47 protein-coding genes and 1 pseudogene (1 of these 48 cut by a window edge) are annotated in these 55,918 nt (G+C 71.8%); 16 read left to right on the forward strand and 32 right to left on the reverse strand.

What is annotated here, in order from left to right; translation table 11 throughout:
• Window positions 1–36: 36 nt before the first annotated feature.
• From D3A59_RS17155 to D3A59_RS17170, 4 genes and pseudogenes are all read right to left on the reverse strand, one after another.
• Window positions 37–534, reverse strand: a complete 498-nt coding sequence (locus D3A59_RS17155; protein WP_157991571.1) for a hypothetical protein — start codon at window positions 532–534, stop codon at window positions 37–39.
• Window positions 531–2,252 (reverse strand): site-specific integrase, encoded by a 1,722-nt coding sequence (locus D3A59_RS17160; protein WP_157991572.1) that lies wholly within the window; start codon window positions 2,250–2,252, stop codon window positions 531–533. The genes D3A59_RS17155 and D3A59_RS17160 overlap by 4 nt, the downstream gene beginning before the upstream one ends.
• Window positions 2,245–3,516 (reverse strand): site-specific integrase, encoded by a 1,272-nt coding sequence (locus D3A59_RS17165; protein WP_119156469.1) that lies wholly within the window; start codon window positions 3,514–3,516, stop codon window positions 2,245–2,247. The genes D3A59_RS17160 and D3A59_RS17165 overlap by 8 nt, the downstream gene beginning before the upstream one ends.
• Window positions 3,517–3,886: 370 nt before the next feature.
• Window positions 3,887–4,132 (reverse strand): annotated as a pseudogene (locus D3A59_RS17170) (hypothetical protein); the annotation flags it as partial.
• Here D3A59_RS17170 and D3A59_RS17175 point away from each other — a divergent pair.
• The gene (locus tag D3A59_RS17175) at window positions 4,126–5,808 is read left to right on the forward strand and encodes an MBL fold metallo-hydrolase (protein WP_119156473.1); all 1,683 of its coding nucleotides are present in this window, start codon (window positions 4,126–4,128) and stop codon (window positions 5,806–5,808) included. The pseudogene D3A59_RS17170 and the gene D3A59_RS17175 sit on opposite strands and share 7 nt — an antisense overlap.
• A gap of 39 nt (window positions 5,809–5,847) precedes the next feature.
• Here the strand turns inward: D3A59_RS17175 and D3A59_RS17180 are convergent, their stop codons facing one another.
• On the reverse strand, window positions 5,848–6,546 hold the full coding sequence (locus tag D3A59_RS17180) for a MarC family protein (protein WP_119156475.1): 699 nt from the start codon (window positions 6,544–6,546) through the stop codon (window positions 5,848–5,850).
• A gap of 380 nt (window positions 6,547–6,926) precedes the next feature.
• Between D3A59_RS17180 and D3A59_RS17185 the strand changes: the two genes are divergently transcribed.
• Window positions 6,927–9,257: an ATP-dependent DNA helicase gene (locus tag D3A59_RS17185; protein WP_119156477.1), complete on the forward strand. Its 2,331-nt coding sequence runs from the start codon at window positions 6,927–6,929 to the stop codon at window positions 9,255–9,257.
• Here D3A59_RS17185 and D3A59_RS17190 read toward each other — a convergent pair.
• From D3A59_RS17190 to D3A59_RS17205, 4 genes are all read right to left on the reverse strand, one after another.
• Window positions 9,232–10,176 (reverse strand): YihY/virulence factor BrkB family protein, encoded by a 945-nt coding sequence (locus D3A59_RS17190; protein ID WP_119156479.1) that lies wholly within the window; start codon window positions 10,174–10,176, stop codon window positions 9,232–9,234. The two genes, D3A59_RS17185 and D3A59_RS17190, sit on opposite strands and share 26 nt — an antisense overlap.
• 85 nt (window positions 10,177–10,261) lie before the next feature.
• Window positions 10,262–11,200, reverse strand: a complete 939-nt coding sequence (locus D3A59_RS17195) for a pseudouridine synthase (protein WP_119156481.1) — start codon at window positions 11,198–11,200, stop codon at window positions 10,262–10,264.
• Window positions 11,197–12,081: an oxygen-dependent tRNA uridine(34) hydroxylase TrhO gene (gene trhO, locus D3A59_RS17200; protein WP_119156482.1), complete on the reverse strand. Its 885-nt coding sequence runs from the start codon at window positions 12,079–12,081 to the stop codon at window positions 11,197–11,199. Before trhO ends, D3A59_RS17195 begins: the two co-directional genes overlap by 4 nt.
• A gap of 293 nt (window positions 12,082–12,374) precedes the next feature.
• Window positions 12,375–13,172 carry a DUF2325 domain-containing protein gene (locus D3A59_RS17205; RefSeq protein ID WP_240636100.1) on the reverse strand — a complete coding sequence of 266 codons (798 nt, stop codon included), beginning with the start codon at window positions 13,170–13,172 and terminating at the stop codon, window positions 12,375–12,377.
• 270 nt (window positions 13,173–13,442) lie between these two features.
• Between D3A59_RS17205 and bfr the strand changes: the two genes are divergently transcribed.
• Entirely contained in the window at window positions 13,443–13,910 is a 468-nt protein-coding gene (gene bfr / locus D3A59_RS17210; protein WP_119156552.1) for a bacterioferritin, read from the forward strand.
• Window positions 13,911–14,006: 96 nt separating this feature from the next.
• Here bfr and D3A59_RS17215 read toward each other — a convergent pair whose 3' ends face one another.
• Window positions 14,007–14,459 carry a fasciclin domain-containing protein gene (locus tag D3A59_RS17215; protein ID WP_119156554.1) on the reverse strand — a complete coding sequence of 151 codons (453 nt, stop codon included), beginning with the start codon at window positions 14,457–14,459 and terminating at the stop codon, window positions 14,007–14,009.
• Between the two features lie 157 nt (window positions 14,460–14,616).
• Here D3A59_RS17215 and D3A59_RS17220 point away from each other — a divergent pair, with 157 nt between their 5' ends.
• Window positions 14,617–15,561, forward strand: coding sequence for a MerR family transcriptional regulator (locus tag D3A59_RS17220; protein WP_119156484.1), 945 nt, complete (start codon window positions 14,617–14,619; stop codon window positions 15,559–15,561).
• A gap of 165 nt (window positions 15,562–15,726) precedes the next feature.
• Complete coding sequence (locus tag D3A59_RS17225) at window positions 15,727–17,811, forward strand: AsmA family protein (protein ID WP_157991574.1); 2,085 nt, start codon at window positions 15,727–15,729, stop codon at window positions 17,809–17,811.
• Between the two features lie 123 nt (window positions 17,812–17,934).
• On the opposite strand, the gene D3A59_RS17230 is transcribed toward D3A59_RS17225, so the two are convergent.
• Entirely contained in the window at window positions 17,935–19,281 is a 1,347-nt protein-coding gene (locus tag D3A59_RS17230) for an alpha/beta fold hydrolase (RefSeq protein ID WP_170162359.1), read from the reverse strand.
• Between the two features lie 334 nt (window positions 19,282–19,615).
• Between D3A59_RS17230 and D3A59_RS17235 the strand changes: the two genes are divergently transcribed.
• Window positions 19,616–20,614, forward strand: a complete 999-nt coding sequence (locus tag D3A59_RS17235; protein ID WP_119156489.1) for an SDR family oxidoreductase — start codon at window positions 19,616–19,618, stop codon at window positions 20,612–20,614.
• A 34-nt stretch (window positions 20,615–20,648) separates the two neighbouring features.
• Here D3A59_RS17235 and D3A59_RS17240 read toward each other — a convergent pair whose 3' ends face one another.
• The 6 genes from D3A59_RS17240 to hutU form a co-directional block, all read right to left on the reverse strand.
• Window positions 20,649–21,422 carry an esterase/lipase family protein gene (locus D3A59_RS17240; protein ID WP_205665221.1) on the reverse strand — a complete coding sequence of 258 codons (774 nt, stop codon included), beginning with the start codon at window positions 21,420–21,422 and terminating at the stop codon, window positions 20,649–20,651.
• Window positions 21,423–21,767: 345 nt separating this feature from the next.
• Entirely contained in the window at window positions 21,768–24,029 is a 2,262-nt protein-coding gene (locus D3A59_RS17245; protein WP_119156493.1) for a PAS domain S-box protein, read from the reverse strand.
• Window positions 24,030–24,412: 383 nt separating this feature from the next.
• Window positions 24,413–25,660, reverse strand: a complete 1,248-nt coding sequence (hutI, locus tag D3A59_RS17250; RefSeq protein ID WP_119156495.1) for an imidazolonepropionase — start codon at window positions 25,658–25,660, stop codon at window positions 24,413–24,415.
• Window positions 25,657–26,667, reverse strand: coding sequence for a formimidoylglutamase (hutG, locus tag D3A59_RS17255; RefSeq protein ID WP_119156497.1), 1,011 nt, complete (start codon window positions 26,665–26,667; stop codon window positions 25,657–25,659). Before hutG ends, hutI begins: the two co-directional genes overlap by 4 nt.
• The gene (gene hutH / locus D3A59_RS17260) at window positions 26,646–28,238 is read right to left on the reverse strand and encodes a histidine ammonia-lyase (RefSeq protein ID WP_119156499.1); all 1,593 of its coding nucleotides are present in this window, start codon (window positions 28,236–28,238) and stop codon (window positions 26,646–26,648) included. The genes hutG and hutH overlap by 22 nt, the downstream gene beginning before the upstream one ends.
• Window positions 28,235–29,947: a urocanate hydratase gene (hutU, locus tag D3A59_RS17265; RefSeq protein ID WP_119156500.1), complete on the reverse strand. Its 1,713-nt coding sequence runs from the start codon at window positions 29,945–29,947 to the stop codon at window positions 28,235–28,237. Before hutU ends, hutH begins: the two co-directional genes overlap by 4 nt.
• A 235-nt stretch (window positions 29,948–30,182) precedes the next feature.
• Between hutU and hutC the strand changes: the two genes are divergently transcribed.
• From hutC to D3A59_RS17285, 4 genes are all read left to right on the forward strand, one after another.
• Entirely contained in the window at window positions 30,183–30,896 is a 714-nt protein-coding gene (gene hutC, locus D3A59_RS17270) for a histidine utilization repressor (RefSeq protein ID WP_119156502.1), read from the forward strand.
• 85 nt (window positions 30,897–30,981) lie between these two features.
• Complete coding sequence (locus D3A59_RS17275; RefSeq protein ID WP_119156504.1) at window positions 30,982–31,224, forward strand: hypothetical protein; 243 nt, start codon at window positions 30,982–30,984, stop codon at window positions 31,222–31,224.
• A 41-nt stretch (window positions 31,225–31,265) separates the two neighbouring features.
• Window positions 31,266–32,039, forward strand: coding sequence for a DNA/RNA non-specific endonuclease (locus D3A59_RS17280; RefSeq protein ID WP_119156505.1), 774 nt, complete (start codon window positions 31,266–31,268; stop codon window positions 32,037–32,039).
• Between the two features lie 42 nt (window positions 32,040–32,081).
• Window positions 32,082–32,834 (forward strand): GNAT family N-acetyltransferase, encoded by a 753-nt coding sequence (locus D3A59_RS17285; RefSeq protein ID WP_240636101.1) that lies wholly within the window; start codon window positions 32,082–32,084, stop codon window positions 32,832–32,834.
• 78 nt (window positions 32,835–32,912) lie between these two features.
• Here the strand turns inward: D3A59_RS17285 and D3A59_RS17290 are convergent, their stop codons facing one another.
• Window positions 32,913–33,653 (reverse strand): S1 family peptidase, encoded by a 741-nt coding sequence (locus D3A59_RS17290; protein WP_119156507.1) that lies wholly within the window; start codon window positions 33,651–33,653, stop codon window positions 32,913–32,915.
• A gap of 177 nt (window positions 33,654–33,830) precedes the next feature.
• On the opposite strand from D3A59_RS17290, the gene D3A59_RS17295 reads away from it, so the two are divergent.
• A complete protein-coding gene (locus tag D3A59_RS17295) occupies window positions 33,831–34,070 on the forward strand; it encodes a hypothetical protein (protein ID WP_119156509.1) in 240 nt (79 codons plus the stop codon).
• A 105-nt stretch (window positions 34,071–34,175) separates the two neighbouring features.
• Here D3A59_RS17295 and D3A59_RS17300 read toward each other — a convergent pair whose 3' ends face one another.
• Window positions 34,176–34,412 (reverse strand): hypothetical protein, encoded by a 237-nt coding sequence (locus D3A59_RS17300; RefSeq protein ID WP_119156511.1) that lies wholly within the window; start codon window positions 34,410–34,412, stop codon window positions 34,176–34,178.
• 257 nt (window positions 34,413–34,669) lie between these two features.
• Here D3A59_RS17300 and D3A59_RS17305 point away from each other — a divergent pair, with 257 nt between their 5' ends.
• The 3 genes from D3A59_RS17305 to D3A59_RS17315 all read left to right on the forward strand — a co-directional run bounded on the left by D3A59_RS17305 (window position 34,670) and on the right by D3A59_RS17315 (window position 37,335).
• Window positions 34,670–35,413 carry a sporulation protein gene (locus D3A59_RS17305; protein ID WP_119156513.1) on the forward strand — a complete coding sequence of 248 codons (744 nt, stop codon included), beginning with the start codon at window positions 34,670–34,672 and terminating at the stop codon, window positions 35,411–35,413.
• Window positions 35,414–35,779: 366 nt separating this feature from the next.
• Window positions 35,780–36,298, forward strand: a complete 519-nt coding sequence (locus tag D3A59_RS17310; protein WP_205665222.1) for a hypothetical protein — start codon at window positions 35,780–35,782, stop codon at window positions 36,296–36,298.
• Window positions 36,299–36,366: 68 nt separating this feature from the next.
• Window positions 36,367–37,335, forward strand: a complete 969-nt coding sequence (locus D3A59_RS17315) for an SDR family oxidoreductase (protein WP_157991575.1) — start codon at window positions 36,367–36,369, stop codon at window positions 37,333–37,335.
• Between the two features lie 281 nt (window positions 37,336–37,616).
• Here D3A59_RS17315 and D3A59_RS17320 read toward each other — a convergent pair whose 3' ends face one another.
• From D3A59_RS17320 to D3A59_RS17375, 12 genes are all read right to left on the reverse strand, one after another.
• Window positions 37,617–37,991 (reverse strand): hypothetical protein, encoded by a 375-nt coding sequence (locus tag D3A59_RS17320; protein ID WP_119156557.1) that lies wholly within the window; start codon window positions 37,989–37,991, stop codon window positions 37,617–37,619.
• Window positions 37,992–38,094: 103 nt separating this feature from the next.
• Complete coding sequence (locus D3A59_RS17325) at window positions 38,095–41,265, reverse strand: efflux RND transporter permease subunit (protein WP_119156519.1); 3,171 nt, start codon at window positions 41,263–41,265, stop codon at window positions 38,095–38,097.
• A gap of 10 nt (window positions 41,266–41,275) precedes the next feature.
• Window positions 41,276–42,433 (reverse strand): efflux RND transporter periplasmic adaptor subunit, encoded by a 1,158-nt coding sequence (locus tag D3A59_RS17330; RefSeq protein WP_119156521.1) that lies wholly within the window; start codon window positions 42,431–42,433, stop codon window positions 41,276–41,278.
• Window positions 42,433–43,050: a hypothetical protein gene (locus D3A59_RS17335; RefSeq protein ID WP_240636102.1), complete on the reverse strand. Its 618-nt coding sequence runs from the start codon at window positions 43,048–43,050 to the stop codon at window positions 42,433–42,435. Before D3A59_RS17335 ends, D3A59_RS17330 begins: the two co-directional genes overlap by 1 nt.
• A complete protein-coding gene (locus D3A59_RS17340; RefSeq protein ID WP_240636103.1) occupies window positions 43,047–44,297 on the reverse strand; it encodes a TolC family protein in 1,251 nt (416 codons plus the stop codon). The genes D3A59_RS17335 and D3A59_RS17340 overlap by 4 nt, the downstream gene beginning before the upstream one ends.
• Before the next feature lie 81 nt (window positions 44,298–44,378).
• A complete protein-coding gene (locus D3A59_RS25465; protein ID WP_157991576.1) occupies window positions 44,379–44,735 on the reverse strand; it encodes a hypothetical protein in 357 nt (118 codons plus the stop codon).
• Between the two features lie 172 nt (window positions 44,736–44,907).
• Window positions 44,908–45,747, reverse strand: coding sequence for an alpha/beta fold hydrolase (locus tag D3A59_RS17350; RefSeq protein WP_119156560.1), 840 nt, complete (start codon window positions 45,745–45,747; stop codon window positions 44,908–44,910).
• Window positions 45,747–46,835 (reverse strand): branched-chain amino acid ABC transporter permease, encoded by a 1,089-nt coding sequence (locus D3A59_RS17355; protein WP_119156525.1) that lies wholly within the window; start codon window positions 46,833–46,835, stop codon window positions 45,747–45,749. The genes D3A59_RS17350 and D3A59_RS17355 overlap by 1 nt, the downstream gene beginning before the upstream one ends.
• Window positions 46,836–46,847: 12 nt before the next feature.
• Window positions 46,848–47,903 (reverse strand): branched-chain amino acid ABC transporter permease, encoded by a 1,056-nt coding sequence (locus D3A59_RS17360; RefSeq protein WP_119156527.1) that lies wholly within the window; start codon window positions 47,901–47,903, stop codon window positions 46,848–46,850.
• Window positions 47,904–47,920: 17 nt separating this feature from the next.
• Complete coding sequence (locus D3A59_RS17365) at window positions 47,921–48,691, reverse strand: ABC transporter ATP-binding protein (RefSeq protein WP_119156529.1); 771 nt, start codon at window positions 48,689–48,691, stop codon at window positions 47,921–47,923.
• Window positions 48,688–49,446, reverse strand: coding sequence for an ABC transporter ATP-binding protein (locus D3A59_RS17370; protein ID WP_119156531.1), 759 nt, complete (start codon window positions 49,444–49,446; stop codon window positions 48,688–48,690). Before D3A59_RS17370 ends, D3A59_RS17365 begins: the two co-directional genes overlap by 4 nt.
• Window positions 49,447–49,528: 82 nt before the next feature.
• On the reverse strand, window positions 49,529–50,725 hold the full coding sequence (locus D3A59_RS17375; RefSeq protein WP_119156532.1) for a substrate-binding domain-containing protein: 1,197 nt from the start codon (window positions 50,723–50,725) through the stop codon (window positions 49,529–49,531).
• Window positions 50,726–51,134: 409 nt separating this feature from the next.
• Between D3A59_RS17375 and ilvD the strand changes: the two genes are divergently transcribed.
• On the forward strand, window positions 51,135–52,838 hold the full coding sequence (gene ilvD / locus D3A59_RS17380) for a dihydroxy-acid dehydratase (protein WP_119156533.1): 1,704 nt from the start codon (window positions 51,135–51,137) through the stop codon (window positions 52,836–52,838).
• Between the two features lie 13 nt (window positions 52,839–52,851).
• On the opposite strand, the gene D3A59_RS17385 is transcribed toward ilvD, so the two are convergent.
• A complete protein-coding gene (locus D3A59_RS17385; RefSeq protein ID WP_119156535.1) occupies window positions 52,852–53,766 on the reverse strand; it encodes a LysR family transcriptional regulator in 915 nt (304 codons plus the stop codon).
• A gap of 291 nt (window positions 53,767–54,057) precedes the next feature.
• On the opposite strand from D3A59_RS17385, the gene D3A59_RS17390 reads away from it, so the two are divergent.
• On the forward strand, window positions 54,058–55,918 hold the 5' portion of the coding sequence (locus D3A59_RS17390; RefSeq protein WP_119156537.1) for a bifunctional rhamnulose-1-phosphate aldolase/short-chain dehydrogenase. Its footprint extends 239 nt past the window's final position; the window shows 1,861 of its 2,100 coding nt (coding positions 1–1,861); the start codon lies at window positions 54,058–54,060; the stop codon falls past the right edge of the window.

The raw sequence follows: 55,918 nt of genomic DNA on the forward strand, positions 1-55,918 counted from the left end.
AACTCCGCCCGGGGTCAGGGGAAGCTCCCCCTCAATTCATTTGTGCAACAGAGCCCGGTGGAGGAGCGCAATCGTGGCCTCGTAGCTGCTGGGCGCGAGAGCCCCTGGCACAAGCTCCAGAACCTTCGGGAAGCGCGTCAACGAGGCCGCGCTAATCCCGTTGCGGCTGCACACGGCGATAACCGATTTGGCCTTTGTGACGTGACTCCGAAGCGTAGTCCCCTTGCCAGCACCCCTGGGGCCCCAGGCGAGCCAGGTCACCACCAGCCTCAGCAGGTCGGCGTTCTCGCGGTCGAGGCCCTCGCCCCGGCCCGCCTTCTCACCGTCGCCGAAGTTCAGTTGGAACGGCCTCCCCTCCCAGGGCGAGAGATCCCAGATGGGATCGCCCCAGCGGGTGACGATGGCACCTTCTTTGTCGATGACCACGGGCCAGTCGCGGGGAGGCGGCCATGACGGCGGCCGGTAGTTCGGCAATGCTGGCGAAGTGGTGGCACTGCCGACCTTGAGGGTTAACTCCTGCAGGTTGAGTTTCATTCGGATTGTCCTTCCATGGCCTCGATCAGGTGGCTCCACTGGTCGGAGTACGCGCTCTCTTCAATGCGGGCCAGCGCTTCATCGACCCAGCCTCGGCGCTGGGCGTTTGAATCCCGGAACCAGGCCAGCTTCTCGCTCAGCCGCTGGATCGCGTGATCGGCAGGGTGGGTGGCCCCGCGTTCCTTCACCGGTGGGCAGTACCTGCTTAGCTCCAGTGTCTTCAGATGGCGGAAGCTGGCCACAGACCACACGTAGTCCTGAGAGTCAATGTCCCGGTGGTGCTCGCACCAGAGGCAGCCAGACGGGGTCCTGCAGTCCGGCTTGGGCGCAGATTCAGGCTTTGCTGACGACGCGACTGGAGTGCCGTTGCACGATCCGGGTGCCACCGCGAGCGACGGCTTCTTGCGGGCAAGCGTGGGGTCGTGGGCGCTCCAGAACCGGATGAGTTCGACCACTGCGACCTGCTGCGAAGGGCGCTCATAGACGTCCAGCAGGGTCTGCTTGTGATGCTGGGCCATCTCGGCCGTCAGGTCCGGGTCACGGCTGCGCCGCAGCAGCCAGTTCACCCGGGTGCCGCGCAGCACGCTGGCGGGCACCCATCGAACACCTGCCTGCTTGCAGGCGTTCTTGACATTGCGGAAATCGAGCTGCTTGCACTCGCGCGCACCTCGCCTGAGGAACGGGAAGAGCAGCTCCGACTCCGAGAAGAGTTCCCTGCGCCACGCGAGGTAACGCTCGAAATGGCCCCGGTACTCGCTGTAGATCTCGAACAGCACTTCGCCGCCGCGCCTGTTCTTGTGGTCACGGACCTTGTACCCGTCGATGTCACTGGAGTAGCTGAAGTGGCACAACTGAAGTTGCTGGGCATTCGCTAGGTTCATGCCGGTCTGACCGATGAACATGCACAGCTCCGCCTCGATCCGCAGGTTGACGCGCGCCCGGCGCATCCGATGATTCATCGTGCGGTCGTTTTCGTACGCAAGCATCTTTTTAGCTGACGCGTGTACCTTGCTGGGAACCCGCTCCGAATTGGGTTTCGATAGGGGTCGTCCGCCTCCCCAAAGGGAAATCTCGCCGCCGCCCTGCAGGGGGATTCGCGCCACCAAGGGACCCCAGATCACGCCGAGAGGGAGCCCGTCGCAGATGTCCGCGAGCAGGTGGCCAAACGCAAAGGTTTCCTGCAGGTTCTGCTTGTCCGCCTTGGCGCCCTGGGGGGTCTTTCGCCCCTTCGGCCTTCTGATCCGCGTCAGTTCGACCATCGGCGTTGCGCGGCCCAACACCCCATCCAGAACCCCACCGACCGCCATCACCAGGCCGTAGGCAGAGCGCATCTTCAGTTCCTTCGCCTTGACACGACGAAGAAGATGCTCGGACCATTCAAGATAGGAGCCCAGCACGGTAGAGGTGCTCAGCGTGGCCCCAGAGGCGTCCGCCCACTTGAAGAAGTCCCTGATGCGTCTAACCTCGCCGCGAAGCGTCTGAGCGCGGCCTCCGCCAGCGAACTTCCCGGAGAGGTTTTCATGGATCAGGTGAACCAGCTCGATCCGCTCAGGCAGAACCTGTCCTAGCAACCCCTCGCGAATCGCCTGATCTGCCTGAGCCGGCCGAGCGCCCGCGCCGCCCTTGTAGAGCAGACGCCTGAGGTCGGGCACCGTCTCATTCTTGCCGAGAGGAAGGCCCGGAAACGTCCGGGGACGATGCAGCAGGTCGTCATGCACGATACTGGCTCCAGTCGCGTTTCACCACACCTGAGAAGACAGCGCTGAACTCTCTGGCGATCTCCATCTTCACAGGCGCCTCCCGATGGAAGCGAACGTACAGGAAAGTGGTCCTCTCGTCCTTGTGCAGCATCGCGGCCTTCACGAAGGCCACTGCCGCTTTCACGTCCGCAACCCTCAATGCCACTTCCATCAGCCATGTGCCAAAGGTGGCCCGCGTATGGTGGAACTTGAAACTCTCTATGAAGCGCAGCCCGGCCTTGACCGTAGACCGCCGAAGGTCGGTCATTAGGCGGTTGAACGATTCGGACTCGTAAGGATTGCCCCTGACGGTGAGGAACAGCAGCCCTCGGTCCTCCTTGTCCGCCTTGTCCTTTCGCCGCAGCCTTCGCATGTCGTTGGAAGCGGTGTACTCCTTGAGTTCCTCGATGAGGTCCTTCGGCACCAACAGCTCGCCATCCACGTCGAACTTGGTCTTCACGCCCACTTCAGGGCCGACGCGCAGCCGGTAGCTGTCAGGCGTCTGCACATCGGGGTACGCGTTCTCAATGTCCGTGACACGAAGGCTTGTGATGGTCTCGATGCGCGCTCCGGTTAGTACCCCGAGCGACAGCATCAGGTAAAGCTCCTTCTGGCCCCGATCCTTGACGTACGTGAGCAGCCGGACCGCGTCCTCGTTCCTGAGAGGCGTGAGGCCGTCCTCCAGACGCAGCCCCTCCCGACGCCTGTTCGGGATGGAGAGTTCGGATTTGATGCGCATGAGAGACCGCTCGAAGCCGACCGTGTCGTAGTAGCGAACGACCACCTGGCGGTCCTTCCACATCGGCGCTTTCGGGCGGACGAACCCGTAGGTCTGGGCGTGACGGTAGAACTGAATCACAGCGGCCATCCGCTCTTTCGCGGTGGACGACGCAAGGCTCCCCCTGTTCCGCTGCTCAATCAGATGCCCACGGAACAGCACGATCGCGCGGTGCTTGTTGATCATCGGGAAATGCCGCCAGTCCAGCTCCACGGACTCCAGCCACGACGCGTAGGCGGCGAGATGCTTCATCAACGCCGTGACGGTCTTGATGTGGCCGCCGAGCGTGCTCGTGGCCTTGGTAAGAGCCCAGTGGTTCGCTTCAACCCAGGGCTCTCCACTGTCCCAGAAGATCTGTGGCAGATCGTCGAGGCGGCGGCCTAGCTTGTCAGGTTCCCAGCGAACGCTGCCACCCTCAACGACTGCACGCATGGGCGTGTACTTGATGAGTTCGAGGTTAGCCATGGAGCACGCTTCCGCAGTGGTGCGCGCGCCCGCCGTGGACGGACTCGACTGCCCACCGACTCGTCCCTCGCCCGTGGACAGCCCGGCTGCGCCGGGTACTCTCGCCGCCCACCGCTCCCCGACACTGGCGCGCCAACGGTGGACAACCGGCCCGCCCACAGGCACTCGTTCCTCGGCCTGTGGACGGCCGCCGCAAGCGGCGGTTCCAGCCGGTTGCCCACGCGCCGGCTTGCCCCACCATCAATGTGAAAAATGTTCGGGGTAAACCACCCCCCACTCGGTTCATCATCACGCCTCCCGCGACTGTCCATGTTCATGTCCATGGAGTCTGCTCTCGCGGGTGGCCTGTCCACACCGCCTACTCGTGGGTGTCGAAGAAGTCCTTCATCAGCCCCGCCATCGAGCCCAGGTTCTCCGGCGTCGCGAACAGGTAGCTGTCGGCGTCGAGCAGGTCGGCGGGCTGCGCGTCGGCGGCATGCAGCAGCCGCGTGCGCACCGCCGCCTCGGTCGCGGCGCCGTCCGCGGCGGCGCGCGCCATCTGCAGGCTGCCGCCGGTCATCGAGTGGTGGACGACGAGTAGCGTTTTCACGGGCCGAGCACAATCGGGCAATGACATCGAACGAGCATTCTCCCCCGGCCGCCGCGCCCGCGGCCCTGCCACGGCCCGCATCGACCCTGGTGCTGCTGCGCGACGGCGCGCAGGGCGTCGAGGTCCTGCTGCTGCGCCGCGCCGAGCGCGCGGGCGACCGCAGCAGCGGCGCCTGGGTCTTCCCCGGCGGCACGCTCGACGCGGCCGACCGCGGCTGGTCCGCCGCCGAGGCCGGGCTCGACGACGCCGCGGCGAGCGCGCGGCTCGGCGTCGAGTCGGGCGGGCTGGCCTACTGCGTCGCCGCGATCCGCGAGTGCCTCGAGGAGTGCGGTGTGCTGCTCGCCGCCCCCGTCGCGGGCGCCGGTGCGGTGCCGGCCGGCACCGTCGCGGCGCTGCAGGCGGCGCTGCGCCGCGGCGAGGCCGACCTGCGCACGCTGTGCCGGCAGTCCGGTCTGCGCCTCGATGCGCCGGGGCTCGCCTACCACAGCCACTGGCTCACGCCGCCGGGGCTGCCGCGGCGCTTCGACACGCGCTTCTTCGTCGCGGCGATGCCGCCGGGGCAGCAGGCGGCGCCGGACGGCGCCGAGATGCTGGAGCACGTGTGGCTGCGGCCGGCCGACGCGCTCGAGCGCGCCGACGCGATGCGCCTGCCCAACCCGACGCGGCGCACGCTGGAGGCGATCGCCGGCTTCGTCAGCGTCGAGACGGGCCTCGCCCAGGTGCGCGCGCTGCGCGAGATCCGGCTGACGATGCCGCGCATGGCCGACGGCCCGCGCGGCCCGCGCCCGGTGCATCCGGACGAGCCGTGCTACGCCGAGATCGCGCGCATCGACCCGCAGGGCCGGGGCCACGCGCGCTACGCGCTCGAGCCGGGGCGCGTGGTGCGGCTGTCGCAGCGGGTGTGGCGCGTCACCGCGCCGAACGGCAGCGCGATGACCGGGCCCGGCACCAACACCTACCTGCTGGCCGCCGGCCCCGGGCAGGACTGCGCGGTGATCGATCCCGGCCCCGCCGACGAGGCGCACGTGGAAGCGATCCTGGCGGCAGCGCCGGGGCCGGTGCGCCGCATCTTCGTCACGCACACGCACCGCGACCATTCGCCGGCGGCGCAGTCGCTGAAGGCCCGCACCGGGGCCGAGCTGCTCGGCATGGCGGCGCTGCACGAGGAGTGGCAGGACCTCGGCTTCGTGCCGGAGCGGCCGTTGCGCCACGGCGACCGGGTGCCGCTCGGGGAGGGCGCGACGCTGCGCGTGCTGCACACGCCGGGCCACGCGGCCAACCACCTGTGCTACCTGCTGGAGGAGGAGCGCACGCTCTTCACCGGCGACCACGTGATGCAGGGCTCGACGGTGGTCATCAGCCCGCCCGACGGCGACATGGGCGCCTATCTGGCGTCGCTCGAGGCGCTGCTCGGCGAGGCGCTGGATTGGCTCGCGCCCGGCCACGGCTTCCTGATCGCCGAGCCCGAGCGCGCGCTGCGCCGGCTGATCCGGCATCGCCGCACCCGCGAGGCCAAGGTGCTGCGCGTGCTGGAGGAGCTCGGCGGCGGCGCGCTCGACGCGCTGCTGCCGCGCGTCTACGACGACGTGCCGCCGGCGCTGCACCCGGTGGCGCGGCGCTCGCTCGCGGCGCACCTGCTGTGGCTCGAGGCGCAGGGGCGGGCGCTGCAGCGCGGACCGGACTGGTTCGCGGCACGAGGCTGAAGGGGGCGCGCGACCGGTACAGCGCTGCGGCGGCGCCCTTCAGCGTTGCGACGCGGCCAGCACCTCGCGCAGCAACTGGCTCGCGCCGTCCCAGACGATCTGCACGCCGATGCACAGCAGGATGAAGGACGACAGCCGCAGGAAGACGATGGCCCCGGCCTCGCCGAGCGGCTTCAGCATCTTCCGGGCATAGCGGAAGGCGATGTACATCACCACGCCGGTCACCAGCAGGCCGGCGACCGCGCCGGCCATGCGCGCCAGCAGGATGCCGGGGCTGGCGTCGTGGAGCCAGACGCCGACCGTGATCGCCGCCGCGATCGAGCCCGGCCCGCAGCTGATCGGGAAGGTCAGCGGGTAGAAGGCCTGGCGTTGCGCCTGCTCGGGGGTGAAGGCGCCGGCCAGCTCGGTGTGCGTCGCCACCGTCTCGCTCGTTGCCGTCACCATCCTCCAGGCCGTGGCGGCGACGATCAGCCCGCCGCCGACGCGCACGATCGGCAGCGAGATGCCGAAGAAGTCCAGCACATAGGAGCCGACCAGCATCGAGCCCAGCATCAGCACGAACATGTTGCGGGCGATGCGCCGCGCCAGCAGCGCGCGGGTGGCGTCGTCCGCGCCCTCGGTCATCGCCAGGAAGACGGGCGCCGTGGCGGCGGGATTCAGGATCGGCAGGATCGCCGCCAGCACGAACAGGAAGCTCCTGCCTAAGGCGAACGCCAGCGTCGCTGCGTCGATGCTCATGGCGACTCGCGCGGGCTGCGGCGCTGGTGGCACCCGGCCCGCCCGCGCCGGGGCGCCGGGCCCGGGACGGGGGCTGCGGCAGCCCGCCCGGTCGAGCCGCCCCCGGCCGGTCCGCCCGGGATCGAGTTGCCGCACATACTGGGTCCTTTCGCTTGCTGCAGGGCCTCGCGACCAGCAACCGGTGTTCCCCGGCGCGTGGGGCGGCACCGCTCCCCGCGTTCGTCCCCGGACACCGGGCAGGGGACTCGTCCCGAAGGGGGCGTGCGCGCAACGCTTTCCTGCGCAGTGCGCCACGGCTCGCGGCGGTGTCCCGGCCGCTGCGCGGTGCGGGCTCCGCGACAATCGGGGCACCCCATTTCCGCCGGCCTGCGGTGTCCGCCATGAAGTACCTCGTCGCCGTCCGCGCGCTGTGCGAGTTCACCGCCAGGACGGGCGACCTCGACCTGCGCTTCACCCCCTCGCCGACCGCGCAGGAAGGCATCGCCGGCCACGCGGCGGTCGCGGCGCGGCGCGGCGCCGGCTACCAGGCCGAGCTGAGCCTCGCCGGCGAGTACAAGGCGCTGACGGTGCGCGGCCGCGCCGACGGCTACGACGCGGCCCGGAACCGGCTCGACGAGGTCAAGACCCATCGGGGCGACCTCGCCACGCTGCCGGACAACCATCGTGCGCTGCACTGGGCGCAGGCCCGGGTCTACGGCTGGCTGCTGTGCGAGAAGCTGGGCCTCGCGGAGCTGCAGCTGGCGCTGGTCTACTACGACGTCGGCACGCAGAAGGAGACCGTCCTCGAGGAGCGGCACGAGGCGGCCGCGCTGCGTGCCTTCGCCGAGGCGCTGTGCGAGCGATTCCTGGCCTGGGCCGAACGGGAGCTGGCGCACCGCGAGGCGCGCGACGCGGCGCTCGCGGCGCTGCGCTTCCCGCACGCGGAGTTCCGTCCCGGGCAGCGCCAGCTCGCCGAGGCCGTCTACAACGCCGCGCGCAGCGGCCGCTGCCTGATGGCGCAGGCGCCCACCGGCATCGGCAAGACCGTCGGCACCGTGTTCCCGCTGCTCAAGGCCTGCCCCGGGCAGGCGATCGACCGCGTCTTCTTCCTCACCGCGAAGGGCCCGGGGCGGCGGCTCGCGCTCGACGCGCTGGCGCTGCTGCGCGGCGGGGGGCAGGGGGACGCGCCGGCTGCGATGCCGCTGCGGGTGCTGGAGCTCGTCGCGCGCGAGCAGGCCTGCGAGCACCCGGAGCTGGCCTGCCACGGTGAGTCCTGCCCGCTCGCGCGCGGCTTCTACGACCGCCTGCCCGGCGCGCGCCTCGCGGCGCTCGACGGCCGGCTGCTCGACCGCGAGTCGCTGCGCGCGGTGGCGCTCGAGCACGAGGTCTGCCCCTACTACCTCGGGCAGGAGCTGGCGCGCTGGTGCGACGTCGCGGTCGGCGACTACAACCACTACTTCGACCTCAACGCGCTGCTGCACGGCCTCGCGCAGGCCGACGGGCGGCGCGTCGCGCTGCTGGTGGACGAGGCGCACAACCTGGTCGAGCGCGCCCGGCGCATGTACTCGGCCGAGCTCGACCAGTCGGTGCTTGCGCGGCTGCGCCGCTCGGCGCCCGCGGCGCTGAAGTCGCCGCTGGAGCGGCTCAACCGCTGCTGGAATGCGCTCAACCGCGAACAGGCCGAGGACTACCGGGCGTACGAGGAGCCGCCCGCGAAGCTCGCCGGCGCGCTGCAGCAGGCGAGCGCGGCGATCGCGGAGCACCTTGCCGAGCATCCCGCCGGCCTCGACAGCGAGCTGCTCGCCTTCCATTTCGACGCGCTGCACTTCGCGCGCGTGCTCGAGCTCTTCGGCGCGCACTCGCTGTTCGAGCTGGCGCGCGACGCGGCGCCGGCCGAGGGTGCGCGGGGCCGTCGCGGCTCGCGGCTGGGGCTGCGCAACGTCGTGCCGGCGCCCTTCATCGCGCCGCGCTTCGCCGCCGCGCACACCGCCACGCTGTTCTCCGCGACGCTCGTGCCGCGGCACTTCCATGCCGACCTGCTCGGCCTGCCCGAGGACACGGCCTGGGTGGACGTCGATTCGCCCTTCGGGGCGGAGCAGCTGCGCGTGCACGTCGTCGCCGACGTCTCGACGCGCTGGCAGCACCGCGAGGCCTCGCTCGCGCCGATCGTGGCGCTGATGGCGCGGCAGTACGCGGCGCAGCCCGGCAACTACCTCGCCTTCTTCAGCAGCTTCGACTACCTCGAGCGCGCCGCGGCGCTGTTCGCCGAGCGCCATCCGGGGATCCCGATGTGGCAGCAGTCGCGCGGCATGGACCCCGCGCAGCGCGAGGCCTTCCTCGCGCGCTTCGCGGAAGGCGGGCGGGGCATCGGTTTCGCGGTGCTCGGCGGCGCCTTCGGCGAGGGCATCGACCTGCCCGGCGAGCGGCTGATCGGCGCCTTCGTCGCGACGCTCGGGCTGCCGCCGCTGAACCCCGTCAACGAGCAGATCAAGGCGCGCATGCAGGCGGCCTTCGGTGCCGGTCACGACTACACCTATCTCTACCCGGGACTGCAGAAGGTGGTGCAGGCCGCCGGCCGCGTGATCCGCACGCCCGAGGACCGCGGCGTCGTCTACCTGATCGATGACCGCTTCGCGCAGGCGCGCGTGCGGCGCCTGCTGCCCGGCTGGTGGCACATCGGGCCGCTCGTGCGAGTGCGCGCGCTGCTCAGCGGGGACGACGCAGCGGCGTGACCGGGGCGCGGGGCGGGGGGCCGTCCGGCCGGCCCGGGACGCCCTGCCGCTCGCGCTGGCCCTCGACCTTCTCGCCCTTTTCCTTGCCCTGCGGCGCGTGGTGCTCGACGAGCGCGTTGATCTCCGAGCCGAGCAGCAGCACCAGGCCCGCGATGTAGAGCCACATCATCAGCACCACCACCGCGCCGAGGCTGCCGTAGGTGGCGCTGTAGTCCTCGAAGTTGGCGGTGTAGAACTGGAAGCCGAGCGAGGCGAGGATGAGCAGCAGCACGCTCAGCAGGCTGCCCGGCGTGATGAAGGCGAAGTCCTGCTTGACGTTGGGGCCCCAGTAGTAGATCAGCGCGAAGCCCAGCAGCAGCGCGAGCACGATCATCACCCAGCGGAACACCACGAAGAAGGTCAGCAGCGTCTGGCTGAAGCCGAAGCGGTTGCCGATCCAGTCCTGCATCATGCCGCCCGCCACGATCAGCGAGAAGGCGCCGATCACCAGCACGCCGAACAGGATGCTCAGCCCGAGCGCGGTGAGGCGCGCGCGGATGAAGCTGCGCGCCTCCTCCACGTCGTAGGTCTTGTTGAGCTGCTGCATGATCGCGTACATGCCCGCCGACGCCGCCCACAGCGTCGCGAGCAATCCGAAGGACAGCAGCCCGCCGCGCGGCTTGCTCGTGATCTCGGACACCACGCCCGAGAACATTTCCGCGGCGTTCGCGGGCAAGGCCTGTCCCAGCAGGTCCATGATCGCCCGGTCGACGTTCGGGATCGGCAGGTAGGGCAGCAGCGCCATGACGAAGATCATGGCCGGGAAGATCGCGAGCGTGAGCCAGAAGCCCAGCGTCGCCGCGCCGTTGAAGACGTCGTCCTCGTTGATCTCGTCGTAGAGCTCGCGCAGGAAGCGGCTCAGCGGGATTCCGTAGACCATGTCGGCTCCTCCTCACGCAATTGGGGGCGGGCGCGGGACTGCGCTTCCACCGCCAAGCAAGCGCCGTTCCCCCGAGGGTACGGCGTCAATACGCCGTGCCGCCGAGGCGCAGTCGGCGCCGGCTCTCGAAGCGGCGGGCCTCGCCGGTCACAGGGTCCGTGAAGGCGATCTCGCGCGCCAGCAGCTGCAGCGGGCGGTCGTAGTCGGGTTCGGCGCCCGGCGCGATCGCGGGCTGCAATTCCGGGTAGATCGTGTCGCCGACGATCGGGATGCCGAGCGCCGCCAGGTGCGCACGCAGCTGGTGTTTGCGGCCGGTGTGCGGCCGCAGCCGGTAGTGCGCCAGCTCGCCGTGGCGCGCGATCAGCTCGATGCCTGTCTCGGCGTTCGGCTCGCCCGGCACCTCGCGCATCTGCATGAAGGACTCGCCCTCGCACTCCTCGAGCCGGCTGCGGTGCAGTGCCGGCAGCGCGAGGTCATCGCGCCACGGCGCGAGCGCCTCGTAGACCTTGCGCACCTGCCGGTCGCGGAACAGCGCCTGGTAGCGGTGGCGCGTCTCGGGCCGGATGCTGAACAGCACCACGCCTGCGGTCTCGCGGTCGAGCCGGTGCATCGGCACCAGGGTTTCGATGCCGAGCTGCCGCTTCAGCCGCACCAGCAGCGTCTCCTGCAGCCAACGGCCCTTGGGCGTCATCGGCAGGAAGTGCGGCTTGTCAGCGGCGACGAGCCACTCGTCGCGGAACAGCACCTCGGCCTCGAAGGGGATGCGCGGCTGGGGCGGCAGCTGCCGCCAGTACCACAGCCGCGCGTGCGGCGTGCAGGGCGCGTCGGCCGCGAGCGGCCGGCCCTGCGCGTCGAGCACCTCGCCGCGCGCGAGCCGCTCGCGCCAGTCCGACTCGGGCACCAGCGGCAGCCGCTCCGCAAGGAAGGCCAGCACGTTCGGCCAGGCGCGCGAGGGCATCACGACGCAGCTCGCGCTGACGCCGTCGCGCATCGGCGGCGCCCAGTCGGGCTTCGGCCGCGTCATCGCGCGCTGCCGTCGCCGCCCGCCGCGCCGGCGTCGAGGCGCAGCGCGCGCTCCAGCCGCCAGGCCTCGTCCGGCCGCGCCGGGTCGTAGACCTCGGCCGCGGTGGTCGGCGTCTCGCGCAGCCGCGCGTCGAGCGCGATGCGGTTGTCGAACACGAAGCACTCGCCGAGCCAGTCGCGGTCGGCGTCGGGCAGGGTCTGGCAGTAGTTCAGGATGCCGCCGTCGAGCTGCAGGACCTCGAGGCCGAGTTCCTGCCGCATCCAGCCCGCGGTCTTCTCGCAGCGGATGCCGCCGGTGCAGTACATCGCAACGCGCTGCCCGGCCGCCTTCCAGGCCGGCGCATGCGCGCGCGCGTAGTCCGCGAACTCCCGAAAGCTCCCCACGCCCGGGTCGATCGCGCCGCGGAAGCGCCCGAGCCGGTACTCGAAGCTGTTGCGGTTGTCGATCACCACCACGTCGTCCTGCATGAGCAGCTCGCGCCAGGCCTGCGGGCCGAGCCGGCCGGCGTCCTCGCGCTGCGGCTCGGGGCCGGACGCGCCGTCGACGCCGAAGGCGACGATCTCCGGCTTCAGGCGCAGCGCCATCTGGGCGTAGGGGCGCGTCGTGCAGGCGCTGCGCTTGAACACGATGCGTGCGAAGGCGCCGCCGAAAGCCGGGTCGCCGATGAGTGCCGCCTCGAAGGTCTCCACCGCCTCCGGGGCGCCGGCCACCGCGCCGCTGATGCCCTCCGCGGCCACGATGATGCTGCCCTCCAGCTCCCGGGTGAGCACGCGCAGCGCGTCGAGCACCGCGCGCGGCGAGGCGAGCGGCACGAACTCGTAGAAGGCGCTGTGCAGCAAGCCGGGCGTTCCAGGGGCGGCGGGGGCAGGGCGGGCGGACATGGGGCGCGATTGTCGCGCAGGGGGGATGACCCGTGCGGCGGGGACGGCAGCCGGCCGGAACCTGCTCGACGACTGGATCGTGGTGGACCGGGTGAGCCACAGGAAGCCCGGCAAGCAGCGCCCGCGGGTGTTCGGCATCGGGAAGCCGCTCGACACCCGCTACCGCGACATCTTCGCTCAGACCGTGGCGACGGCCGCGCCGCCAGCGCGCGGGCCGCTCACCGCGAGGAGCGGACCCGGGCTCGCGCTGTCCCCGCGGTGGCCCGGCTGCGGATGCGGCAGCGGCAGCCGCCTCAGGGCACGGCTCGGTGCACCGGCACCGCGTGCAGCCCCTGCGCGAGGCTCGCGGCGCCGGCGGTGTCGACCAGCACGCAGCGCTTGCCGTGGCGGCGGCAGTGGTCCTCGACGCGCCAGAAGGCGTCGTGGCTCAGGCAGCCCGTCTGGCAGATGACGAGATCGGCGGCGGCGAGGCTGGTCTCGAGTTGCGTCGCCGGCCCGGCGTCTGCGCCGTCGTGGTGGAGGAAGCGCCCGCCGGTGCATTCGACGAGGCGCCGGCAGGCCGGCAGCGCCGCGGCCCCGGTGCCGACCCACAGCACCGCCTTGTCGCGCAGCGAGCCGAGCGCGCCGTGGGGTGGCAGCGGCTCGCCGTTGTGCGGCTGCGCCGGGCCCGGGGTTCCGCCCGCCTCGGGCCGGGACCCGAGCGCCTGGCGGCGCCAGTGGGCCAGCTCCCGCTCCAGCTCGGCGATCCGCGCGTGCGGGTCGTCCGCGGGACGCGGGGACGCGCAGGACGCGAGAGCGGGGAAGCCGGCCAGTGCGTCGCGCAGCACCGCGACCAGCGTGTCGCGCACGATCAGCTCGCCGCGCAGCCGCACCAACTGCGCCTCCTGCTCCGCGATGCAGGCCGCGCCCGCGGTGATCGCGCGCGAGCAGCGCTGCTGCGCGGCCGCGAGCTCGCGCAGCAGCACGCCGTGCTCCCTCACCAGCTCGGCGTGGCGCTGCAGCTCGACGCGCCGCGCCGCCTCCTGCTCCTGCCAGCGCCGCCGGCGGCGGCCCGCCATCCCGACGCCCAGCGGCCAGTCCTTGTCGCCCATCTCCGCCTCTCCTCCCACCGGGGGACGCGGGAGCACCGGCCCCCGCGCGATTGTCCTTGGAGCGCCACTGTATTGAGAATAATTCTCGTTTGCAAGCCCGACGCTGCGCGCACGCACCGGCCGGATGGGCGGGGAGGGCAGGCGATCGCCCATCGGAGGTCGGGCCGGGGTGGCGGCGTCGTCCCGCTGCTGGGTCAGAGCGCGTCAGTACCGGTCCGGCGGGATTGAGGCAAGATCGGCCGTTTCCACGATCAAGAAATGGTCTTCCGCATGCAAGGAAACCCCGCCGTCCTCGCCGCCCTCGACGCGCTGCTCGCCAACGAGCTGGCCGCGCGTGACCAGTACTTCATCCATTCGCGCATGCTGTCGGAGTGGGGGCTGCACCGGGTGGCGGCGCGCATCGCCCACGAGATGGAGGACGAGACCGCCCACGCCGACGCGCTGATCCGGCGCATCCTGATGCTGGGCGGCACGCCGCGGATGAGGCCGGCGGAGCTGAACGTGGGGGCGGACGTGCCCGGGATCTTCCGCAACGACCTCGCGGTGGAGCTGGCGGTCGTGGATGACCTGCGCGAGGTGATCGCGCTGTGCGAGGGCGAGCGCGACTACGTCACGCGCGGGCTGCTGCTGCCGATGCTCGAGGACACCGAGCAGGACCATGCGCACTGGCTGGAGCAGCAGCTGCGCCTGATCGACCTCGTGGGGCTGCCCAACTACCTGCAGAGCCAGATGGGTTGAGGGGCGGGGGCGTCCGGGGCCCGCCCGGCGCTCTCCCGCCGGAGGCCCGGCGCCGGCCGGGCAGGCGCCGCGGCCGCGCACGTGCCCCGCCTTGCCTCACTTGGGCATCAGCACCCGGTCGATGACGTGGATGACGCCATTGCTGGCGACGATGTCGGTCTTCACCACCTTGGCCTGGTCGACCGAGACGCCGCCCTGCGTGCTGACCGTCAGCGCCTTGCCCTGAACCGTGGGGACCGAGCCGGCCTTCACGTCCTTGGCCAGCACCTTCGACGGCACGACGTGGTAGGTGAGCACCTGGGTGAGCTTGGCCTTGTCCTTCAGCAGCGCGTCGAGCTGCTCCTTCGGGACCTTGGCGAAGGCCTCGTCGCTCGGGGCGAAGACCGTGAACGGCCCGGGGCCCTTGAGCGTGTTCACGAGGTCCGCCTGCTTGACGGCAGCCACCAGCGTCTGGAACGTGCCCGCCGATACGGCGGTGTCGACGATGTCCGCAGCCTGCGCGGCGAAGGAGCCGAAGGTCAGGGCGGTAGCGAGCAGGATCTTTCTCATCAGCAACTCCATCAGGTTCCATCGGTTCGGAAGGTGGCGCGCCCGACCCGCGGAAGGAGGTGCGGTGGAAGCACTGCCACGGCCCTGTTTGTCTAGGACAAAACAGGTGCTGATGGGAATGCTAGACGCAAATCGCCTCGTGATCAACAATTTGTCCATGACAAAAGAAGTGAACTTGCGCGAGTTGTCCATCGCCGACGTCGAGCGCGACACCGGGCTGGGCAAGGACACGCTGCGCGTGTGGGAGCGGCGCTACGGCTTCCCGCAGCCCGGGCGCGATGCGCTGGGCGAACGCAGCTACGCCCCGGCGCAGGTGGAGAAGCTGCGCGTGATCAAGCGCCTGATGGACGCCGGCCACCGGCCCGGGCAGCTGGTGTCGCGCAGCCTGGCGGAGCTGCAGGAGCTCGCCGGCGCGACCCCCGCCCCGGCGCCGTCGCCCGCCGGGGTCCGGCGCAAGGGCGGGCGCGACGGCGAGGCGGACGAGCTGCTCGCGCTGCTCGGGCGCGCTGACGCGCCGGCGCTGCGCCACACGCTGCTGGGCGCGCGCAACCGCCTCGGGCTGCGCGACTTCGTCATCGAGTTCGTCGCGCCGCTCGCCACCCGGGTCGGCGAGGCCTGGATGAGGGGGGAGCTGCGCATCTACGAGGAGCACCTGTTCACCGAGTGCGTGCAGGCCGTGCTGCACGAGGCCCTCCTCGGCCTGCCCCCGGGCCGGGGAAGTCCGCGGGTGCTGCTCGCCACGATGCCGGGCGAGCCCCACGGTCTGGGCCTGCTGATGGCGCAGGCCCTGCTCGCGCTGGAGGGCGCCGAGTGCCTGTCGCTGGGCGTGCAGGTGCCGCTGGACGACATCGCCGCTGCGGCGGCGGCCTGGCGGGCCGACATCGTCGCGCTGAGCGTCACGGGCTGCATGAAGCGCAACCTGGTGCTGGCGAGCCTCGCGCAGCTGCGGGAGCAGTTGCCCGGCGGGGTTGCGCTGTGGGTGGGCGGCGGCGCACCGGCGCTGGGCCGGCGTGCGCCCGAGGGGCTGGTGCGGGTGGCCGCGCTTGCGGCGATCGGCGAGGCGCTGTCGCGCTGGCGCGAGCGACCCGACTTCCCGGCATGACGCGGCGGCCGGCTCGCGCCCGCGCCGCGAGGTCCCGGGGCGCGGGATCCGCCGGCGCCGTCGCAAGGCATGCCGTTTGCAGGAGTCCTTGCATCACCTGATGCCCGCAGCGCCTGCGCTCCGTCCGGGACGCGCCCTCCGGGTCTCGCCGAGGAAGGTGCATCGATGGTCGCGAAATTCTCCGAGGCGCCGCGCTGGCTGCGCTGGACGCTGGGCGCGCTGGGGGCGCTGCTGCTCGTGCTCCTGCTGTGCGAGGCCCTGGGCTGGCGTTTCGCGGGCGGTCCGATCGAGCGCATGCTGCAGCGGCAACTGCAGCGCGAGGTCAGCCTGAAGGAGGGCTTCCGGATGCACCTGCTCGGGCCGATCCGGCTGAAGACCGATCTGCTGCGCATCGGGCCCCCCGCCTGGGCGGAGGGCGAGCAGGCGCGCCCGCTGGTGGAGGCCCGCTCGCTGAATGCGCGGCTGCCCTGGTCCACGCTGTTCGCGGCCCGGCGCGGGGGCGAGCCGCTGCACGTCTCCGCCTTCGAGGTCGACACCCTCGAGGCGCTGCTGCACCGCACCGCCGACGGCCGCGCGAACTGGCAGTTCGGCCCCTCCGATCCTGCCGACAAGAAGGCTTCCGAGCTCGAGCTGCCCGTGTTCGACCGCCTGACGGTGCGCGACGGGCGCGTCACCGTGCTGGACCAGCCGCTGAAGCTCGCGGCGGACGCCCGCATCCGCACCCACGAGGGGCGGGACGTGCAGGCCGGCAGCGAGGGCGCCGGCCTGCGCATCGACGCCGAGGGCCGCTACCGGGGCGAACCGCTCTTCCTGCGCCTGGCCAGCAGCGGCGCGCTGGCGCTGATGGCGAAGGGCGAGGGCGTGGAGCCGGTGCCGGTGCGCATCGAGGCCGGGGTGGGCGAGACGCGCTTCGACTTCGATGGCCGCGTGCGCGAGGCGCTGCGCCTGACCGGCTTCGACGGCCGCGTGAGCTTCTCGGGGCCGACGCTGGGCGACGCCGGCAGCCTGTTCGGCGTGACGCTGCCGAGCACCGCGAAGTTCGACGGCGCGGGCCGCCTGCAGCACGAGGGCCAGGTCTGGCGGCTCGCTGTGGAGCGGCTCACGGTGGGCGGCAGCCGCCTCGCGGGCGACTTCGCCTTCGATGTCGGGCCCGAGACGCCCCTGCTCCAGGGCGAGCTGCGCGGCGAGCGGCTGGTGCTCGCGGATCTCGCCCCCGCGTTCGGTGCCGGGACCGGCGGCAAGTCCGAGCCCCGCCGCGGCGGGCGCGTGCTGCCGGACCGCGAGTTCGACCTGCCCGCGCTCAAGGCGATGAACGCCGAGGTGAAGGTGGACCTGAAGGAGGTCCGCCTCGGCGACGTGTTCGCGCAGCAGATCCGGCCGCTGCAAGGGGTGATCGGGCTGCGCGGCGCCGTGCTGAGCGTGGACCGGCTGGTGGCGCGCACCGCCGACGGCGAGCTCGGCGGCCGCCTCGTGCTGGACGCGAGCGAGCGGACGGCGCAATGGCGGGCCCAGCTGCGCTGGGCCGGCATCCGGCTCGAACGCTGGCTCAGCCCCCGCAACCCGACCGACGAGCGCGCCCGCACCGGCCAGCCGCCGCCCTCCTACGTCAGCGGCGTGCTCAGCGGCCGCGCCGACCTCAGGGGCCGGGGCCGCTCCGCCGCGGAGCTGCTCGGCTCGCTCGACGGGGAGGCGACGACCTGGGTGCAGAACGGCCGCATCTCGCACCTGGTGATGGAAGGCGCGGGACTGGACCTGGCCCAGGCGCTCGGCGTGGTGATCAAGGGCGACCAGCCGCTGGCGATGAACTGCGCCGTCACCCGCATCGAGGCGAAGGACGGCCGGCTGCGTCCCGACGTGGCGGTGATCGACACCGCCGACACGACCGTGCTGGTCGACGGCGCCGTGTCGCTGCGCGAGGAACGGCTGAACCTGACGCTTCGCGCACGCCCCAAGGACTTCAGCCCGCTGACGCTGCGTGCGCCGGTGCACGTGCAGGGCAGCTTCAGCGAGCCGCAGGTGCGCCTCGACACGGCGGCGATCGGCGGCAAGGCCGCGGCCGCCGCCGCGCTGGCCGCCCTCGTGTCGCCGCTGGCGGCGGTCCTCCCCTTCATCGACCCGGGCACCGGCGACGAGCCGGGTTGCAGGCAGGCGGTGGCCAAGCTCGGCGGCGCCGGACAGGTCGAGGCGGCGCGCGAGGTCAAGCAGGAGGCCGAGCGCGACGCCTCCGGTACGCCGGCCAAGGGCCGTTGACGAGGCGTCGCAGGCTCGGACCAGGCGGCCCCCGTCCGGCCAGCCCTCGCAGCGCTGAAGGCACGCACGCGCCGCTCCCGCCGCGAGGCTTCCTGCCTCCGGCGGAAAGCCTCGCGCCACGCGTCAGAGCGACACGCGCTGCTCGCCCCGCGGCCGCTGCGCGGATGCCTCCTGGGGCGCCAGCGCCGCAATGGGCTCGGCCGGCAGGCGGGGACGGGCCAGATCGATGCGGCGCGCGGGTCCGGTCGGCACCCGGGTGGCGAATGCCTCCAGCAACTTGGAGGCGGCGAGCGCGACGACGGCCCAGCGTCCGGCGGCCGGCTCGCCGCGCAGCCCCCGGCCCGCGGCCGCGAGCATCCGCATGCCGGTGAAGGCATCGATGTTGTGCCGCGCCGGCAAGGGGATCTTGCGCACCTTCCCGTGCTCGTGGTCCGTGAAGAGGCTGCATGCCAGGGCGAACAGGCCGGCCACGGTCAGCAGCCGGCGCGTGCGCGGACCGCTGGCCACCAGGTGCGGCGCGGCGAGCGCCACGGCCACGCCCAGGTAGCCGAGCGTGCCGTGGCTGCGGGTCGAGAGCGGCCGCCACGGGGCGAGGGGGTCGAACTGCGGATCGGGAACCGCGCCGGGGAGCAGCCCGGCGCCTGCCTCGGTGGCCGACGCCCGCGGGGACAGAAGGAAGTCGTGCATCAGCCGGGCGACGAGTTGCGGCGCGCCGTAGTGGGCGTTGTGCGCTACGCGGTCGATCACGACCAGTCCGGCGCGCGGCAGCAGCCGCGTGAACTCCTCGGCCCACTCCTGAGACAGCGTCTTGTCGTGCTGGCCGCGGATGACGAGCGCGGGTGCCTCGACCTGTGGCAGCCGCTGCTCGATCGGGTCGCCGACCGTGCGGCGCAGCTGCTGCACCATGCGCGGGATGCCGGCCGATGCGTAGTCGAGATGCATGATCGGGGTGAGCGAGGGCGGCTCGAAGGGCATGTTCGCCAGCACGCCCGAATACTGGCGCAGCGGCGTGCGGTAGCGCGGATCGGGAGCGGGGCCGATCAGCACCAGACGGTCCACCCGCTGCGGAAAGCGCACCGCCAGGTCGGTCACGACCTGGACGCCGACCGAGTTGCCGAGCAGCACGACCCGTCCCAGCCTGCAGGCGTCCATCCAGGCGAGCAGCTGGTCGGCCTGCTCGCGCACGTCGGGTCCGGCAGGCTGGGACGGGTCCGGCAGCGGCGGGGTGCGGCCGAAGCCGGGCAGGTCGGGCGCGAACACGATGTGACCGAGCGCGGCGAGGCGCCGCCCCAGCGGCACCATGTAGCGGCTCGACAGCGACAGGCCGTGCACCAGCACGACCGGGATGGTGGCCGCAGCGGCATGGCCTTCCTGCCAGCCGCGGGCATGCATGCGGATGCCGAGCGCGGGCACCTCGGTCCAGAGGCTGCGGGGCGCGTAGGCCGCGCCGAACTTTTCGAGGATTCCCATGTGGATCGGTCCCATGCCACGAGCCGCGGCAGGGGCCGCCGCGACGTCGCGGGTGACGAAGTTGAGGAGGGGTGAGGAAAGAGGAGATGAAGGCCGCAACCGGCAAGCGGGGTGCCCGGCGCGCGGCCTGCATGGCAAGGCCATCGGTCGGCGCCGCCCGTTGCGGGAGTGAGCCTTGCTGATCGCCGGACACACCTCGCGCACTGCTGCCGGCTTGCCCGCCGCTGCGCCGGGTTCCATCCGGTGGCGGGCAGGCCGCGCTCCGTTTCCGACGCGCGCTCAGCCCCCGCCGGCCTTGCAGATGCTGCACTGCAGCGGACAAAGGGAGTCATCGATGCAGGAGGGTTCTTTCAAAGGTCGGGTGGTCGTCGTCACCGGTGCGTCCAGCGGCATCGGCCGCGCGACCGCCCATGCCTTCGCGCGGCGCGGCGCGACGGTGGTGCTCGCTGCCCGGCGCGAGGAGATGCTGCGCGACGCGCAGCGGGAGTGCGCCGAGCTTGGCGGCACGGCGCTCGCTGTCCCGACGGACGTGACGCGCGAGCAGGAGGTGGAGCGGCTGGCCCGCGAGGCGATCGGCCGCTTCGGCCATATCGACATCTGGTTCAACAACGCCGGCGTCGGTGTGTTCGGGCGCTTCAAGGACATCCCGACCGAGGTCTGGGAGCAGGTCATGCGCACCAACGTCTTCGGCACGATGTACGGCGCCAAGGCCGCGATGCGCCATTTCCGCGAACGCGGGCGCGGCGTGCTGATCAACCATGCCTCGATCGTCGGCCGGCTGGCCAAGCCGGACTCCTCGGCCTATGCGACGAGCAAGTTCGCGATCCGCGGCCTGTCCGAGGCGCTGCGGCAGGAGGTGCTGGACCAGCCGGAGATCCACGTCTGCACCATCCTGCCGTCCGTCATCGACACGCCGTTCTACGAGCACGCGGCGAACTACAGCCACCACCGCGTGCGGGCCGCGCCGCCGGTCTACCCGCCGGAGAAGGTGGCCGAGACGGTCGTCGCGCTGGCGCGCCGGCCGCGGGCCGAGGTCGTCATCGGCGGCTTCGGCAAGGCGGCCGTCACGCTCAAGCGCCTGATGCCCTCGGCGATGACGCGGCTCAACGGCCGCCTGCTCAACTACGGCTTTCTGGCGCAGGAGCCGAGCCCCGAGACGAGCGGCGCGGTGTTCGAGCCGATGCGCGACGGCCGCACGGTGCACGGCGGCTGGCGCAAGGGGGGCAACAACGGCGGCGTGCCTTCCTTGCTGGCGCTGGCCCTGATCGGACTCCCGCTCGGCTGGATGGCGCTGCGCCGTGGCCGTGCTGCCGCCGGCCGCGGCAGCGCGTGAGAGGCCGCCGGGCCTGTTCCCCGAGGGACGCGGACTACGGGCGCCCCGGAGCCGGGAACAGGGGCCGGGCCCACGGGGGGCAGACGAAGCGCCGCCAGGCGCCCTCCGGCTGTGCGAGGCGGTCGGCGATCGCGAGGAGCGCGGCGGGGTGATGCCCCAGGCCGTGGTGGCTGGAGACGACCTCGATGTTCTCCGAGTGCGGCGTGTCCTCCTGCACACAGCAGCGCCAGTCGTTGATGCCGTCGACGCGGCTGAACACCGAGGTCGAGGGCACGGGCGGCGGCTCGCGCAACAGTCCGTGCCGCTGCAGGCTGCTCGCCTGGTGGCCGCTGAGCTGCTCGTAGAGGGGCCAGACGTTGCTCGCCTTCGGATCGCCCGTGAACGCGCTGCCGAGCGTGATCACGAAGCGCACCTCGTCCGGGCAGCGCTTGGCGAGCTCGCGCGCGAACATGCCGCCCATGCTCCAGCCGACCAGGCTCGGGCGGCGTCCGTGGCGCCGGCGCAGCTGCCACAGGTAGGGCAGCAGGTGCGCGTCGATCACTTCCCAGTTCCCGCGGTTGATGCCCGCCTCCCAGCCGTGCACCGCGTAGCCCCGGTCCTGCAGGAAGGCGCGCAGCGGCAGCAGGTGCCAGTCGGCCATCAGGAAGCCCGGCAGCAGCAGCACCGGGTGGCCGTCGCCGCGGGGCGCGAGGCGCAGGCCGGGCCAGCAGGCGAGGAAGACGCCCAGCTCCCACAGCGCCCGGCCCTCGCCTAGGAGCAATGGCCAGGGCGGCGGGCCGAAGGGGCGGTGACCGGGGCCCGGGTTCACTTCCCGGCCCGTGACGGGGGCAGCAGCTGGTGGGGCCGCGGCAGGTTCGTGCCGAACGGCATCTTCGTCCTCACGCTTCGCCGCCGCGTGCTCCGGACGCGGGGAGGACGCTTCGGGACGAGGGTGCATCGGAAGGTTCCTTCTCGTTTCGGCTTTCCCGGGGGCAGGCAAGCCGCACGACACGAGCGGGAGAAGGGCGCGCCCTGCCTGCAGCGATGATCGCCGTGCCGGGACAGCTTCGGATCAGCAGTCGCATCCGGTGGGCAAACGCGATGCCGCCGTGAAGGACTCCTGTCGAGCATCGCAGGACGGCAGCGCCCGCACGGGACGTCCCTTCCCGCGGCTTCAGTGCCTCGAGCCGCCTGCTGCCGAGGCTTCGAGCAGGGAGAGGAGCCTGCCGGTGTCCGCAGGCTTCAACAGGTGATGGTCGAAGCCGGCAGCCTTCGACTTTTCCAGATCCTCGGCTTGCCCGTAGCCGGTCAGGGCGATCAGCAGCGAATCCGCCAGCCCGGGAACCGAGCGCATGCACCGGGCCAGCTCGTAGCCGTCCATGTCCGGCAGGCCGATGTCGAGCAGGAGCACTTTCGGCCTCGACACCCTCGCGCGCTCCAGGGCATCGCGGGCGTCGTGCACGACCGTGACCTCGTGCCCCTGCGACTCGATCAGCACCGCCAGGGTCTGCGCCGCGTCCACGTTGTCGTCGACGACCATCACGCTCAGCTTCCGTCCGCCTTCCCGCTCGGCCGGCCGTTCCTTCGCCGCGCCTGCAATCGCCGGGATGTCGTGCAGGCGGGGGAGCCGGACGGAGAACTCGCTGCCCTTGCCCGGGCCGTCGCTCCTCGCGGTCACCGTGCCGCCGTGCAGTTCCACCAGGCTCTTCACCAGGGCGAGGCCGAGGCCCAGACCGCCCTGGGAGCGGTCCGGAGACCTCTTGGCCTGGGTGAAAAGATCGAAGACATGCGGCAGCACGTCGGGCGGGATGCCGATGCCGTTGTCCTGAACGCTGATGGTGGCGTGGTCGGCGTCGGCCGTGATCCCCAGCACGATCTCTCCGCCCTTGCGGGTGTACTTGGCGGCGTTGTTCAGGAGGTTGGCGAGCATCTGCACCAGCCGGGTCTTGTCGCCCCGGACTGCAAGCGGCTCTGCAGCGGGGTGAACCACAAGATGGTGTTGCTGCCCCTCGATCAGGGGACGCGACTGTTCAATCGCGTCCGCAAGGACACTGCCGAGGTCCACCGGCTCCGACTCGATCTCGATCAATCCCCGCGTGACCCGGGAAACATCCAGCAGGTCGTTGATCAGCTCGGTCATGTGTTCGACCTGACGGGCGATCACCTCGCTCGCCTTGCCGACCCGGGCCTCGTCGAGGCCCTTGAGTTTCAGGATCTGGGCCGCCGTGCCGATCGGCGCGAGGGGATTGCGCAGTTCGTGCGCCAGCATGGCGAGAAACTCGTCCTTGCGGCGATCCATCTCCCGCAAGGCCTGCTCCGTGCGGTATCGCTCCGCGATGTCCCGGATGATGGTGGAAATGTAGTTGGGCCGGCCGTCCCGGTCCTTGTGCGCGATGATGACCTGCGATGTCGGGATTTCCTTCCCGCTGGCCGAAATCAGCGCCGACTCTCCTTTCCAGGAGCCTTCCTTCAGGGCGTGCTCTATCCCCTTGCGCACGATCTCGTAGGCCCAGGGCGGGTACTTTTCCTTGATCGAAACCCCCGCCAGGCTCTTGTCCAGTGGCAGGCCGACCATCTCCCGGCCGGCCCGATTGATGTACAAGGCCTGTCCCGTCACGTTGGCAAAGCCGACGAAATCGGGGGTGGCTTCGAGCACCGCAGCCAGTTGCTCGGCCCGCTCGTGCGCGAGTTTGGCTTCGGTGATGTCGTCGAAGACCGCCATGATGGTGCCCTGGCTGGGCCCCGACTCGCGCAGCATCGACAATGAGATCTTCAGCCAGACGATTCTTCCGCTCTTGTGGAAGAATCTCTTTTCGTAGGCGACGGATTCCTCGGCTCCGGACTGCAGGGCTCTCAGGGGGGCGAGGGCGATTTCCCTGTCGTCGGGGTGGGAGAGGGTATCCGTTTGGACATCGGCCAACTCCGCCATGGAATAACCGAGGATGTCACCCGCCTTGGGGTTGGCTCGCAGTATTTTCCCGTCGGGCGTGAGGTGCGCGATACCGATCGGTGCCTTTTCGAATGTGAAGCGGTATTGCTCCTCGAGGGCTCTTCGCTCCGTGATATCCCGCAAGGCTGCGCTGAATATCCTGCGCCCGTCGATGTCGGCGACGTTTATCGCGAGTTCGACCGGGAAGATGCGCCCGTCCTTGTGCTGGGCATTGATCTCGATGCGCCGGCCTATCACGGCATGCTGGCCCGTTTCCAGATAGCGCCTCATGCCGGCATGGTGGGCCTGCCGGAGTCCGGGGGGAATGATCAATTCAGAAATCGATTGCCCGACCGCCTCTTCGCTCGACCAGCCGAACATCACCGTGGCCTGCCTCGTCCATGCAATGACGATGCTGTCCGAATCGATGAGCACGAATGCGTCGAGTGCGCTGTCGATTACTTTCTCGAGAATATCTCTGGATTGGCCGACCAAAGACTGCGACATTGTGGCCCAAATCGTTCAATTTTAGCATCCTAATGTAATCTGAAATTAAATTCCCTACCTGCAGCAAGGCACGGTCACGCAGCGGATTTGTTCGGAGGCGGCGGATATGTTCCGGCACCGAATTCCGGCTTCCGGGCAGATAAGGAGCGGCAACGTTTTCCAGCGAAGGAAAGGCGCCTGGGTGCCGATGGCATCCGCTGCAGGCCTGCTCGCTCGAGAAACCGGCGTCAGCCGAAAGAGGTGGGCGGGACGACGCCGGAATGAAATGCGACCGAAGGCGCACGAGCGACCGGGGCGAACCGGACTTCGTGCCTGCACGGACGGCCCTTGCCCTGGGGCAAGCGATGGACGTGCAGGCGAGGGGCAGTACCGGGCAAGGAGGTTCAGTCCGCGAGCCTCGGGGAGCGCGCCCGTCCGCCCACCACCACCTCGCTGCAGGGATTGAAGCCGAGCGTCGCGCACAGCTCCGCCGGCCGCTCGATGTCCCACAGCGCGAAGTCGGCCGCCTTGCCGACTTCCAGCGTGCCGATCTCGTGCGCGAGGCCGAGCGCCGCCGCGGCGTGGCGCGTCGCGCCGGCGAGCGCCTCGCGCGGCCTGAGCCGGAACAGCGTGCAGGCCAGGCTCAGCGCCGCGAGCAGCGAGGGCATCGGCGAGGTGCCGGGATTGCAGTCGCTCGCCACCGCCAGCGGCACGCCGGCGTCGCGCAGCGCCTCGATCGGCGGCAGGCGCGTTTCGCGCAGGAAGTGGAAGGCGCCGGGCAGCAGCACCGCGACGGTGCCCGCCTCGACCATCGCGGCGATGCCGGCCGGCGACAGCCACTCCAGATGGTCCGCCGACAGCCCGCGGTGCCGCGCGACGAGCGCCGCGCCGCCCTGGTCGGAGAGCTGCTCGGCATGCAGCTTGACCGGCAGGCCGAGGCGCGCGGCGGCATCGAACAGCCGTGCGGTCTGCGCCGGCGTGAAGCCGATGCGCTCGCAGAAGGCGTCCACCGCGTCCACCAGACCCTCCTGGGCCAGCGCCGGCAGCATGTGGTCGCACAGCAGCGCCACGTAGTCGTCGGCGCGGCCGGCGTACTCCGGCGGCAGCGCGTGCGCGCCGAGGAAGGTGGTGCGCACGCGCAGCGGCAGGCGTCGACCGAAGCCGCGCGCGACGCGCAGCATGCGCGCCTCGGTGTCCGGCTCCAGCCCGTAGCCCGACTTGATCTCGAGCGTCGTGACACCCTCGGCGAGCAGGTTCAGCACGCGCGGCAGGCTCGCGGCGTGGAGCGCCTCCTTGCCGGCGGCGCGCGTCGCGCGCACCGTGGACAGGATGCCGCCGCCGCGGCGGGCGATCTCCTCGTAGCTCGCGCCCTCCAGCCGCGCCTCGAACTCGTCGCTGCGGTTGCCGGCGTAAACGACATGCGTGTGGCAGTCGATCAGCCCCGGCGTCAGCCAGCGGCCGCGGCCCTCGTGCACCTCGGCGGCCTCGGCGCCAGCCGGCAGCGCCGTGCGCGGGCCGAGCCAGGCGATGCGCCCGTCGCGCACCGCAATTGCGCCGTCGCGGATCGTGCCGTAGCCGTCGGGCGCGTCGCCCGCCATCGTCGCGAGTTGCACGTCGAGCCACAGCGCATCCCAGCGCGGCGCATCGCTCATCGCCGTTCTCCGGAAAGGTCCTGCCAGTGCACGCTCGCGCCCTCGGCGACGCGGCCGAGCAGCCTTGCCGCGACGCGCGCGGTGCGGCCGTCGAGGTCGAGGTGCGGGTTCAGCTCGGCGATGTCGGCGAGCCGCAGCCTGCCCGACGCGGCGACACGGTCCAGCAGCGGCTCGATCACGTCGAGGCCGACGCCGCGGGCGGCCGGGGCGCTGACACCGGGCGCGAGTGCCGCGGGCAGCACGTCGAGGCAGATCGTCAGGTAGACATGCTCGACGCCGGCGACGAAGGCGTCGAGCACCGAGAGCGTCGCGTCGAGCGCGAGCGGCCCCATGTCCTCGTCGCGCCGCCAGGTGACGCCGAGGCGGCGCGCGCGCTCGAACAGCGCCTCGGTGTTGGCGAAGTCGCTCACGCCGAGGCAGCAGTAGCGGAAGGGCCAGCCGCGCGCCGCACAGTCCTCGGCGATCTGGCGGAAGGGCGTGCCGGAGCTCGGGCGCTCGCCGGCGCGCAGGTCGAAGTGCGCGTCGAGGTTGACGATGCCGATGTGCGGCGGCCTGTCGTGCCCCAGTGCGGCGGCAAGGTGCCGCGCGAGGCCCTGGAAGCTGCCGAAGGCGATCTCGTGGCCGCCGCCGAGCCCGAGCGGCAGCAGTCCGTGCGCGAGCAGGTCTTCCACGGCCTGCGCGTACTCCTGCTGCGCGTCCTCGAGGCCCGCGGTGCCGTCGGGGCCGGCCTCGCAGACCACGTCGCCGGCGTCGAAGATCGAGCGGCAGCGGCGCAGCGGCAGGTTCGCCAGCATCGCGCGCAGCGCCGCCGGGCCGTCGCGCGCGCCGGGCCGGCCCTGGTTGCGCGCGACGCCCGCGTCGCAGGCGAAGCCGAGCAGCGCGACGCCAGGGGAGGGCGGCTGCGTGGTATCGAGCGCCCGCACCTGCTGGTGCCAGCGCCGCCCGGCCTCTCCCTCGTCGGCGTCGACGCGGCCGCTCCAGCGGCTCAGCTCGGCGGCGCGTCGCACGGGTAGGGCTCCTCGCCCGAGGGGCCGCGCACGCGCCACATCGGGCCGAACAGCTCGCCGTAGAGCGCGCCCGCCGCGCCCTGGCGCACGAGCTGCGCGGCGATCTCGATGTCGGGCGCGAGCAGGCGGTCGCGGTCGTAGAAGGGCACCTGCGCGCGCAGCGCCGCGTGCAGGCGCTGCAGCCGCGGCGAGGTCGCGAGCGGCCGGTGGAAGTCCACGCCCTGCACAGCGGCGAGCCACTCGATGCCGACGATGGTCGCGGTGTTGACCGCCATCTCGTGCAGCCGGCGCGCGGCGAACGTCGCCATGCTGACGTGGTCCTCCTGGTTCGCGGAGGTCGGCAGGCTGTCCACGCTCGCCGGGTGAGCGAGCGACTTGTTCTCGGACGCGAGCGCCGCGGCGGTGACGTGCGCGATCATGAAGCCGGAGTTGAGCCCCGGCTCCTGCACCAGGAAGGGCGGCAGCCCGGAGAGCGTCGCGTCGATCAGCAGCGCGATGCGGCGCTCGGACAGCGCGCCGATCTCGGCGATCGCGAGCGCCAGCATGTCGGCGGCGAAGGCCACCGGCTCGGCGTGGAAGTTGCCGCCCGAGATCACCTCGTCGTGCGCCGGGAAGACCAGCGGGTTGTCGGTGACCGCGTTGGCCTCGATGCGCAGCGTGCCCGCGGCCTGCCGGATCAGGTCGCGGCAGGCGCCCATCACCTGCGGCTGGCAGCGCAGGCTGTAGGGGTCCTGCACGCGCTCGTCGGCGAGCAGGTGCGAGCGGCGGATCGGGCTGCCGGCGAGCAGCTCGCGGTAGACCGCGGCGAGCGCGATCTGCCCGGGCTGGCCGCGCACCGCGTGCACGCGCGCGTCGAACGGTGCGTCGCTGCCGCGCGCCGCGTCCACCGCGAGCGCGCCGACCGCGGCGGCGGCTTCCAGCAGCCGCTCGGCCATGAAGAGGCCGTGCAGCGCGAGCGCGGTCGAGACCTGCGTGCCGTTGATCAGCGCCAGGCCCTCCTTGGGCGCGAGCGCGAGCGGCGCGATGCCGGCCCGCGCCAGCGCCTCGGCGGCCGGCACGGTGCGGCCCTGCACGCGCACGCTGCCCTCGCCGAGCATCGCGAGCGTCATGTGCGCCAGCGGCGCGAGGTCGCCCGAGGCGCCCACCGAGCCCTTGGACGGGATCAGCGGCATCACGCCGGCGTCGAGCAGCGCGAGCAGCGTCTCGATCACCACCGGCCGCACGCCGGAGCAGCCGCGCGCGAGGCTCGCGACCTTCAGCGCGAGCACGAGCCGCACCACCGCGTCGTCGAGCGGCGCGCCGGTGCCGACCGCGTGCGAGCGGATCAGGTTGTACTGCAGCTGCTCGAGCTGCCCGTCGGCGATGTGGGTGCGCGCGAGCTTGCCGAAGCCGGTGTTGATGCCGTAGGCCGGCTCGCCGCGCGCGACGATGCGGCCGATCGTGCCGGCCGCCTCGGCGACCGGCCCCCAGGCCTCGTCGGCGAGCACGACGCGCCGCGGCGCGCTCCAGAGGCGGCGCAGCTCGGCGAGCGCGAGGCGCCCGGGCCGCAGCGTCAGCGTCTCGCCCGTCATGGCCGCACCATCGGCAGCTTCAGGCCGTGGCGCCGCGCCGCCTCGACCGCGGCCTCGTAGCCGGCGTCGGCATGCCGCATCACGCCCGAGCCGCAGTCGTTGACGAGCACGCGCGCCAGGCGCCGCGCCGCGTCCTCGCTGCCGTCGGCGACGATCACCATGCCGGCGTGCTGCGAGTAGCCCATGCCGACGCCGCCGCCGTGGTGCAGCGAGACCCAGGTCGCGCCGCCCGCGGTGTTCAGCAGCGCGTTGAGCATCGGCCAGTCGGAGACCGCGTCGCTGCCGTCGCGCATCGCCTCGGTCTCGCGGTTGGGGCTCGCCACCGAGCCGGTGTCGAGGTGGTCGCGGCCGATCACGATCGGCGCGCGCAGCTCTCCGGTGCGCACCATCTCGTTGAAGGCGAGGCCCGCCTTGTCGCGCTCGCCGAGCCCGAGCCAGCAGATGCGCGCGGGCAGCCCCTGGAAGGCGATGCGCTCGCCGGCCATGTCGAGCCAGCGGTGCACGTGCGCGTTGTCCGGGAAGAGCTCCTTGATGCGCGCGTCGGTGCGGCGGATGTCCTCGGGGTCGCCCGACAGCGCGACCCAGCGGAAAGGACCCTTGCCCTCGCAGAACAGCGGCCGAATGTAGGCCGGCACGAAGCCGGGGAAGTCGAAGGCGTTGCGCACGCCCGCGTCGAAGGCCACCTGCCGGAGGTTGTTGCCGTAGTCGAAGGTAGGCACGCCCATCGCCTGGAAGTCCAGCATCGCCTGCACGTGCCGCGCGCAGGAGCGCGCCGCCTCGGCGCGCAGGCGCTCGTGCTGCGCCGGGTCGGCCTGCGCCGCGAGCCACTCCCCGACGCTCCAGCCGGCCGGCAGGTAGCCGCGCAGCAGGTCGTGCGCCGAGGTCTGGTCGGTCAGCAGGTCGGGCTTCATCCCGCCGGCGCGCGCGCGCTCCACCAGCGCCGGCAGCACCTCGGCGGCGTTGCCGAGCAGGCCGATCGACACCGCCTCGCCGCGCTCGCAGTGCTGGCGCACCAGCGCGAGCGCCTCGTCCAGGTCGCGCGCCTGCCGGTCCAGGTAGCGGGTGCGCAGCCGGGCGTCGATGCTCGACTGGCGGCACTCGACGATCAGCGAGCTGGCGCCGGCGAAGCTCGCCGCCAGCGGCTGCGCGCCGCCCATGCCGCCGAGGCCGGCGCTGAGGATCCAGCGCCCGGCGAGGCTGCCGCCGCAGTGCTGCCGAGCCGCCTCGGCGAAGGTCTCGTAGGTGCCCTGCACGATGCCCTGGCTGCCGATGTAGATCCAGCTGCCCGCAGTCATCTGGCCGTACATCATCAGGCCCCGGCGGTCGAGCTCGTCGAAGTGCGCCCAGTCGGCCCACTTCGGCACGAGGTTGGAGTTCGCGAGCAGCACCCGCGGCGCGTCCGGGTGGGTGCGGAACACGCCGACCGGCTTGCCGGACTGGATCAGTAGCGACTCGTCGTCCTCCAGCTCGCACAGCGCGTCGAGGATCGCGTCGAAGCTGGCCCAGTCGCGCGCGGCGCGGCCGATGCCGCCGTAGACCACCAGCTGCGCCGGGTTCTCGGCCACCTCGGGGTCGAGGTTGTTCTGCAGCATGCGGAAGGCGGCCTCGGTGAGCCAGTTCCTGCAGTGCAGCTCGACGCCGCGCGGCGCGCGCACCACGCGGCCGCGGCCGTCGCGCGGGTCGGGGAGGGGAAGGCTGGCGTCGCTCATGACGTTCTCCCGGAGGCATGCGGCACCGGCCGGCGGCCCGTCCCGGCGCATGGACAGGGCCCGGCCCGCGACCGGATAATGCATATACAAGTGCAGTGGTTTTTCTGCGGATTTGTATAGACAAGTCCGGGCCACTATAGACCCCGGGCCCGTGCCTGCCAATCCGGCGGGCGTGCGGCAGGGCTCGGGACAAACCCGCGGCGCGGCGCCGCGGCCACGGGAGCAGGGACGGGCGATGGACCAGGCGCGTGAGGCGAGGCCGGCGGCCTACCGGCGCATCAAGGAGCACATCCTCGCGCGCATCCGCGCCGGCAACTGGAAGGAGGGCGACGCGATCCCCTCCGAGCAGGCGCTGGCGGCGGAGTTCGGCGTGTCGCGCATGACCGCGAACCGCGCGTTGCGCGAGCTGAGCGACGAGCAGGTGCTGGTGCGGGTGCAGGGCTCGGGCACCTTCGTCGCGCCGCCGAAGTCCGCCTCGACGCTGCTCGAGATCCGCAGCATCGCCGAGGAGATCGCCGCGCGCGGGCACCGGCACCGCGCCGAGCTGCAGCGGCTGGAGCGGGTCAGGGCCGGCGGCGCGCTGGCGGCGCAGTTCGGGCTTGCGGCGGGCGCGCCGCTGTTCCATTCGGTGGTCGTGCACTACGAGAACGAGCTGCCGATCCAGGTGGAGGACCGCCACGTCAACCCGGCGCTCGCGCCCGACTATCTAGGCCTCGACTTCGGCCGCACCACCGCGAACGAGCACCTGATGCGCGTCGCGCCGCTCGAGGGGGTGCACTTCCGCATCGAGGCGCGGCTGCCGCCGCCCGAGGTCGCCGCGATGCTGCACATCGACGCGCGCCAGCCCTGCCTCGTGCTGAGCCGCCGCACGCGCTCGCGCGGGCAGGTCGCGTCGGTGGCGACGCTGTGGCACCCGGCCGACCGCTACCAGTTCACCGGCGGGTTCTGAGCGAGGACACGCAGGCGTGCCGCCGACAGCCCGGCCCGTCCCGCATCTCACGACGGCTGCGAAGAAGAAGGAACGGAAAAGAGGAATGGGAAAGAAAGTCGTCAAGCCTTCGGGCACCGCCCGCGGCGGCCGGCAGCGGGGCGTCCTGATCGCCATCGTGCTGCTCGCGGCGTCCAACCTCGCGCTCGGCGCCTGGCTCTACCTGACGCAAGGCGAGCGACTGCCCCTCGGCGAGCAGCTCGCCGGCCTGTGGCGGGGAGTGGCGCCCCTGTTCGGCGGGGTGCGCGGATTCGCCGGCACGGCGATGGGCTGGGCGACCGGGAACTGAGGGAACGCGGGCGCGGAGCACTGCCTGTAAAGTCCGCGCCGATGAGATTCGTCCCGACCCTCCTGGCCGCCGCCTGCGGCCTGGCGCTGAGCGCCTGCGGCGGCAGCAGCAGTTCCTCCACCCCCGCGGCGACCGAGCAGCTCACCGGCTTCTCCGAGTGCCGCCAGTTCTTCCCCGGCGAGCTGCCGCGCCTGACCGCGCTGCGCGAGCGGATGCCGCGCGACCTCTGCTACGACGCGTTCGCGATCCTGCATTCGGGCCGCAGCAAGACGCCGGTGTTCGTGGTCGAGCGCCTGTCGCGCGAGCAGTTGCTCGACGCCGACGACGAGGTGCGCACCAACCGCTTCTTCGCCGACGCGCGGCTTCCGTCGGCCGAGCGCGCGCTGCTCGAGGACTACGCCGGCTCGGGCTACGACCGGGGCCACATGGCGCCGGCCGGCGACATGCCGACCGCGCAGGCGATGGCGCAGAGCTTCAGCCTGGCCAACATGGTGCCGCAGGCCCCGGCCAACAACCGCGGTTCCTGGGCGGGGATCGAGCGCGCGACGCGCGACTACGCGATGCGCGCAAGCGGTCCGGTCTACGTCTTCACCGGGCCGTTCCACGACACCCGCACGCCGAAGACGATCGGGCCGGGGCGGGTCTGGGTGCCGACGCACCTCTTCAAGCTTGTCTACGACCCGCAGAGCAACCGCGCCTGGGCGCACTGGATCGAGAACACGGACGAGGCGCGCGCCGGCACCCCGATCGGCTACGGCGAACTGGTGCAGCGCACCGGCATCGAGTTCCTGCCGGGGCTGCGTCCGCGCGACTGAGCCGGTGCCTGGAAAGTCCCGGAAATCCGGATCGGGACTTGCATGAGGACGGTCACCGAGGGAATTGCTGATTTTTTAGTGATGAACAAGCGGACGAACGAGTATGGCCAGCCGATTGGCGGCGCGATTCCTGACTGGCAGCCGAGGGCGCTGCCGCAGCGCATGCCGCTGAAAGGCGATTACTGCGTGCTGGAGCCGCTTGATCCCGCGCGCCACGGGGGGGACCTTTGGCGGGCCTATCAGGCCGCCACCGACGGGCGTCAGTGGACCTACATGCCGGTCGGCCCGTTCGCAGACGACACCCGGTTTCGAGCCCATCTGGAGCTTGCGGCCGGGAGTCCCGATCCCCTGCACTTCGCGGTGGTGGACAGGGCGACGCAGCGGGCGGTGGGCACCCTGGCACTGATGCGCATGGATCCGGCAAACGGCGTGATCGAGGTCGGGCACGTTGCGTTCTCGCCGGCGCTGCAACGCACCCGGGCAGCCACGGAAGCGCAGTACCTGCTCATGCGGCTCGTGTTCGACGAGCTGCACTACCGTCGTTATGAATGGAAATGCGACAGCCTGAACGCGCCTTCGCGTCAGGCGGCGCAGCGGCTCGGTTTCCAGTTCGAGGGCGTATTCCGGCAGGCCGTCGTGTACAAGCAGCGCTCGCGCGACACCGCGTGGTTTTCGGTGATCGACAGCGAGTGGTCCGTGCTGCGTGACGCCTTCGTGCGCTGGTTGGCGCCGGGCAACTTCGACGGCGAGCGTCAGAAGGCGTCGCTCGCGAGCTTGCGCAGCAGCGCCGGATGACTGGGCTGCTGCTGTGCGCGAGTACCGGGGTGGACGTCACGCTGATCTCGGCGCCGATGAAGCGCGCCTCTCCGCGATTCAGGGCGCGGTGAGCGTCATCAGCATGTCGGCGTACCAGGCGCAGTTCAGGCCCAGCGATTCGTCCTGCGCGAGGTCCCGGTTGGCCATGTCCAGCCGGGCGGAATGCACGCCGAGGAGCTTCCAGGGCAGGGGCTCGCCGCCGGCGGTCGCCGCCGCGTCGCGCATGACCACCGGCGCGCCGCTGGTGCCGCGGTGGGTGCGGCCGTCGGTGAGGAAGTAGCCCAGGCCCTGGAAGCGCATGCCGAAGGCGGATGCGATCACCGCTTGGCGCACCACCGGCAGATGGTGCAGCGTGTCGTGGAAGCCGAGCGGAAAGCCGACGATCAGCACCGAGCTGCCGACCTCGACCTCGTCCAGCGAGCGCTGCAGGTGCGAGGGAGTGAAGGCCTGCAGGACGCTGCTGTCGGGCAGGGCGGCGCGATCGAGCTCGAGCACCGCCACGTCGATGTCCCCGCCCGTGTCGCTGCCCTGCCGCCAGGTGCTCTTGCCGTCGCGATAGAGCAGCATTGAGAACCGGACCGACTGGCCGAGATCGCTTTCGCTGGTGTGGATCTCGATCTCGATGCGGTCCGGGAAATGCCCGTTCGGCTCGTCGACGAGGACATGGCGGCTGGTGACGAGAAAGAGCCGCCCGTCGCGCTCGAAGAAGAAGCCGCTCGCATTGGTCAGCGACCGCTGCTGCTCGAAGGTGGCGATGCGTGCCGCGGTCAGCAGCAGAGAGACACGAGGGGCGCTCATGAGTGATCCTTCAGATAGGGGGGGCGACGCCGCCCGTCGGCGGTGACGAGGCCGAGCCTGCGGCATTTCAGGGGCGGGGACAAGGCCCGCTCGCACTCGCTTGCCATTGCCTCGTACACATGAACACATGCGCGGCGAGGGCGGCTGGTATGGTGGGTCTTCAACAAGGAGCACTTCATGACATACCCGGCTCACGCGTCCCCCGCCCTCAGGCGCGAAGTCCTGCACGACGCGCTGCTGACTACGGTGGACCAGCTTAGGCGCCGTCGCGCCGCCGACATACCGGAAGGCTACATCGACGACTACGTGGCGCTGGACTGGCTCAAGTGGGACGGCGGCGCGCTGCGGCTGACGGCCACCGGCGAGAACGTCTGCGCGCAGGTCACGAAGAATCTGTGCCCCCAACTGCAGGGCTGAGCGTCCGCGGACTCGCGGGCCGCACCGCCGCCTGACCGCTTCCGCATCGCCGCAGGAGCGCGATCTCGCCGCAACCGGCGAGCGGCCGGGAGGCCGACGTGTGGCTCAGCTCCGTCCGGAACGCCGGCTGCGCGGCTGCAGCTTGTCCAGCTCGGCGAGTTGCTGCTTCAGCAGCATCATCAGCGAGCGTGCGTGCTCCACGGGCAGGCGCAGGCAGCTGGCGGGAAGCTGGTCGTCCCGCGCCGAGCGAGGCAGCACCAGCGCGTCGATGCCGATCTCGATCAGGCCCTTGTCGTGGTTCAGCGACTTCAGGCGTTGCACTTCGATGTCGTAGGTCTTCACAGGCATTCTCTTGCGTTGAGGTGAGGCCGTATTGTCCGGCGCCCGCACCGGCACGGGGCTCGCGCTCGACCACTGTCCTCGTTCCCGGACGGGTGCCCGGGGATCCACCCGCAAGCCCGGCGGCCTCGCCGCAGCGCGGCGCCGGTCGCCCGGGCCGTGGGCGAGTTGCCGGGGGGAGGGCAGCGCGCCTACCATTTCCGCGGGGCCGGCAGCGGGATGGCCGGCGCGGGCATCGATCGGCAACGGAGAAACGACGCATGTTCAGGAAGCTTCTGAGTTCGATGGGGATCGGCGCGGCGACCGTCGACCTGCAGTTGGAAAACGCCCTGGTTTCGCCCGGCGGGAGTTTCCGCGGGCAGGTGGTCGCGAGGGGCGGGAGCACGCCGCAGGCCGTCTCGGGCCTGACCATCGCGCTGCTGACCCGCGTCGAGGTGGAGACCGGCAACGGCGAGGTGGTCGGCAAGCAGGTGCTCGACAGCTGGAAGCTCCCGGCATCGTTCACGCTCCAGCCGCAGGAAACGAAGGTCGTCCCGGTGCATTGCGCGATCGGTGCCGAGACCCCGTTGACGGAGCTGTCCTGCCGCGACAACCGCACCCGCGTGTGGCTGCAGACCGGGCTCGAGATCGATCTTGGGCTCGACCCCGGCGACGAGGACTTCCTGCGCATCGTGCCGACCTCGGCGCAGGCGGCGTTCCTGTCGGCCATGGAGCTGGCGGGCTTCCAGATGATGCGGGCCGACGTGGAGAAGGGCTATCTCCAGGGCCGAGGTTTCCGCTCGCGCAGCGGCTGCTACCAGGAGCTCGAGTACCGGCCGGTCGGGGCGGGGCGCTGGAGCATCAACGAGGTCGAGGTCTCCTTCGTGCCGGAGACCGAGCGCACCCATGTGCTGCTGGAGATCGACCGCGCCTTCCGGCGCGACGGCTACCTGTCGCTGACGCTGGACCACCGGGCGCTCGACGCCCGAGCCATCGCTCGCGAGCTCGAACGGCTGATCCGCTGAGGAGCGCCGGCCGGGCAGGTGGCGCGCACGCACCGCCGCGCAATCGTCCGCAGCAGGTGCCGAATTTGCTCCCTGCCTCGCAGGCGCGGGCGCCGGCTGCATCGCGAAAGCGGCTGCACTCCGCAGGGGAGGGGTGATCTCACCGTCACGCGCCACTCGTCGAACAAGCCGCCGGCAGCCGGTCGGCCCAGGCAGGAGGAGGAGCCGTGCGCGAGCGGCGGCAGGCAGCGGCTGCGGGGAAGGACAGCCCCCGGCAGCCGCAGGTCCCCGCTCGCGCTCTGAGCCATGTGTTCCTGCGCTTCAGGGAGATCGACGATGCATCACCACCACCACAGGCACCTTCCGGACACGGGGGGCGGCAGCCTCATGGGTGACCTGGTCAAGGGCGCCCTCGCCGGCGCGGCCGCCGTCTGGGTCATGGACCGGGCCGACTGGTTCGCCTTCACGTACGAGGACCCCGAGGCGCGGCGCCGCACGGAGCAGGTGCGCCCGGGGGGGCTGGACCCCTCGCATGTCGCGGTGAACCGGGTCGCGGAGATGGCCGGCGTGCAGCTCTCGCCGCGCCAGCCCCATCCGGCCGGCATCGCGCTGCATTACGGGCTCGGCATCGGGCCGTCCGCCCTCTATGCCGCCGGGCTGCGCGACCGCATGGCGGGGCTCGGCATGGCCCGGGGGCCGCTGTTCGGGCTCGGGCTCTTCCTCGTGCAGGACGAGGGCCTCAATGCGCTCAGCGGCCTCTCGGCCCCGCCGGGCGAGTACCCGTGGCAGGCGCATGCCCGCGGGCTGCTCGCCCACCTCGTCCTGGGCACGGTCGTCGATCTCGCGCTGGGCGTGATGGGTGCCGGCCGCTCCTCCCGCCGTTCGCGACACGCGCGCGGCCACTGAACCCCCTGTTGCGGTCTGCGGCCGCGCCACGCATGGCCCCCGCAGGCCGACCCCGAGAAAGGGTCGACATGAAGGACCTCAACAACGCGGTGGTGGTCGTCACCGGGGCCTCGAGCGGCATCGGCCGCGCGACCGCGCATCTCTTCGCACGCCAGGGCGCGACCGTCGTGCTCGCGGCGCGGCGTGCCGGGCTGCTGCGGCAGGTCGAGCAGGAATGTGCCGCGCTCGGCGGCCGGGCACTGTGCGTGCCGACCGACACGAGCCAGGACGAGCAGGTCGAGGCCCTCGCGGCACGTGCCGTGGAGGCCTGCGGCCGCATCGACGTGTGGGTGAACAGCGCGGCGGTCCTGGCGCTGGGCCGCATCGAGGAGATTCCCGCGGCCGACCACGAGCGGCTCATCCGCATCAACCTCTTCGGCTACCTCTGCGGGACGCGGACTGCGGTGCGGCAGTTCCGCAGGCAGGGGCGTGGGATCCTCGTCAACAACGCCTCGGTGCTCGGCGCGATCGGCGCGCCCTACGCGAGCGTCTACTCCGCCACCAAGTGGGCGATCCGGGGGCTCACCGAGAGCGTGCGCGGCGAACTGCTCGACGAGCCCGGCATCCATGCCTGCACCGTGCTGCCCTCGACGACCGACACGCCGATCTTCCGGCACGCGGCGAACTACACCGGGCGAGAGGCCCGGGCGCCGGAGCCGGTCTATTCGGCCGAGCGGGTGGCGGAGGCGATCGTCGGCCTGGCGCGGCGCCCGCGCCGGGAAGTCGTCGTCGGCGGCTTCGGCAGGCTCGGCATGCTCGGGCACGCGGTGTTCCCCGCCCTCGCCGAGCGCGTGGCGGCGGCCTACCTCGAGAGCCGGCAGTTCGAGGACCGGCGTGCGGCGCCCGGCCACGGCAACCTCTTCGAGCCGGCACGGGAGGACGAGGGCGTCAGCGGCGGCTACCGGCCGCTGGTGTGGGACCGGGTGGAGCGTCCCGTCGCGGTCGCCGCGCTGCTGGCGCTGTCCCTGGCGCTGTACCGCCTGAGGCGGCGGAGATAGGGCGACACCGCGCCGCAGCGCTTGCTCGGGCGGGGAGGAGGTGCACGTCGAAGGCGGTCCTCGCGGGGCGGGCCCGGCGCGGATGCCGGGCCGCATGGCCGGTTCTGCGAGGGTTCCTGCACTGCCACGCCCCTGGCACGAGGTGCCTCTCGCTGGGCGGAGGGCCGTGTTCGGACTCGCTGCAGGCAGACGTCGTCGTCTCGTTCGCCCCGGCCCCCGGCACCGGCCGCCCGTCCCGCAAGGCGGGAAGGTGGCGCGGGCTTCGCGCCCTCGGGCTGTCCTTACTTCACGGTGAAGCGCACGGTGATGGTCTTCTGCTGCGGGGTGCTCAGGGCGACCACCGCCTTGGATCCCTTGGCGAGCTTGACGCCCCTGGCCTCAAGCCGGTTGTCGCCCGCCGGCTTCAACTCGGCCTCGGACTTCTCGGCGCCGTTGAGCACCGTCAGCCGGCCCTTCATGCCGGCGCTGTCCAGCGGCTTGCCGTGATCCTCGACGTAGATCGTCGCGCCGTCGGCCCCGCCGACCAGCTCGAACGACAGGTCGGCGGCGGTCTGGACCACGCCGCCGTGCCGCGGCTTGGCGTCGCCGTGGGCGTGCGCGGCGTTGAAGGACAGCGCGGCGGCACCGAGCAGGGCGATCGTGAACAGCTTCTTCATCATGGGGAGGTCTCCGCAAGGGAATGGAACGAGGCGCACTTTGCAGGCAAAGACGGGCGGCGCCGCAGCAGCCCGCGGGTCAGGGATAGAGCGGTCGTGGGAATCAATAGGCCTCCCGGGCAGCCGATGGCATCGCGCCCTCGGCGTCCGCTGCCTCGATCAGGCGCCGGGTCGGCCGCTCGCCCACGAGCCAGTACGCCACCGGCGTCAGCAGCGTGTCAAGCAGCGTGGAGCTGACCAATCCACCGAAGATCACCACCGCCACCGGGTGCAGGATCTCCTTGCCCGGCGCGTCGGCGGCGAGCAGCAGCGGCACCAGCGCGAAGGCCGCGACCAGCGCCGTCATCAGCACCGGCGTGAGCCGCTCCAGCGACCCCCGCACGATCATCGGCTGGCCGAAGCTCTCGCCCTCCAGCCGGCACAGGTTGATGTAGTGGCTGACTTTCAGGATGCCGTTGCGCGTGGCGATGCCGGCCAGCGTGATGAAGCCGACCATCGACGCGACCGACAGCGTCACGCCCGCGATCCACATCGCGACCACGCTGCCGATGAGCGCGAGCGGGATGTTGGCCATGATGAGGCCGGCGAGCACGGCCGACCTGTAGCGCGAGTACAGCACCAGGAAGATCATCGCGAGCGACACGAGCGACAGGCCGACGATCAGCCTGGTGGCCTGCTCCTGCGCCTGGAACTGGCCCTCCAGGCTCACGAAGGTGCCCACGGGCAGCGCCGTCGCCGCAATCGCCGCGCGGATGTCGCCGATCACCCGGCCCATGTCGGAGCCGTCGGTGTTGGCATAGACGACGATGCGCCGCCGCCCGTTCTCGCGCCCGATCTGGTTCGGTCCGTCGCTCTCCTCCACCGTGGCGATCGCCGAGACCGGGATGCGGCCCGCGGGCGTGTCGATCAGCACGTTGGCCAGGTCCTGCGGGCTGCGGCGCTCGTCGGGCAGGCGCAGCACCAGGTCGTAGCGGCGCGCGCCGTCCACGATCTGCGCGCCGTGGGCGCCGTCGGTCAATGCCTGCAGCGTGCGCACGGCCTGCGCCGGCGTGATGCCGTACTGCGCGGCGCGCCGGTAGTCCAGCCGCACGCTGATCTGCGGGATCAGCACCTGCTTCTCCACCGTCAGGTCCACGAGGCCGGGCACGCCCGCGAGGCGCTGGCGCAGCTGTTCGGCCGTGCCGCGCAGGCCGTCGAGATCGTCGCCGTAGACCTTCAGCGCGATCTGCGCGCGCACGCCCGACAGCAGGTGGTCGAGCCGGTGCGAGATCGGCTGGCCGATCGCCACCGCCGCCGGCAGCGTCGAGAGCTGCGTGCGGATCGCCGCCATCACCTCCTCGCGGTCGCGTTCGGAGCGCCTGAGGTCCACGTCGATCTCGGCCGAGTGCACGCCCTCGGCATGCTCGTCGAGCTCGGCGCGGCCGGTGCGCCGGCCCACCTGCGTCACCTCCGGGACCTGCGCGATCAGCGTCTCGGCGACCGCGCCCATGCGGTTGGCCTCGGCCAGCGAGGTGCCGGGGTTGAACATCAGCGACAGCACGAGCGAGCCCTCGTTGAAGGCCGGCAGGAAGGCGCGCGGGAAGAAGGGCACCGTGGCCGCGGCGGCCGCCACCGCGAGCGTCGCCACCGCGATCAGCGCCTTGGCGCGCGGGAAGGACCAGGCCAGCAGCCTCGCGTCCTGGCGCTTGAGCCAGGCCACCAGCGGGCTGTCGCCGTGGTCGAGCCGCTTCATGCGCGGCAGCAGGTAGCTGCACAGCACCGGCGTGACCGTCATCGACACGAGCATCGACGCGAGGATCGAGACGATGTAGGCGATGCCGAGCGGCGTGAACAGCCGCCCCTCGATGCCCGGCAGCGCGAACAGCGGCACGAACACCAGCACGACGATCACGGTCGCGTAGACGATCCCCGAGCGCACCTCGACGCTCGCCTGCCGCACCACCTCCAGCACCGGCAAGGGATTCGCGAGCGCGTAGTTCTGCTTCAGGCGCCGCAGGATGTTCTCCACGTCCACCACCGCGTCGTCCACCAGCTCGCCGATCGCGATCGCGAGGCCGCCGAGCGTCATCACGTTGATCGACAGGCCGAACCCGCGGAAAACGAGCGCCGTGACCGCGAGCGACAGCGGGATCGCGACGAGCGAGATCAGCGTCGTGCGCGCCGACAGCAGGAAGGCGAACAGCACGATCGCCACCATGATCGCGCCGTCGCGCAGCGCCTCGGTGACGTTGCCGACCGAGGCCTGGATGAAGTCGGCCTGGCGGAACAGCACGCGCGGCGCGCTCAGGCCCGGCGGCAGGCCCTGCTTGAGCTCGCCGAGCGCGGCCTCGATCTCGCGCGTGAGCTGCACGGTGTCGGCCGCCGGCTGCTTCTGCACGCTGAGGATGACGGCCGGCGCGCCGTTGTAGCCCGCGTCGCCGCGCTTGAGGCCCGCGGCGAAGCCGACCTTCGCGACCTGCTCCAGCAGCACCGGCCGGCCGTCGCGCCACGCGACGGGCAGGCCGGCCAGGTCCTCGACCCGGTGGGTGCGCGCGAGGTGGCGGATCAGGTACTCGCGGCTGTTGAGGTCGATGAAGCCGCCGCCGGCGTTGCCGGAGAAGCCGCGCAGCGTCTGCTCGAGCTGGTCGAGCGTGACGCCGAACTGGGCCATGCGCGCCGGGTCGGGTTCCACCCGCAGCTGCCGTACCTCGCCGCCGATCGGGATCACCTGCGAGACGCCGGGGATGGACAGCAGGCGCGGGCGCAGCACGAAGTCGGCGTACTCGCGTGCCTGCATCGGCGTGGCGGCGCGGACACCTCCGGGCGAGTCGCCGTCCGGTGCGCTGCCGGGCTCGCCCAGCGGCAGCGCGATCAGCATGATCTCGCCCATGATCGAGGACACCGGGCCCATGATCGGAACGATCCCCTCGGGCAGCTGCTCGCGCGTGAGCGCGAGGCGCTCCGAGACGAGCTGCCGGTTGCGGTAGACATCGGTGCCCCAGTCGAACTCGGCATAGACGATCGACAGGCCCACGCCCGAGGTCGAGCGCACGCGCGTCACCCCCGGCATGCCGTTGAGGGCGGTCTCGACGGGGAAGGTGACGAGCTGCTCGACCTCCTCGGGCGCCATGCCGCCGGCCTCGGTGAGCACGGTGACCAGCGGCTTGTTGAGATCGGGGAACACGTCGACCGGCGTGCGCCAGGCCGAGAAGGCCCCCCAGGCCATCAGCAGCGCGGCGACGGCCAGCACGAACAGCCGGTTGGCCAGGCTGTAGCGGACGATCCAGTTGAACATCAGGCGGGCCTCACCGGATCTGGTTGACGAGCGGCGCGCCCTGCACGACGACGCGGTTGTCGGCGGAGAGGCCCCGGGTGACGATCACCGTGCGGGCGTCCAGCGGCTGGAAGACCACCGGCTGCGGCACGAAGCGCTCTGCACCCGCCTTGATCCAGACCACCGGCTCGTTGGCCGCGTTGCGCACGACGGCCTGCGCCGGCAGCACGATGCCCTCGACGCGGTCCTTCAGCCGCGCGAGCACCGTGACCGGCTGGCCCACGGCGAGCGCAGGAGGCGTCGCGCCAGCCTTCGCTTGCAGGCGGAAGGTCAGCGGCAGCAGCCCGTCGCGCAGGCTGCGGGAGGCGCCCACCAGGCGCAGCTCCGAGCCCTCGATGCCGGCGAGCGTGCCGCCCTCGATGCGCGCCGGCAGCGCCGGGTCGGCGGTGCCGGCCTCGACCAGCAGCCGGGCCGGATCGACGATCTCGAACAGCACCTCGCGGGCCTCGACCACCTGCCCGTTGAGCACCTCCGCCTTCGCGATCACGCCCGAGACGGGCGCCACGAGCGCTTCGCGGGCCTTGAGGCTGCCGCCGATGCCGCGCTCGCGCTCGCGCAGGCTCGCGAGCTCGGCCCTCGCCGCCTCGATCTCCTTGCGCGGCACCGTGCCCTCCAGCGCCTCGAGCCGCTGCACGCGCTGCTCGGCCACGGTTCGACTGGCCCGCAGCTCGGAGAGCTGCGCCTGCTGTCCCGCCTGCTCGTAGGGCTCGGCATGGTGGCGCACCCAGGCGAGCACCTGCCCCTTGCGCACCGTCTGGCCGGCCACCGGCAGGCCATTGGGCCCAGGCTCGATGCGCCCGCCGTGCATGGCCTGCACTCGGCCGCCGGCGTTCGGGTCGATCAGCACCCGGCCGTTGAGCGGGACGCTGGGGCCGGCCTCGGCAAGCGGCGCCAGCACGGTGCGGATCTCCATGCGCCGCTGCGCGAGCTTCGGGATGTTGACGCTGCCGTCCGGCAGGCGTGCGAGGCCCGAGGCGTTGGCGCTGGCGGCAGGAGCGTCGAGATGCTCGCCGTTGGGGCCGTGGGCCCCGGGGCCGGCGTGCGCCGCCGCGGCCATGAACAAGGCCATCCCTCCTGCCAGCGCACGCAGCGAGGCCGGGACGGCCTTCCATGAATCCTTGCGCTTCATCACGTCACCTCCCCGCCGTGGCGGCGGTCGGTCCGGCGGCGACGCCACCACAGCGCCCCGGCCAGCACGCCCAGGCCGGCGAGCGCTGTGGCGATCAGGGGAAGCGGAGAGACGTCGGCATGGACGTGGCCCTCCGTGGCTTCGCGAACGCTCAGGGTGCCGTCCAGCAGGTCGGCGTCGTCCCCCGCGATCACCGTGAAGACGAGCGCGTGCTCGCCGGGCTGCGACAGCGCCTGCACGAAAGCCTTGTCGTCGATGGCGTAGTCGCCGTGGTCGGCGTGGAAGCTTGCCGTGGCCTTGCGGTCGCCGGCCTCGACCTCGACCCGGGCGCCCAGCACCGGCTCGTTGGTCTCGTAGCGGTCGATCAGCAGCGACAGCTCGCTGCCGGAGAGCGTCGCGACCAGCTCGAACAGCTCGGAATGCGCTTCCAGCCGGGGGTGCGCCGCCGCCGGGGCCTGAGCCGCGGCCGGGGCATCCAGGTGCTCGCCGTTCGGGCCGTGGGCACCGGGGCCCGCGAGCGCAGGAAGGGTGGAAAACGAGAGGGCCGCGCCCAGCAGCAGGGCCGCGCAGGCGGGCCCGCCCCGGCGGCGCGGATCGGCAGGATGAAGGTGGGTCATGGCATCCGTCCCAGGGATTGATGGAGGCGGGCGCGGGCGAGGCCGAGCGCCGCGGACTGGCGGGAGACGTCGGCATCGGCTTCGGCAGCGGCCGCCAGCGCGCGCAACAGCTCGGGCAAGGCCGTCTCGCCGGCGCGGAAGGATTTGTCGATGAGCCGGGCCCGCTCCCGCAGCAGCTCGGCACGGGCCTGCGCCGCGGCGAGCTGCTGCTCGGCCGACTGCACTCCGGCGCGAGCCGTCTGCGTGTCGATCTCCAGGCGCTGGCGCAGCTGGTGCAGCTCGGCCTCCGCCACCTCGTGCTCGCTCAGCGCGGCCGCCTCCTCCACGCGGGTGCCGGCATCGATTCCCAGGGGAAGGCGCAGCGCGACCGCCAGGCTGCTCTCCCGGGCCTGGCCGCTGCCGGGCGTCTCCTGGCGTGCGCTGAACATGAGCTCGGGCGCCTCCCGCCGGCTTCGGCGCAGCGCCTCGAGCTGCCGGCGGGCGGCTTCGACACGCAGGGACGCGCGCAGCAGTTCCGGATGCGCGCTCACCTCCTCGGTGACCGAGGGGGGCTCGCCGGGGGCTTCCAGCGGCGGCAGCCCGGTCAGCTGCGTCCATTGCGCCTGCGCAGCAGTCAGTTCCTGGCCGGCCTGTGCGAGGGCGCCTTCCGCGCTCAGCTGTTCGCTGCGCGCGGCCAGGGCATCGCTGCGCGCCAGATCCCCGGCGGCAACGCGCCGGTCCACGTCATCCGCCAGTTGCCGCAGACTGCGCAGCTGCTCCTGGGCCAGCCGCAGGCCGGCCTGCCGGGCGACCAGGGCCCAGGCCGCCTCGCGGACTTCTCCGGCCAGCTGCAGCCGGGCGGAGCGCGTGGCGGCCTCGGCGGTAGAGGCTTGCGCATCGGCGGCGGCCAACCGGGCACCGCGCTGGCCGGGCCGCCACAGCGGCACGGCAAGACCCAGCTCGGTCTCCTTGTTGCCGGTGGCGCGGTGAAAACGGTCGTCGCGGTGCGAGAGCTCCACGGCCGGCGCCGCCGGCATCCAGCTCGATGCCGCCGCATGCGCGGCCCGGGCCAGCCGTTCGCGGCCCCGGGCGTCGCGCGCCGTCACGGCACGTTGCCAGGCCGCCTCGACGGCCTGCGCCAGTGTCGGGACAGGGGCCGGCGCCGGCTGCGCCGACACGGGCGCAGCCCAGATCGCGCCGGCCACGAGGCAGGGCGCGAGCCATCGTTCGATGTTCACGTTGTCTGGAAGGGGATGAAGCGTGGCCACCCGCGGGCGCGCTGCCGCCCGGCGGGCCGTTCGGCCACGGGAGATCCGGCACGCACGAGGCGAGCCGGGGCCGAGGCGAGGTCAGCCGCGAATGCGGGGAGGACGGCGCAGGCCTTCCAGGAAGGGCGCCGGGTGCAAGGAGGAATGCAGCGAGGGCGGCCCCTTGGAGGGCGGGAGGCTCGGCAGCCAGGTCAGCTCGGCGGGAAGCACACTGACCGAGTTCAGGTGGCTGTCGGCGTGCAGGTGCAGCAGGGATTCGACCGAGTCGTCCTCGTGGACGCTGCCGTCGTCGTGGTGGTGATGGGCCTCGCCCAGCCAGTGCGCCACGGCATGCGAGGCCTCGTGGACGCCGTGCTCGCACGCCGTGTCCGCAGCCCAGGCGAGGGACTGCCAGGGCAGCAGGGCGACGAGGAGCAGGGCGGCGAGCCAGCGGGGCATCGGCGGATTCTAGGAGATCGCGGATCCCCGCCTGCCCGGCGGCCTCGTGTCCGCGCGCCGCCGCGGGGCAAGGGCCTTCGTGCCGAGGCCGGCTGCGGCCGGACGCAGGTCACCGCAGCAGCCGGGCCTGTGCGTCCTGACGCGCCGCTGCGCATGCAGCCCCGCCAGGGCCTCAGCCGGCGCCGAGGAAGCGCTCGATCAGCTCCAGCTGCGACGGCACGTTGAGCGCCGGCGCGTGGCCGCAGCCGGGAATCGTGACCACCACCGCGCGCGGGCCGCGCGTGCGCATCTCCTCCACCGTCTCCGGCAGCAGCAGGTCGGAATGCTCGCCGCGCAGGCACAGCACCGGGATGTCCAGGCTGTCGTAGGCCTCCCACAGCTCGTAGTCGCGCGGATGGTGCACGAACTGCGAGACCATCGCCGGGTCGTAGTGCGGCGTGACGCGGCCATCGGGCAGGCGCCGCACCGAGGTCTCGGCCATGCGGCGCCACTGGGCGTCGGACAGCCAGCCGTAGGGCTTGTAGACGGTGCGCAGGAACTGCTCCAGCTCGCTGACGCGCTCGAAGGCGGGCGGGTTGCCGGCGTAGCTGCGGATGCGCTCGATCGCCGCGTCGGCGAGCTTCGGGCCGTTGTCGTTGAGCACGAGGCGGCGGATGCGCCCGCGCAGGCTCGTCGCCGCGGCGAGCGTGCCGATCGCGCCGCCCATCGAGGTGCCGACCCAGTGGAAGCGGTCGAGGTCGAGCTGGTCGGCGAGCGCGGTGGCGAGCTGCACGTAGAACGCCATCCGGTACTCGTTGACCGGGTCCGGGCTCCATTGCGACAGGCCGCGGCCGATCGTGTCCGGGCAGATCACGCGGTAGCGCGCGGACAGGTGCTGCGCCAGCTCGTCCATGTCGCGCCCGGTGCGCGCGAGGCCGTGCCAGGCGACGACGGTCTCGGCGTGCTGGGCGCCCCATTCGGTGTAATGGATCTCGCGGCCGGCACAGGCCACGTAGTGCGAGGCGGGATGCATCATGCGGCGTCTCCCCGGGGAGCGGTTGGAAGGATGCGCTGGCGGAGCCGCCCGACGATGCCGCTCGGGAAGTGGTAGACGCACAGCACGAACAGCACGCCGAGCCACAGCAGCCAGCGGTCCGGCGAGATCAGCTCCGAGGCGAGCGGCACGCCCTCGACCGCGCCCGAGGCCAGGCGCATCAGGTCCTGCAGGTAGTTCTGCGCCAGCACGAACAGCACGCTGCCGATCACCGCGCCGTAGATCGTGCCCATGCCGCCGATCACGACGATCAGCAGGATGTCGAGCATGATCTCGAAGGACAGCGAGGTGTCCGGCCCGTTGTAGCGCAGCCAGAGCGCCAGCAGGCAGCCCGCGAGCGTCGCGAACAGCGCCGACAGCACGTTCGACATCGTGCGGTAGACCACGGTGCGGTAGCCGATCGCCTCGGCGCGGAAGTCGTTCTCGCGGATCGCCTGCAGCACGCGGCCGAAGGGCGAGTTCACGATGCGCAGCATCAGCAGCACCAGCGCGAAGGCGCAGGCGAACAGCAGGTAGTAGCTGATCAGCCGGCCGTCGATCAGCACGCCGAACACCTCGTTCTCGAAGGGCTCGAAGCTCGGGCTCAGCCACTCGGGCACGCGAAAAGTGAGCCCGTCCTCGCCGCCGGTGAACTCCGACAGCTGCGACGCGAGCGTCTGGAAGGCGGAGGCCACCGCGAGCGTGATCATCGCGTAGAAGATCGCCTTCACGCGCAGGCTGAACAGGCCGATCACGAGCGACAGCGCGAGCGACAGCAGCAGCGCGAGCACCGTGCCGACGCCGAGCGCCGCCCAGCCCTCGCCCATGCGGGTCGACGCGATCGCGACGCCGTAGGCGCCGATGCCGAAGAACATCGTGTGCGCGAAGCTGACGATGCCGGTGTAGCCGAGCAGCAGGTCGTAGCTCGCCACCAGCACGATGAAGATCAGGATCTTCGCCGCGACGTTGAGCGTCTTGCTGCCCGGCATCGCGAAGGGCACCAGCAGCAGCGCCAGCACGATCAGCACCAGCGCCGCCGCGAGCCACGGGCTGCGCGGCAGGTCGTGCGAGAGGAGTCGTCGAAGCATCGTCGGCCCCCTTCAGCGGTTGGTCACCGGGTAGAGGCCTTGAGGCCGCCACAGCAGCACCGCGACCATCAGCCCGATGTTGGAGAAGAGCGCGACCTTCGGCGCGAGGAAGCCCGTGTAGTTGGCCATCAGGCCGACGAGCAGCGCGCCGACGAAGCAGCCGAGCGTCGAGCCCAGGCCGCCGATGATGATGACGATGAAGAGCAGCACGTTGATCTGTGCGCCCATCTGCGGCACCACCATCTGCTGGTACAGGCCCCACAGCACGCCGCCGAGGCCCGCGAGTGCGGAGCCGACGACGAACACGCCGATGAAGAGGCGGCGGATGCGGTAGCCGAGGCTCTCGACCATCTCGCGGTCCTGCACGCCCGCGCGGATCAGCAGGCCGATCTTGGTGCGGTTGAGCAGGTAGAGCATCGCCGCGAGCACCACCGCGCCGATCACGACGGCGAGCAGGCGGTACTTCTCGATCGCCGCGTCGCCGAGCAGCAGCGAGCCGCGCAGCGCGTCGGGCAGCGGCAGCGGGATCTGCTGCGGGCCCCAGATCACCTTGATGATCTCCTCGCCGATGATCATGCCGCCCATCGTGATGAGGATCTGCTTGAGGTGCTGGCCGTAGACCGGGCGCACCACGACGCGCTCGAAGGCGTAGCCGATCGCACCGGCCACCGCCATCGCCACCGCCATCGCGGCGAACACCGCGACGAGGTTGCGCGCGAGCGAGGCCGAGGCGGTCCAGTCGGCCATGCCGCCGAGCACGCTGGTCGCGACGAAGGCGCCGAGCGCTATGAACACGCCGTGGCCGAAGTTCAGCACGTCCATCAGCCCGAACACGAGCGTCAGGCCCGAGGCGATGATGAAGACGATCATGCCCATCGCGAGACCGGCGACGGTCAGTGTCAGCCAGGTCGGCACCGAGCCGACCAGCGGCAGCGCGCCGAGCGCGAGCGCGGCCACGAGCAGCAGCGGGACGAAGTCGAAACGGGTGCGCGGCACCGGCGCGGCAGCCGGCGACGCACTGGGGGGCGAGGTGGCCGGGGCCGGGCTCGCCACGGTGGCGGTGTCCATGGGCTGTCTCCTGGGGATCACTGATGGGCGTCGAGCGACAGCCCGAGCAGGCGCTGCTGCAGGGCCTCGTCCTCGACGAGCTCGGCCATCGCGCCGCGGTGCACCACCGCGCCGTCGTCCATCACGGCGACCGTGTCGCCGAGCGCGCGCGCCATGCCGAAGTTCTGCTCGACGAGCAGGACGGTGGTCTGCGTGCTTTTCAGCTCGCGCAGCGCGCCGATCAGGTTCTGGATGATCGCGGGCGCGAGGCCCTTGCTCGGCTCGTCGATCAGCAGCAGCTTGCGCGGCTCGACGATCGCGCGCGCGACCGACAGCATCTGCTTCTGCCCGCCCGAGAGCTTGCCGGCCGGATACAGCCAGAACTTCTTCAGCGCCGGGAACAGGCCGAAGATCCAGTCGAGGCGCTGCGCGTCGAGATCGTCCGCGGTGCGGGCCGAGCGCGCGGCGAGCAGCAGGTTCTCCTTGACCGTCAGGTCGCCGAAGATGCCCATGCTCTCGGGCACGTAGGCGATGCCGCGCTGCGCGATGTCGGGCGTCGCGAGGCGCCGCTCGGGCCCGCCGATCGTCTCGCCATCGAAGGTGACGCGGCCGCGGCTCGCCGGCCACAGGCCCATGATCGTGCGCAGCGTCGTGGTCTTGCCGGCGCCGTTGCGGCCCAGCAGCATCGTCACCTGCCCGCGCGGCACCTCGAAGTCGACGCCGTGCAGGATGTGGTAGGCGCCGATGTGGGTGTGCACGCCCTCGAGGCGCAGCAGCGGCGCGGCGCGGCTCGCGTTCTGCGCGCTCATGCCGCGGCCTCCACCGGGACGGTGCCCATGTAGGCGCTCTGCACGACCGGCAGCGCCATCACGCGCGCGGGGTCGCCGTCGGCGAGCAGCTCGCCGTTGTGCAGCACGATGATGCGGTCGGCGAGCTCGCGCACCACGTCCATCTTGTGCTCCACGAGCAGGATGGTCTTGTCGCGCCGCTTCTTCAGCGCGCGGATCAGGTCGAGGATCACCGGCACCTCGTCGACGCTCATGCCGGCGGTCGGCTCGTCGAACATGTAGACCTTCGGGTCCAGCGCCATCATCAGCGCCACCTCCAGCTTGCGCTGGTCGCCGTGCGGCAGGCTCGACGCGTGGGCCTGCGCCTTGTCGGCGAGGCGCACGGCCTCGAGCACCGCATGCGCCTCGTCGATCAGCTGCCGGTGGTCGAGCCACACGCTCAGCAGCTTCAGGCCGCCGCCGTGGCGCGACTGCACCGCCAGGCGCACGTTCTCGAGCACGGTCAGGTTCGGGAACAGCTGCGTGAGCTGGAAGGCGCGGCTGAGCCCGCGGCGCGTGCGCAGCGGCGCGGGCAGCCGCGTGATGTCCTCGCCGTCGAGGTGCACCGAGCCGCTGCTCGCCCTGAGCTGGCCGGAGATCAGGTTGAAGTAGGTGGTCTTGCCGGCGCCGTTCGGGCCGACGATGGCGGTCAGCTGCCCGGGCCTGAAGGCGCAGCTGACGCGGTCCACCGCGACATGGCCGCCGAAGCGGATCGTGAGGTCTCGGGTCTCGAGCACGGAAGGGTCCCCCAGGGGCGCCGCGGCGCGGCCGACAGACGCCCGCGGCACGCGCCGCGGGCTCGCAAGGCGAGGCGCTCGCTCAGCGCTTGTTGCGCACCGGCACCACCATCTCCTCCGGCTTGATCTCGCGCACCAGCTCCGGCACGCCCCAGGGGAAGGCGGGGTCGACCTTGACCTTGAAGTGGTACATCGACTGCATCGCCTGGTGGTCCTCCGGCCGGAAGGTCATGCGGCCCTTCGGCGTCTCGAAGCTCATGCCCTCCATCGTCTTGATGAGCTTGTTGGTGCTGGTGTCGCCGCCGGTCTTCTTCAGCGCCTCGACCACCGCGATCGCCGCGGACATGCCGCCCGCGGTGAAGAAGTCGGGCGGGGTCTTGTACTTGCTGTAGTGGTTGGACACCAGCCACTCGTTGACCGGGTTCTTCGGGATGCCGAAGTAGTAGTAGGTCGCGCCCTCCATGCCGGGGAACTGCTTGTAGGAGGTCATCGCCGGCAGGATGTTGCCGCCGGTGGCGATCTCGATGCCGTGGCGCTTCGGGTCGAGGTCGGCGATCTTGAACGGGTTGCCCGCGCCGGCCCAGATGATGAAGATCACCTTGCGGCCGGGCTGGTCCTTGAGCTTGTCGAAGAGGCGCTGCGCGCCGGCGGTGAAGTCGGTGGTGCTGGTCGGCAGGTACTCCTCGTGGACGATCTTCGCCTTCTTGAGCGCACCCTTGAAGGCGGCCACGCCGTCGCGGCCGAAGGCGTAGTCCTGCGCCAGCGTCGCGATCGTCACGCCCTCCTTGTCCAGCGCCACCGCGTTCGAGATCGCGTCCTGCGAGCTGTTGCGGCCGGTGCGGAAGATGTACCTGTTCCACTTGTCGCCGGTGATCGAGTCCGCCACCGCGGGCTCGACCAGCAGGATCTTCTTGTACTCCTCGGCCACCGGCAGCATCGCCAGCGCCACGCCCGAGGAGGTGGGGCCGACCGCGATGTCGGCCTTGTCGTCGCCGTAGGCGGCGGCGAGCAGCGACTTGCCGACGTCGGGCTTGCCCTGGTCGTCCTTCTCGATCACGACGAGCTTCCTGCCCGCCACCGTCATCGTGCCCTGCGTGGCGTAGTCCAGGCCCATCATGAAGCCGGTGGCGGTCTGCTTGCCGTAGGCCTCGAGCGGACCGGTCTTGCTGTAGATGTGCGCGATGCGGATTTCCTTGGCCTGCTGGGCCTGCGCGATACCGCTGGCGGCGAGCGCTACGGCCAGGCCGAGGAAGGTGCGGCGAACGAATGGGACGTGCATGGTGTCTCCTGGTCGATGTTGCGGGCGCTCGGTGGGCGCCGACCGTCGCTGCAATGGGAACGGTCCGCCAGCGCTTTCGCAAGAGCGGTGCCAGTCCCGGCTCTCGATTGCAAGTGGTTGACCCGAAAGGACTTTCCTGTCCGGCGTGCGGGTTGACCCGCGGCTTGCGGCGAGGGGGACTGTCTGCCCGCCGAGCAGGGTTTCCCCCGGGGGTGTGTCCGATTTCCGGACGAGTGTCCGGAAGTCGTGCAGCGGCGCGGCATCCCGATTGCTGCGAGCGGCATTCATCGCCGCCCCAAGGGAGGCTGCCGGCAGGGTCAATCACGCCTGGCGCGCACGGGCGGGCCTATCGTGAGGTCCGGCCGGCAGGCGCTTGCCTGCGGCGATCCCCCGCACAGGAGACAGACCGATGGCCGAGACCCCGAAGATCAACCGCCGCTCCGCGAACATCACCGAGGGCGTGGCGCGCGCACCGAACCGCTCGATGTACTACGGCATGGGCTACCAGCCGACCGACTTCGGCAAGCCGATGATCGGCGTCGCCAACGCCCACTCCACCATCACGCCCTGCAACTCCGGCCTGCAGCGCCTCGCCGACGCGGCGGTCGAGGGGCTGCGCGCCGCCGGCGCGAACCCGCAGGTCTTCGGCACGCCGACGATCAGCGACGGCATGGCGATGGGCACCGAGGGGATGAAATATTCGCTCGTGTCGCGCGAGGTGATCGCCGACTGCGTCGAGACCTGCGTCGGCGGGCAGTGGATGGACGGCGTGCTCGTGATCGGCGGCTGCGACAAGAACATGCCGGGCGGCATGATGGGCATGCTGCGCGCCAACGTGCCGGCAATCTACGTCTACGGCGGCACGATCCTGCCCGGGCGCTACAAGGGCGAGGACCTCAACATCGTCAGCGTCTTCGAGGCGGTGGGCCAGTACAGCGCCGGTCGCATGAGCGACGAGGACTTCCGCGAGATCGAGCGCCGCGCCATTCCCGGCAGCGGCTCCTGCGGCGGCATGTACACCGCCAACACGATGAGCTCGGCCTTCGAGGCGCTCGGCATGAGCCTGCCGTACTCGAGCACGATGGCCAACGTCGAGGACGAGAAGCTCGAGAGCACGCGCGAGAGCGCGCGCGTGCTGGTCGAGGCGATCCGCCGCGACCTGAAGCCGCGCGACATCGTCACGCGCGAGTCGATCGAGAACGCCGTCTCCGTCATCATGGCTACCGGCGGCTCGACCAACGCGGTGCTGCACTTCCTCGCCATCGCGCATGCGGCCGGGGTGGACTGGTCGATCGACGACTTCGAGCGCGTGCGCCGCCGGGTGCCGGTGATCTGCGACCTCAAGCCGAGCGGGAAGTACCTCGCGATCGACCTGCACCGCGCCGGCGGCATCCCGCAGGTGATGAAGCTGCTGCTGAACGCCGGACTGCTGCACGGCGACTGCATGACGATCACCGGCCGCACGCTCGCCGAGACCCTCGCCGACGTGCCCGACGCGCCGCGCGCCGACCAGGACGTGATCCGGCCGGTCGACGCGCCGATCTACGCCGAGGGCCACCTCGCGATCCTGCGCGGCAACCTCGCCACCGAGGGCGCGGTGGCGAAGATCACCGGGCTGAAGAACCCGGCGATCACCGGGCCGGCGCGCGTCTTCGACGACGAGCAGTCGGCGCTGGAGGCGATCATGGCCGGGCGCATCCGGGCCGGTGACGTGATGGTGCTGCGCTACCTGGGCCCGAGGGGCGGCCCCGGCATGCCGGAGATGCTCGCGCCCACCGGCGCGCTGATCGGCCAGGGCCTGGGCGAGAGCGTCGGGCTGATCACCGACGGGCGCTTCTCCGGGGGCACCTGGGGCATGGTGGTGGGCCACGTCGCGCCCGAGGCGGCGGCCGGCGGCACGATCGCGCTGGTGCAGGAGGGCGACCGCATCACGATCGACGCGCGCCGGCTGCTGCTGGAGCTGCACGTGAGCGACGAGGAGCTGGTGCGCCGCCGCGCTGCGTGGACGGCGCCGCCGCCGCGCTACACGCGCGGCGTGCTGGCGAAGTTCGCGTTCAACGCGTCGAGCGCGAGCTCGGGCGCGGTGCTGGACCGCTTCGAGCGCGGCGGCTGAGGCGCCGCCTTGCTCACAGGCTGCGGCAGGCGGCCAGTTCGGCGCCGCGCTCGACGACGAACTGGCGGAAGCGCGCGTTCAGGCCGCCCAGCGCCTGGTTGCGCCGCTGCAGGAAGCACCAGTCCAGCCATTTCGGCATGCCGACGACGTCGAGGACCACGAGCCGGCCGGCGTCGAGCTCGACCTGGATCGCGTGCGCCGACATGAAGCTGATGCCCATGCCCGCCATCACGGCCTGCTTGACCGTCTCGTTGCCCGCGAGCTCCAGCGTGACGTTGACCTGCAGCGACTGCGCCTGCAGCAGGTGCTCCAGGAAGAGCCGCGTCGCGGAGCCGGCCTCGCGGAAGATGAAGGGCTCGTCGCGCAGCGTCGTCCAGGCGATGCGCCGCGCCTGCGCGAGCGGGTGCGCAGGCGACGCGACGATGCAGTGCGGGTGGCGCGCGAAGCTCTCGGCCTCGACCTCGGCCTCGCCGGGCGGGTAGCCCGCGATCGCGATGTCGAGCCGGTGCTCCTTGAGCATCGCGAGGATCTCGTCGCGCCGGCCCACCGACAGCTTGAACCCCACCCCCGGCTCGCGTCGCGCGAACTCCGTCAGCATCCGTGGCGCGAAGTAGTTCGCCGTCGGCACCACGCCGAGGTGCAGCTGCCCGGCCGCACCGCCCGCCCGCCGTGACAGCGTTTCCTCGGCACGGCGCAGCTCGTCCAGCACGGCGCGCGCGTGGGGCAGCAGCGCGCGGCCCGCGTCGCTGAGCCCCGCGCCGCGCCCGCGCCGCTCGACCAGCGGCACGCCGAGCTCCTGCTCGAGCTGGCGCAGCAGCATCGATGCGGCCGGCTGGCTGATGCCGAGCGCGTCGGCCGCGGCGGTGACGCTGCCGCTGTCGGCGAAGGCGACGAGGCCGCGCAGCTGGCGCAGTGACAGGTCCTTCATCGGGACGCCCCCGTTGCCGGGCGCCCCTGGCCTCCGGAGCAACCCCGTGGGAGGGCGCGCTTGCCGGCCGCGCCCGCTGGCGGCTGCGCTCGGTGTTTTCCCGGGCTGACGCCCCCTTGTCCGGCCCCGTCGGCGGTCTCGGGGCGGCAGGATCGCGATGCCGTGGGAGCTGGGAGAAGATTCATAAGCCCGAATTATGTTTTGAATAAGAATCTCGCGATGGATCTTATGTGTCGGCTTGCCTAAATTTCGCTCCACGCCAACGCCAACCGAGACACAGGAAACGACTCCATGACGCCTTCCGCCGCCGACTTCCCGCGCTGGGACGAGCAGCACGCCCGCTCGCTCGACGAGCCCGCGCTGCTGCTGTACCGCTCCAACCTGCTCGGCTCCGACCTGCGCATCACCAACTACGGCGGCGGCAACACCTCCGCCAAGCTCGTGCAGCGCGACCCGCTCACGGGTGCCGACACCGAGGTGCTGTGGGTCAAGGGCTCCGGGGGCGATCTCGGCTCGATGAAGCTCGACGGCTTCGCGACGCTCTACCTCGACAAGCTGCACGCGCTCGAGGGGCTGTACCGCGGTCCGGAGCACGAGGACGAGATGGTCGGCTACCTGCCGCATTGCACCTTCGCGCTGAACCCGCGCGCGGCGAGCATCGACACGCCGCTGCACGCCTTCCTGCCCTACCGCCACGTCGACCACATGCACCCCGACGCGGTGATCGCGATCGCCGCGACCGAGCGCAGCGAGGCGCTGACGCGCCAGGTCTTCGAGGGCAGCGTCGGCTGGCTGCCGTGGCGCCGCCCCGGCTTCGAGCTCGGCATGATGCTCAAGCGCTACGTCGCGGCGAACCCCGGGCTGCGCGGCGTGGTGCTCGCCGGCCACGGCCTCTTCACCTGGGGCGACGACGCGAAAAGCTGCTACGAGAACACCGTCGGTGTGATCGCACAGGCCCAGGGCTGGCTCGAGCGCCAGCGCGCGGCCGGCCGCCGCCCGGCCTTCGGCGGGGCGCTGCACGAGAGCCTCGACGCGGCGGGCCAGGACGCGGTGCTCGCGCGGGTGCTGCCGGTGCTGCGCGGCCTCGCGTCGAAGTCCGGCCACAAGCTCGCGCACGTCGACCGCCAGGCCGCGGTGGTGGAGTTCGTCAACGGCGCGGAGCTGGAGCGGCTCGCCGCGCTCGGCACCTCCTGCCCCGACCACTTCCTGCGCACCAAGGTGCGGCCGATGATCCTGCCCGAGTCGGTCTACGCGCTCGAGGGCGAGGCGCTCGCGCAGGAGATCGGGGCGCGGCTGGCCGCCTATCGCGCCGACTACGCCGCCTACCACGAGCGCTGCCGCCGCCCGGACAGCCCCGCCGTGCGCGACCCGAACCCGGTGATCGTGCTGCTGCCGCGCATCGGCATGGTCTCGCTCGCCAGGGACAAGGCCACCGCCCGCATCGCGGCCGAGTTCTACGTCAACGCGATCAACGTGATGCGCGAGGCCGAGGGCGTGGACCGCTACGTCGGCCTGCCCGAGCAGGAGGCCTTCGACATCGAGTACTGGCTGCTCGAGGAGGCCAAGCTGCGCCGCATGCCGCCGGCCAAGCCGCTGGCGGGCCGCGCCGCGCTCGTCACGGGCGGCGCTGGCGGCATCGGCCGCGCGATCGCCGAGCGCTTCCTGTCCGAGGGCGCGTGCTGCGTGCTGCTCGACATCGATGCCGAGGCGCTGGCGCAGGCCGGCGAGGCGCTGCGCGCCCGCCACGGCCGCGACGCGGTGCGCACGGTGGCCTGCGACGTCACCGACGAGGGCTCGGTGCAGCGCGCCTACGTGCAGGCCGTGCTCGAGTACGGCGGCCTCGACATCCTGGTGTCGAATGCCGGCATCGCGTCGGCCGCGCCGATCGACGAGACCTCGCTCGCGCTGTGGACGCGCAACCAGTCCATCCTCGCCACCGGCTATTTCCTGGTCGGCCGCGAGGCCTTCCGCACCTTCAAGGCGCAGGGCATCGGCGGCTCCATCGTCTTCATCGCGAGCAAGAACGGGCTCGTCGCCAGCCCCCAGGCGAGCGCCTACTGCGCCGCGAAGGCCGCCGAGATCCAGCTCTCGCGCAGCCTCGCGCTCGAGGGCGCGCCGCTGGGCATCCGCTGCAACGTCGTGAACCCCGACG

Source organism: Caldimonas tepidiphila (assembly GCF_003569765.1).
GTDB classification, from domain to species: domain Bacteria; phylum Pseudomonadota; class Gammaproteobacteria; order Burkholderiales; family Burkholderiaceae_C; genus Caldimonas; species Caldimonas tepidiphila.

Excerpts from the sequence above, each read along its gene's own strand:
- D3A59_RS17330 (WP_119156521.1), bottom strand. The coding sequence starts at position 42,433 with ATGAAGCGCAAGGATTCATGGAAGGCCGTCCCGGCCTCGCTGCGTGCG.
- D3A59_RS17315 (WP_157991575.1), top strand. The coding sequence starts at position 36,367 with ATGAAGGACCTCAACAACGCGGTGGTGGTCGTCACCGGGGCCTCGAGC.
- D3A59_RS17305 (WP_119156513.1), top strand. The coding sequence starts at position 34,670 with ATGTTCAGGAAGCTTCTGAGTTCGATGGGGATCGGCGCGGCGACCGTC.
- D3A59_RS17310 (WP_205665222.1), top strand. The coding sequence starts at position 35,780 with ATGGGTGACCTGGTCAAGGGCGCCCTCGCCGGCGCGGCCGCCGTCTGG.
- ilvD (WP_119156533.1), top strand. The coding sequence starts at position 51,135 with ATGGCCGAGACCCCGAAGATCAACCGCCGCTCCGCGAACATCACCGAG.
- D3A59_RS17215 (WP_119156554.1), bottom strand. The coding sequence starts at position 14,459 with ATGAGAAAGATCCTGCTCGCTACCGCCCTGACCTTCGGCTCCTTCGCC.
- D3A59_RS17280 (WP_119156505.1), top strand. The coding sequence starts at position 31,266 with ATGAGATTCGTCCCGACCCTCCTGGCCGCCGCCTGCGGCCTGGCGCTG.
- D3A59_RS17355 (WP_119156525.1), bottom strand. The coding sequence starts at position 46,835 with ATGCTTCGACGACTCCTCTCGCACGACCTGCCGCGCAGCCCGTGGCTC.
- D3A59_RS17190 (WP_119156479.1), bottom strand. The coding sequence starts at position 10,176 with ATGGTCTACGGAATCCCGCTGAGCCGCTTCCTGCGCGAGCTCTACGAC.
- D3A59_RS17155 (WP_157991571.1), bottom strand. The coding sequence starts at position 534 with ATGAAACTCAACCTGCAGGAGTTAACCCTCAAGGTCGGCAGTGCCACC.
- bfr (WP_119156552.1), top strand. The coding sequence starts at position 13,443 with ATGCAAGGAAACCCCGCCGTCCTCGCCGCCCTCGACGCGCTGCTCGCC.
- D3A59_RS17350 (WP_119156560.1), bottom strand. The coding sequence starts at position 45,747 with ATGCATCCCGCCTCGCACTACGTGGCCTGTGCCGGCCGCGAGATCCAT.
- D3A59_RS17185 (WP_119156477.1), top strand. The coding sequence starts at position 6,927 with ATGAAGTACCTCGTCGCCGTCCGCGCGCTGTGCGAGTTCACCGCCAGG.
- hutI (WP_119156495.1), bottom strand. The coding sequence starts at position 25,660 with ATGAGCGATGCGCCGCGCTGGGATGCGCTGTGGCTCGACGTGCAACTC.
- D3A59_RS17335 (WP_240636102.1), bottom strand. The coding sequence starts at position 43,050 with ATGACCCACCTTCATCCTGCCGATCCGCGCCGCCGGGGCGGGCCCGCC.
- D3A59_RS17295 (WP_119156509.1), top strand. The coding sequence starts at position 33,831 with ATGACATACCCGGCTCACGCGTCCCCCGCCCTCAGGCGCGAAGTCCTG.
- hutH (WP_119156499.1), bottom strand. The coding sequence starts at position 28,238 with ATGACGGGCGAGACGCTGACGCTGCGGCCCGGGCGCCTCGCGCTCGCC.
- D3A59_RS17195 (WP_119156481.1), bottom strand. The coding sequence starts at position 11,200 with ATGACGCGGCCGAAGCCCGACTGGGCGCCGCCGATGCGCGACGGCGTC.
- D3A59_RS17205 (WP_240636100.1), bottom strand. The coding sequence starts at position 13,172 with ATGGGCGACAAGGACTGGCCGCTGGGCGTCGGGATGGCGGGCCGCCGC.
- D3A59_RS17220 (WP_119156484.1), top strand. The coding sequence starts at position 14,617 with ATGACAAAAGAAGTGAACTTGCGCGAGTTGTCCATCGCCGACGTCGAG.
- D3A59_RS17175 (WP_119156473.1), top strand. The coding sequence starts at position 4,126 with ATGACATCGAACGAGCATTCTCCCCCGGCCGCCGCGCCCGCGGCCCTG.
- D3A59_RS17385 (WP_119156535.1), bottom strand. The coding sequence starts at position 53,766 with ATGAAGGACCTGTCACTGCGCCAGCTGCGCGGCCTCGTCGCCTTCGCC.
- D3A59_RS17180 (WP_119156475.1), bottom strand. The coding sequence starts at position 6,546 with ATGAGCATCGACGCAGCGACGCTGGCGTTCGCCTTAGGCAGGAGCTTC.
- D3A59_RS17365 (WP_119156529.1), bottom strand. The coding sequence starts at position 48,691 with ATGAGCGCGCAGAACGCGAGCCGCGCCGCGCCGCTGCTGCGCCTCGAG.
- D3A59_RS17165 (WP_119156469.1), bottom strand. The coding sequence starts at position 3,516 with ATGGCTAACCTCGAACTCATCAAGTACACGCCCATGCGTGCAGTCGTT.
- D3A59_RS17285 (WP_240636101.1), top strand. The coding sequence starts at position 32,082 with ATGAGGACGGTCACCGAGGGAATTGCTGATTTTTTAGTGATGAACAAG.
- D3A59_RS17320 (WP_119156557.1), bottom strand. The coding sequence starts at position 37,991 with ATGAAGAAGCTGTTCACGATCGCCCTGCTCGGTGCCGCCGCGCTGTCC.
- D3A59_RS25465 (WP_157991576.1), bottom strand. The coding sequence starts at position 44,735 with ATGCCCCGCTGGCTCGCCGCCCTGCTCCTCGTCGCCCTGCTGCCCTGG.
- D3A59_RS17360 (WP_119156527.1), bottom strand. The coding sequence starts at position 47,903 with ATGGACACCGCCACCGTGGCGAGCCCGGCCCCGGCCACCTCGCCCCCC.
- D3A59_RS17275 (WP_119156504.1), top strand. The coding sequence starts at position 30,982 with ATGGGAAAGAAAGTCGTCAAGCCTTCGGGCACCGCCCGCGGCGGCCGG.
- D3A59_RS17290 (WP_119156507.1), bottom strand. The coding sequence starts at position 33,653 with ATGAGCGCCCCTCGTGTCTCTCTGCTGCTGACCGCGGCACGCATCGCC.
- trhO (WP_119156482.1), bottom strand. The coding sequence starts at position 12,081 with ATGTCCGCCCGCCCTGCCCCCGCCGCCCCTGGAACGCCCGGCTTGCTG.
- D3A59_RS17375 (WP_119156532.1), bottom strand. The coding sequence starts at position 50,725 with ATGCACGTCCCATTCGTTCGCCGCACCTTCCTCGGCCTGGCCGTAGCG.
- D3A59_RS17230 (WP_170162359.1), bottom strand. The coding sequence starts at position 19,281 with ATGGGAATCCTCGAAAAGTTCGGCGCGGCCTACGCGCCCCGCAGCCTC.
- D3A59_RS17245 (WP_119156493.1), bottom strand. The coding sequence starts at position 24,029 with ATGTCGCAGTCTTTGGTCGGCCAATCCAGAGATATTCTCGAGAAAGTA.
- D3A59_RS17225 (WP_157991574.1), top strand. The coding sequence starts at position 15,727 with ATGGTCGCGAAATTCTCCGAGGCGCCGCGCTGGCTGCGCTGGACGCTG.
- hutC (WP_119156502.1), top strand. The coding sequence starts at position 30,183 with ATGGACCAGGCGCGTGAGGCGAGGCCGGCGGCCTACCGGCGCATCAAG.
- hutU (WP_119156500.1), bottom strand. The coding sequence starts at position 29,947 with ATGAGCGACGCCAGCCTTCCCCTCCCCGACCCGCGCGACGGCCGCGGC.
- D3A59_RS17325 (WP_119156519.1), bottom strand. The coding sequence starts at position 41,265 with ATGTTCAACTGGATCGTCCGCTACAGCCTGGCCAACCGGCTGTTCGTG.
- D3A59_RS17235 (WP_119156489.1), top strand. The coding sequence starts at position 19,616 with ATGCAGGAGGGTTCTTTCAAAGGTCGGGTGGTCGTCGTCACCGGTGCG.